Raw genomic sequence first — 57,671 nt, 5'->3', positions numbered from 1 at the left:
AAAGCCCAGGTCTCTGGCCAGCTTGTCGAGTAGGTCCGGTCCGGTCCGCGCCATGATCGAGTGGCGTCGGGCCGCCATGTGCTTGTTCTTGACCTGCGTTTCCGACCATTCACGGTCGGTTCGCGAGTGGGGTAGCAGCTCGTACTGCGTGCGCTGGTATCGCTCGGCGATCCGATCGGCGTACAAGTGGAAGAAAGGGTGTCCGCGGGTGCCTACGAACCCGGCGTTCGCGTAGGTTCGCGCATTGGAGTACGGAGGGATCAAAGCCCCGAAGCCGCGCTCGACGAACAAGCGGTCGACGTTTGCGAGCCAGTTCGGCATGCCGGATTCGTGCTGTGCGAGCGATTGCGCGCTGAGATAGTTGTCGCCATCGGTGTAGACGCCGCCGAAACGCTTCAGGATCTCGATGCGCAGGATGTCGCTGGCCGCTCCGTATCCGCGCCCCTGCTGCTTGGCGTGCTCGGACCGGTACTGGGCATCCAGATCCATCGGATCGCCGGCGTGGAAGACCTCGTCCACGTTGACGAGCAGAATCTGATTGCGGCGAGCCCACCCGACCAGCTGGCGGACGGCCGCGAGTTCCGGGGCGTCCGAGGCCATGGCCCGGGTTATGTCGGCACGGGGAATGTCGGTCCACAGGTGGGTCTTGAAACCGGCGCCGCTTGCACTCGCCGCCATCGCGGCCAGATTCTCCAGGTGGTCGTCGGGCGGCGTGCCGCCAAGCCAGATCGAGTGCACCATCGCCGGCATGTCGACTGTCGCCGGAAGCTCACGCATGGCCGGGGGAACCTCGTTCGGATTCTCAAGCCAGGTCCGGTGCGTCGGTACGTCGGTCCAGACCAGACCGCCGCTCAGTTGCGAGTCATCCACGGCGTTCGCGATCCGGTCGTGGGGTGTGGCCAGATCCAGGCGGTCGAGCAACGGCTGCAGCTGGTCGCTGGCCAGGTCGCGTAGCGCGGCCACCTGGAGGAAGGGTGGCCGGGGTGGGGTCCGGCGTACGCCGAAGATGTCGGGACCGAGCAGACCCTGTGCTGGGGCTGGTCGAGCCGCCGCGCGGAGACCGGCCAGCAGGCGCTCGGCGGTCGGCTGCTGCGGCGGCGTCCGGAGGCCCGATTCGGACTCGTCGTGAGTTGCTTCGATGCGGTCGGAGGGGGTGCGGTCGTTGACGGTGGCGGGCGGAGGAAGGATGTCGACGCCGGCCGCGTTGGCGGTCTGTTGGGTCAGGCCGCCGTCGATGGTGCCCGTAGCGGCTGGTGGCGCGACCGGTGGGTTCGTCGTGAGGGTGAGATGGTCGGGAAGTCGTGGCGGAGCCGAATGCGGCGCAACCGGCACTGGCTGAATTGACCGGGAGCCCGAAGCTGCCGGACCGTAGCGCCTGATCCTCGTCGTGTGGCTGGCTTCTGGGCGTTCCTCGTGCCACGACTGGTAGGTGTGGGGGTAGCTTTCCGTGAGCTGCCTGAACAGACTCGCGATCGACTCGTCAGAGAGCTCGCGATCAGCTAGTTCGGCGCGAATATCCGCCTCTGTCAGCCCTGCTGCCCCGGCCGCGTCAAGGGCGGCCTGAAGCAGCTCCACGGGGTCGCGATGTGCGCCGCCAGGCAGGGTTCCCGTGCGGGGGTGGCCGGTGGCCAGCCTGGTCACGATGGCACGCGCACCGTGTATGTCGTTGGGGTGATGGCGTAGGTGGTCGGCGGCAACGAAGGCTACCTGCCTTCCGTGGCTGTCGGTGTCGCCTTCGGCCTGAGGCGGGACGGCTAGTCCGACCTCACGAACAATCCCGATCGCATCCCGCAACTCGGCGGGCAGTTCGGAATCGACCAGCCGTGCTTTGAAACCTTCGGCGGCTGTGCGATCGTCGGCGGTGAGTTCTGCTGGACCGTCAGTGTTTCGGGTCGTGTCGCGGGTGACGGCCGACGGGTTGAGCATGTCGCCTGCGGTGTGACCACCCGGGGCTGGCACCTCGATGTGCTGCGCCACAGCGGAGTCGGTGGGTTGGCGGAGCGTGGTGTCCAGGCCCGCCAAGCCCTGGGCCTGGGGTGTCGCCGCAGACAGGTCTGTACCGAGGTCGGTGCGCGCGACCACGCTGGCGTTCGGAGGTGGCGGCGTGCTTGGTGTGGCTTGCCCTGAGTGGCCCTCGACGTTGACGTCCAAGATGCCGCTGTTTGTGTTCCCGCCGGTCGATGTGGTGCCGTCGGTGGTTGCGGTGCCGCTGGTCGATGTGGTGGTGCCACCGGTCGTTGCGGTACCGCCGCTGCTGGTCGGTGCCCCGCTGGTCTGTCCGGTACCCCCCATGGGCGGTCGGCTGGTTGCTGGGGATGCGACGTTGATTGACCCACCAGTGGCAGTTGTGGGCGCTGCGCCAACCGGAGTGAGGCTTTCCTGGCCCGTCGAGGTGGCTGTGGTGGGTGTCGTGGCCGTAGTGGTACTGGCCGTGGTGGTACTGGCCGTGGTGGGTGTGGCGGTGCTGGCCGTGGTGGGTGTGGTGGGTGTGGTGGTGCTGCGTTCTAAGGCGGTCTCTGTGCTGGCCGGAGACGGCACAGGGCGCAGGTTCTGCTCGGGTGGTCGCTTGCCGAACGCCGCCGCGACATTATGGTCGGCGTACTCGTTCGCTCTTGCGCTCGCGTAGCCGCCCATCATGGAGGATGTCGCGGTGGCGAACGGATTGAACTGCCCGTGCACCATCAGCGTGAAGAGACCCTCGAAGCCGGTCTCAAGGCCCGCCAGGAAGGCCTCGCGGGTGAAGAGGTGCCGGTTGATGCCCGGGAAGTATCTCTGGACGAGCCCGAATACCGCGGCGATGCCGCCGCCGATGAAGGCGCCACCGGCGGCGGCCATGCCGATTTCCCTACCGTCCGGTGTTCTCCGGTTTCCCTCCGCCATCTGAGCGAGGTGTGCCGCCAAGGTTTGTGCGATCTCTTCGAGTGCCTCTTCGAAGGCTTGCCATCCGGACCGCAGCAGCAGATTCCGCATCCGGACCTTGAAGAGATTGACCAGTTGCTGGACGATCGTTTGACCGATCTTGATGAGGCCCGGCACGGCGGCGGCCCCGAATCCGGTGGCCAGCGCTATGGCAATCTCCACCACGATGGTGAAGGCGGCGATGATGATGCCGTACTGCGTTGCCTCCGAGTCCAGGGCGAACTGCTCGGCCGAGTCGGCCAGCGAGTTGGCGATGTCGGCACCGGCCGGCAGGCTGTTGGTGATACCCGGAGCGAAGCGGGCGTAGGCTTCCGCGGCCGGCCCCTCAAGGTGGTGGTGAAGCGCCGTGCTCAGGGATGCGGCACCGGCTACCTCGCTCAGCACCAAGGTGCCCGTGATCTGTAGTTCCTGCGCCATCTCCCGCAGCGCGGTCGGGTCGGCCTCGGGGTACTCCTCACCGACTCCGTACAGAATGAGGTCGTAGACCCACTGCCATTCCGGGTCGTTGGGGATGTGGAAGTCTGGCATCGGGCAACCTGGGCGGAGTTGTCAGGCGACCGGCTGGTCGCCGCCGGTGGGATAGGCGACGAGAAGCGGCCGGTAGCCCGCTGCGGTCGGGTCCACGTTCGGGTTGTCGCGGACGACGAAGAACTGCCGCCCATCCGGGTCGATTGGCCGTCCCTGCGGGTCGGTCACTGCCGAGGCAGCCACGGGCGTGACGGACTCGTAGCGGTTCGCGTCGACCTGCACGGTGCCGTCGGGCAGTGGAACGAGAGCCACGAGACGGCACCCCTGCGGGAGTCGTTCCGCGTTGACCAGCATCCCGGAGATGTCCCGCGTGTCGTGTGCGGACAGCGCCGGCGTCAGCGGAGTCAGGTACGAGGCGGCGGGCGCACGGGGCGTGGTGACGGTGTCGGAGATGTGGCTGGACTCGGTGGGAAGTCCGTGGCTCACCAGATGCGTCTCGCCTCTGCGGGCCAGCAGAAGCCCGGCCTCGCGGGCGTGCTCGTCAGCTCGGCGGTAGTCGATGCCGCTGGCCCGCAGGCCTTCGGCCGTGTACTGAAGCATTCCCACCGCGGTTTCCACGATCTGCTCCATGGCGTCCAGGCCTCGTATGAAATTCTGCCCGAACTCCCGGCCCAACTCGTCGTCGCCCCAGCTGCCGCTGTACCGGGACCGCACCTCACGAATACGCGCCAGGTGCCCGGTATAGGTGGCGAGGTACTGGTCGTACCCGTCGCCGGTCTTGATCACGCCATCCGGGTCGACGTAGATCTCGCCGCCAGGGTGCGTCATCGCGGCAACCGTCCGAGCATCATTTCCCGTACGCTCGTGGCCATTCGCGGCTCAGTCGGAAAGTACGCCTCGGCGCCAGCGGTGCCACGAACCAGCGCCCCCGCATCCAGCCCGTCCGGGAGGAAGGGCTTGAGCACCTCCGCGGCCTGCACCATCGCCTGTTCCCTGGCGTCGGCGTAGGTAGCCATGATCACTGAGGCGAGCTCCTTCGGCGTCATTCGCCGGTAGCCGCTGGTCGGAAACTGGATGTCGGTGAGCACGCCGTTCTGTCCGACGGTGACGACGACCTCCCGACGCTGCGATGTCGCGGTCGTCGAAATGCCGCGCATCTTCTCCTGCAACTCGCTGAGACTGGTGCGCTGACGCTCGTACTCCTCGAACAGACCCTCGATCCGGGCGTTGAAGTCCATCGCGGCATTCCCTCCTCGCGGGGCCAAGTGAATGTCGGGATCCGCCGGTCCGGAAGGGTCGGGTCGCAGGAAGGAACGATCGTGCAGCGGCACTTCACGTGTTTCCGGTGCCGCCTACGTCCAAGCGTGTGGATAGGCAATCTCATTTCACGATCGTGCAGGTATTGCTTCGTGAGTTGGCAGAGCCCGACCAGCGCTCCGCAGACTTGCCGCGGCGCGTCAGGCCGCAGAGACCATCGAATTCCGTACGACCACGAGGAGCTTGAGCACCATGGCCATGGGCAACGTCTCCACGAGCGAAGAAGGCATGCGGGCTGCGGCCCAGCAGTTCGCCGCCAAGGCGGACGAGTTCACCAGCGCCAATCGCAGCGTCGCCGGCCAGGTTGACGTACTGATGGCCAGCTGGACCGGGCCGGCAGCACAAGGCTACCGATCCGCGATGGAGCAGTGGGGCCAGTCCTTCAACGAAGTGATCCGCGCGTTGCGTGAGATGCAGGGCCAGATGGAGCGCACCAGAGCGGGCTACAACCAGGCCGAGGACGAGGCGTCGTCCGCAACGCGTCAGCTCGGTTCGGGTCTGCCCGGCATCTGATCCTCCCGTCACTCGTAGAAAGGCAGTGACTTGTCCAATTTCACCTTCAACTTCGGGCTGGCCGATGCGGTCCTCGACGACGTGACCCGCATCAATCAGCGGATCGAGCAGGCTCTCAACGAGCTGGAAGTCAATGTCGAGCGTGGCCTTGACGGCTGGGAGAGCGAGGAGGCCAAGACCGCCTACCGGGCCGCCAAGATGCGCTGGGACCAGGCAGCCCAGCAGATGAACACCTTCCTGGAGCGCGCGCGCCGGACGCTGATGACCGTTTCCGACAACTACGGGGCCACGGAGAAGGCCAACGCCTCCTACTGGACTCCCTGATCGCGGCGACCCCGCCTGCGCTCGCGGCCGCTCGGACCAGAAGGGCCGGCGACCGCCGAGCCTTCTGCCCTTGAGCCGTGGATGTCTCCGTCACGGAAAGCCGCGGCTCCCGCACGAGCGAGACCGAGATCATGAGCATCGATCTGGACCGACCAAGCATCGCGGGTGCCGACATGATCGGCCTCTTTCGCAGCTATGACGAGGCGCACGGTTATCCGACGGATGGGGACAGCTGGGCCCGGGCCGTTGTCAGCAAGATTGAACAGGATCTGGTGCAGCGCGGAGCTTACAGCTGGGGTGATGTCGGAAACAACGACTACACGCCGGAGGAGCTGGCCGTTTGGGCCTGGTACCACAAGCAGACCGAGTCGGACCGCTGGAAGGTTCTGGTGGCCGAGTACCGGCAGGATGACGCGAAGGATCGGGTCACTGCGCCGAACGAGTTCGACCCAGAGCATGCGTACATTGAAAAGCCCCATGTCAGCGTCGAGGGACTGGCCGTCAAACCGTTCGCCGACGTCGCGGATGGCCGAGGCGGGATTGCGGTCAACACCGCGGCAATCGCCTACTTCTGCAACGCTCTGGACGCCCCTCTGCGGCAGGACGGGATGCTGGAGCTGGCCAAAGCGGCCCTGTCCGACATCGAGCTGCGTCCCGGCGGATTTGCCGTGGCCGAGAAAATGCGCCAGAAAATAGTGGGCGCTGGCGAGTCGCCCGGTCTGAGCGGTCAGACGATCACCGTAATGGACGACGTCAAAGACGTACTCCTGACACTTCAGAGTGACTTGCGAGAGCTCATCAAGAGATACGACGAGACCGAGGAGTTGAACGCGCTGAGCGTCAACGACCTCGACGGCGCAATGCGCCGAAGTAATGCCCGGATCAACAGGCTGGGTGCATAGCCCGCACGTTAGAGGGGCTCCGGCGGCGACTGACCGCTCGTGCCCGGTAAGCGCTCCTTCGCCGAACGCGAGGTTTGTCATGTCGGTCGACAAGGATCAGTGGACCCACGACGCCCATCCGGGCGCCACCTTTCCGCCGCTGACGGTGAACACCGCTGACGAGGAGGACTATTGGAAATGGGCACGGTTGAGCGGGGGATGGCGGCTGCTTCGGGCCGCCGTCAACGGCGGCTCCGCACTGGGCACCGATGCAGCCAGAGCACACGCGGCGACTCTGGTCAATGCGCAGTCCGTGATGGACGCCGGCGGGGCGGTGGAGCAGGCCTATCGCACGTTCGACGAGCTGGCGAGGTTTGTCCGGGCCCAAGCGCAGGCGATTGCCGGCGAGGACAAGCCCTGGCAGGGCCCGGCCGCCGAGGTGTTCCTCAGCCAGATGGAGTACCTGGCTGACTACCTCGATGCTCAGGCCGAGCGGATCGCGGGCCTTCCCGGCTCCGGCCGGTTGCCCATCCACGAGCAGCTGTACAACGCCGGCAACGCCCTCCAGTACGCCCAGTACGCGGTTGCGCACTGGGACAGGCAGTACGCCGCGATCGCCCGAGCGGCCGGTAACGCCGTCGGCGGCGACGGCCTGGTGTCGATCACCGGGTCGCCGTACGAGTTTCCTATGGCCGAGGCGATGGCCAACGAAATCGACGTTCTGGCAGGCCACTACCGGATCACGGACGGATCGGTTCTGCTCCCCGAGCGCAATGAGAACCTGCGGAATCCTGGCGGCGGTCCGCAGCCACCGCCACGACCCGAGACTCCTCGGATTCCGCCGCCCGACCGGCCGGCTGTACCACCACCGAACCTTGCGGCAGGCGGTGGTGGTGGCCCCCGCCCGCCCGATAGCGGTAGCTTGCGAGGCAACGCGGGCAACATGCCGAACATCCCGCCGCCGGCTCCGATGCCCCCGCCGGCTCCGATGCCGCCGCCGGCCCTGCCGGCTCCGTTGCCTCCGTCAGCTCCGTTGCCTCCGTCAGCTCCGTTGCCCCCGGGGGCCTCGGTGCCTCCGCCGGTCCCGTCGACCCCGCTGCCCCCGTCGACCCCGCTGCCCCCGCCGGCCCTGTTGCCCCCGCCGGCCCTGCAAGCTCCGCTGGCTCCGTTGCCTCCGCCGGCGTCGCTGATCCCGCGAAACCCGACGCCGCCAGCTGGCGGGGTGAACGGGCTGAATCCTGCACGACCGGGGGCCGGCTCAGGAGTGGGCGGTGGTGCCGGCGTTGCTCCACCGTCTGCGCCGCCGGCTCTGCCGGTACGCCCCCCGGCCTTGCCGAGCACGGGCGTCAGCGTTCCCGGATCACCCGGGACGTCGAACGGCACCCCGGGCGGTCTCCCGCCGAGTGCGCCACCCGGCACGCCGGGTAGTCCCGGCGGCGGATCCGGCGTCCCGGACCGCCCGGACGCAAGCGGCCTGCTCGAGGGTGATGCGCAGGCGTGGATGCCCGGAGACAACCCGGCCGGGCTTCCGCCGGATGTCGGTACGGTCACCCCGCCCGGTGGCGCCGGCCTGCATGCCGGCCCGCCGTCAACAGGCGCCGCAGGGCCAGGCGGCACACCGATGATGCCGGGCAGTCCTGGCGCCGCCGGGTCGCCCGGTGGCGGCGGCACCGGCGTACCGGATCGGCCGGATGCCGCCGGTCTGGTCGAGGGTGACGCGGCCGACTGGACACCCGGCGTCGACACCGTGGACGGACCGGCCGCGCCGACCGGCGCCGCGGCGGGAAGCAACCTCGGCCTGGACACCGTCGTGACCGGCCCTGCCGAGATGCCGGCAGCTCCCGCCGTAGCGCCGATGATGCCCGGCCTGCCGGGAATCGCAGGTCCGGATTCCCCCGGTGGTGGTCGCACCGCGAAGGATCCGGCCGCGTCGCGCCCGCTCACAGCGGACGATGCCCAGTGGAGGCCGGCCGCTGCGGCGAGCGAGGCACCCACGGCGGAGCCGGAAACGACCGAAGGTCCCGTCCCGCTCCAGATGGAGCCGGTCGTCCCGATTCGGCCGGGCGTCACTCTCGGCGTCGTGGCCCCGGTCGACGAGCCGGAGCGGGACCAAGCGGTGGGGTTGCCACCACCCGTCCGGGCCGCCGGCCAGCCGGAGAACCCGGTGGCCGTGCGCCCTGACGCCGCCGCTCTGCTGGTCGAGAGGGCTGATACCTGGGGCCAGAGCGGCCTGGAGATACCGCCCGACGACGTGGTGCCGCTGCTCCGCCTCGACGATGTCGAGCCGGAGACGGCGGCCTGGGACGACACCGACGGAAGCTGGCTGTTGGCCGACGACACCGACGACGCTGCGAGCGAGGGGAAACGTAGCGATGTCTGACCGCGATGGCATGGCAGGGACGCCCCTGCGGGTCTGGCGACGGTCCCCGCAACGACCTGCTCCCGCTCCCGCTCCCGCTTCCGATGCGGACGAGATGTCGTACTGCGGCGGACCGGACCGCACCGTGGACGACATCTTCCTGGAGATGCGCGAACGCAAGCGGCAGTGGGACGAGGAGCGCGAGCGGCAGAAGGCCGAGGCCGGGGAAGCACAGAAGGACAAGAAACAACGCGATGACGAGGACGACACCGCCGCGGTGCAGCGGTTCCGTAATGACCGGTACGCGGTGGGCCTGCTGCGCCAGGACACCACGGCCTGGGGTGACGGGCCGACGTACGCGGGAACGCTCGGATGAGCACGGTCACCGTCAAACGGCCGCCGCGTGCCGCCGGACCCGAAGCGCCCGAGGGCGAGGTGTACCTGCAGGAGCCTCCGCTGATGGCGGAGGAGGCGCCGCTGGACTTCCGGGCCTTCGCGATGGTCGTGCCCATGGGCCTGGGCATGGGGGCGATGATGGCGATGTTCGGCCTCTACACCCGCGCCCCGATCATGTACGTCATGGGCGGCGCGATGGCCGCCGGCATGCTCCTGATGGGCGTGGTGCAGGTGGGCCGGGGCGCGGCCGAGCGCAAACGCAAGATGCTCGGCGAGCGGCGCGACTTCCTGCGCTACATCGCCCAGCTACGTAAGGAGGCGCGAGCCGCCGCCGACGAGCAGCGCAAGCATGTGCTCTGGGACAACCCGGAACCGGCCTGGCTCTGGTCGATCGCGATGAGTAGTCGGCTGTGGGAGCGGCGGCCGGCCCACGACGACTTCGCCCGGGTACGGATCGGGCTCGGCCGGCAAAACGTGATGCGCGCCTTCACGCCGCCGACCACCAAACCGGTCGAGGACCTGGAGCCGCTGTCGTCGATCGCGCTGCGCCGGTTCGCCGAGGCGTATCGGACGGTGTCCGGTATCCCGATCTCGGTGAATCTGCGCAGTTTCACCAGCATTGAGTACGAGGGCGAGGTTGGACCGGCGGTCGCCCTGGCTCGTGCCATGGTGGCCCAGATGGTCACGCTGCACGCCCCGGACGAGTTGCGCGTCGCGGTCCTGGCCGCCGAGGTGCACCGCGGCCCATGGGAGTGGGTCAAGTGGCTGCCGCACAACGAGCATTCCGCCGAGACCGACGCGGCCGGTCCGGTCCGGCTCTTCGCCGGCGACCACGACGCCCTGATGGATCTGCTCGGCGCGGAGGTCACCGACCGTGGCGACCACGACCGGACAGCACGTCCCTCGTCGACGGAGCCGTTCGTGGTGATCGTCGCCCACCTCGCCGATTTGCCGGACAGCTCGCGGCTGCTCGGCACCGGACTGCGCAACGTCGTCCTGCTCGACCTCACCGGGACCATGCCGGGCGGGCCGAAGGTGCTGCGACTGACTGTGGACGGCGCGGAGGTGCGCTACCCGGCCGGGGAGGTCAGCGGTACGGCGGTGCGCGACGAACTGTCCGAGGCGCAGGCGGACACGCTCGCCCGGATCATCGCCCCGAAGCGGACCAGCGGCACCCTCGACATCGTCGACGAACCGTTGGAGAACAGCTTCGAGTTGACCACGCTGCTCGGCATCCGGGATGCGAACACCTTCGACGTCGCCGCGCTGTGGCGGGCCCGCCAGCCGCAACGCAACCGGCTGCAGGTGCCGATCGGTGTCACCGAGGACGGCGAGGTGATCGAGCTTGACCTCAAGGAGTCGGCGCAGGGCGGCATGGGGCCGCACGGCCTGCTCATCGGCGCCACCGGGTCGGGCAAGAGCGAGTTGCTGCGTACGCTGGTGGTCGCGCTCGCCGCGACGCACTCCTCGGAGATCCTCAACCTGGTGCTGGTGGACTTCAAGGGCGGCGCCACCTTCATCGGCATGGAGAACCTGCCGCACACCTCCGCCGTCATCACGAACCTCGCGGACGAACTTCCCCTCGTCGACCGGATGCAGGCTGCGCTCAACGGCGAGATGACCCGGCGCCAGGAGATGCTGCGGGCAAGCGGGTACGCCTCACTGTTCGACTACGAGAAGGCACGGGCATCCGGTGCCCACCTCGTGCCCTTCCCGACCCTGCTCATCGTCGTCGACGAGTTCTCCGAACTGCTGTCGAGCAAGGCAGAGTTCATGGACCTGTTCGTCTCCATCGGCCGACTGGGCCGCAGCCTCGGCGTCCATCTGCTACTCGCCTCGCAACGCCTCGACGAGGGACGGATCAACCGCGTCGAGGGACACCTGTCGTACCGGCTGGCACTGCGCACCTTCTCCTCGATGGAGTCGCGCGCGGTGATCGGTGTCGGGGCGGCGTACGAGCTGCCGCCCGAGCCGGGCAACGGCTACCTCAAGGTGGACACCACCAATCTCGTGCGCTTCAAGTCGGCCTACGTCTCCGGTCCGTACACCGGCACCGGGGCGGCCCGGGAAGCGGAACAGGATGTCCAGGTCGTGGCCGCCGAAGTGGTGCCGTTCACCACCCGGTACCTCCCGCTGCCCGCACCGGCGCAACGCGCGGAACCGGACGAGGTTGCGCAGGCCACGGCGGACGTACCGATTGACGCGGGCGCTCCCAGCCTGGTCGAGGTACTGCTGAAACGGCTCGCCGGAGCAGGCCCGCCGGCCCGGCAGATCTGGCTTCCGCCGCTGTCGACGGCGTCGACGCTCGACTCGCTGCTGCCCAGCGTCGTACCCCATCCGGTCTTCGGCATGTCCGTCGACGACCTCTCTATGCGTGCACGCCTCCGGGTGCCGGTCGGGGTGGTGGACAAGCCGCAGGACCAGCTTCGGGAGCTGCTCGTCGTGGACCTGTCCGCAGCGGATGGCCACGTCGGCATCGCCGGTGCCCCACAGAGCGGCAAATCAACTCTGCTGCGGACGCTGATGCTGGCGCTGGCGTTGACGAACACCCCGGTTGAGGTGCAGTTCTACGGTCTCGACTTCGGTGGCGGTGGCCTCACCTCGGTCGCCGGGCTGCCACACGTCGGATCGATCGCCACCCGGCTGGAGCGGGACCGGGTGGTGCGTACGCTGGAGGAGATCAGCCAGGTCATGGAGCGGCGCGAGGTCGAGTTCACCGAGCGTGGGCTGGACTCCATGACGTCGTACCTGGCGGCTCGGGGGCGGGGCGAGCTCCAGGACCCGTACGGCCACGTTTTTCTGGTCGTCGATGGCTGGTACACGATGAAGCAGGACTTTCCCGACCTGGAGAGCAAGTTCCAGGAGATCGCCTCCCGAGGTCTGTCGTTCGGGGTGCATGTCATCGTGACCACCACCCGATGGTCGGAGCTACGCACCTGGCTGCGCGACCTGCTGGGCACGAAGCTCGAACTGCGGCTGGCCGACTCGATGGAGTCGGAGTTCGGGTCCCGCAAGGCGGCGACGGTGCCGAACCAGCCCGGTCGCGGTCTCACCCCGGCCGGACTGCACTTCCTCGGCGCGCTGCCCCGGATCGACGGCCACGCCGCAACCGACGACCTGGCCGAGGCCACGAAGTCGGTCACCGAGGAAGCCGGCACCTTCTGGAACGGCCCGGCTGCCCCGCCGGTGCGCCTGCTGCCCACCCACCTGCTCGCGACCGAGCTGCCCGACCCGAGGCCCGAACTGCAGGTGTGCCTGGGTCTCGACGAACAACGCCTGGCTCCGGTGTGGCACGACTTCATGGTCACTCCGCACCTGCTGATCTTCGGCGACAACGAGACCGGCAAGACGAACCTGCTGCGCCTGATCCTGCGTGCGATTGGGCGGCGCTACACCCCCGAGCAGGCCAAGGTGGTGCTCGGTGACTCGCGCCGCGACCTGGACACCGCGATCGGCCAGAGCTACCAGGTCGGATCCAGCTTCACCGGCGACGGGCTGTTCGAGCTGGCGAGCAAGGCGTCGGTCTCGATCAACCGCCGGTTGCCCGGCGCAGACATCTCGTCCGATCGGATGCGCCGCCGGGACTGGTGGGAGGGTCCCGAGTTGTTCGTGGTCGTCGACGACTACGACCTGTTGACCCGTGGCACCGGCGTCGGCTCCACCTTGGATCCGTTGTTGCCGCTGCTGGCGCAGGGGGTCTACGTCGGCCTGCACGTGATCGTGGCCCGGAGCACGTCCGGCGCGATGCGGGCGATGGCGGATCCGGTCATCCGCCGCATGTGGGAGCTCGGCACCCCTGCGACGTTGTTCTCCTACCCCAAGGAGGAGGGCAGGTTTCTCGGCGAGGCGGCACCGCGACGCCTGCCGGCCGGACGCGCACAGCTGGTCACCCGCCGAGGTGTGCGGTTGATCCAGACCGGAAACGCGCTCGGGAAGGCGGACAGATGAGAGGACGACGCGGATGAACGCCGCTGTGCAGGCCGACAAGTGTCGTGTCACCGTGGTCGGACCCCAACGCCGGGTCGACCTGGCGGTTCCGGTGACCACCGCGGTCGCCGGTCTGCTGCCCGTTCTGGTCAGTCATGCCGTGCCGGCGCACCAGCAAAACGCTGCCAGCAGCAGCGGTTGGGTGCTCCAGCGGTTGGGTGAAGCGCCGTTCGAACTCAGCGGCACCCCGGAGACCCTGGAGTGGCTCAACGGCGAGGAAATCCACCTGCGCCGGGCCGAGGACCCCCTGCCCGAACTGGACTTCGACGACCTGGCCGAGGGTGTGGCGACGGTGGTCAACCGCCGGTCGGACCGCTGGCAGCCGGAGTACCGGCGGGTGCTGTTCCTGGTGCTCTCGGCGGTGGCGATGGTCGCCGTCGCGCTGGTGATCGTCGACCGTGGCCCGGTGCTGTCGCAGACCGTGTCCGCCGGCACGTTCGCCGCGGCGCTGCTGGCGGCGGCGCTGGTGGCCGGTCGTCGGCTGACCGACGGCGCCTTCGGACTGCTGTTCGGGTGCGGGTCAGCGTTCTTCGCCGCGGTGGCCGCGTCCAGTGCCCTTGACGGCGACCCGCAGGGCGTCGCCTTCACCGCACCGGCCGGGCTCGCCGCCGCCGCCGCGATCGTCGCGGTGACCGGCATCCTGCTGGTCAGCCAGCGAACGGTCACGCCGCGACTGCCATTCACGCCGCTGCTGTTGGCCGGCGTCTGCGCCGCGGTGGTCGCGGTGATCCTGCTGTCGCGCTCGCTCGCCGGGATGACCGCCCCGCGAGTCGCGGCGGTCGCCGCCGTAGTGCTCTTCGGCATGGTCGTGCTGGCACCCCGCGGCGCGGTGAAGTTCGCCCGGCTGCGCGGGCCGCAGCTACCCAAGACCGGCGCGGACATGCAGTTCGACATCGAGCCGGAAGACCCCGAACTGGTGCGGTCGCGTACCGCCGATGCGAACACCTACCTGGTCGCCGGACTCGGCGCGGCGGCGCTGCTGCTGCCGTTCCTGTTCGCCTTCACCATGCGTACGCCCGGCTGGTCGGGGTGGACGCTGGTTGCCGTGCTCTCCGCCGCGGTGCTGCTGCGGGCCCGGTCGTTTCTTGGGCTCTGGCAGCGGATCTCGTTGGTGACCGCCGGTACCGTGGGATGTCTGCTGGTGATCGCCCACCTCTCCGGCACGCTGTCGATGGGCGGTCGCTACCTGCTGGTGGCGGGTCTGGTCGGGCTGCTCGTGCCACTTGTCCTGGCGGCGATGCGTCCCTGGCCGCGGCGGATGCTTCCGTTCTGGGAGTACGCGGCCACGTTCTTCGACGTGGTCACCGCAGTGGCCGTGTTGCCGGTGCTTGCTCAGGTGCTCGGCCTGTACGGCTGGGCCCGCGGGCTGTTCGGGTAGGGCGACGTGCAGACCCAGCGAGATCATGTCCACGCCCACCAGTTCATGATGGGCCGGCTCAGCTCGGCCCTGGTCCTGGGCGACCCGGCCGGCGCCGAGGTGCCCGGCCGCCGGGCCCTCACCGGCCTGATCATCGGTGTCCTCATTGCCACGCTGGTGGTGGCCGGCTTCGGGGTTTACGGCTGGATCGTTCCCGGGGGCAGCAAGGCGTACCGGCAGCCGGGGCTGATCCTGGTGGAGAAGGAGAGCGGTAACCGCTACGTCTACTCCGACGGACTGCTGCACGCCGTGCCCGACCTGCCGGCGGCGCTGCTCCGGCAGGGCGCCAGCGCGAAGGTGAAGCTGGTCTCGCGGGCGTCGCTCGCCGGTGTGCCGCGTGGCCTGGCGCTCGGCATACCGGACGGGCCGCGCAGCGTCCCGGCACCCGAGTTGTTCGTCCACGGCCCGTGGCTGGCCTGCCTGCCCGACAACCCGGATGGCCGGAGGCTGGGCCTCGAACTCGATCCCCGCGCGCTGTTCACGCCGATCCCGCCGGAGCGGCTCAGCGTGGTACGCGACCAGTCCGGCACGATCCATCTGCTCACCAAGGGGTACCGGCATCGGGTGACGGACGACGCTGTGCTGGTCGCCCTCGGCGTGACCGAGGCCCGTGCGGCACTGGCGCCCGAGTCGTGGCTCAGTCAGATTCCGGCCGGTGTGGAGCTGGGTTCCGCGGTGGTTCCCGGAAGGGGACGTCCCGGCCCGTCTGTCGCCGGCCGGTCGTACGACATCGGGACCCTGTTCCGGCAGAGCGCGGGCACCGGCGGCGAGCAGTTCTTCGTGCTCCGAGCGGACGGCCTGGCGACGATGAGCCACACCGAGTTCCTGGTCGCCGAGGTCCGCAGCGGCGCCAAGCCGGTCACCCTGAACGGTGCGGACCTGCTGACCGCGCCCCGATCGGCGGACCGGTCGCTGCTCGACCGGCTGCCCGATCTGGCCGGCGCGGCGGAGCACCGGCTCGACGATCAGGTTCTCTGCCTGCGTCAGGCTCCCGTCTCGACGGACTCCGTGAGCAGCCTGCTGGTCGAGATGCCGCGTTCTGTGGCACCCATGGACAACGCCGGTCGTGGCACGGTGCGGGGCCCGGTCGGCGGTGGGATGGCGGTGGTCGGCGTGCCGACGGCGCGGGACGGCGACCCGCCGGTCTTTTTCGTCTCCTCGGCAGGGGTCGCCTTCCGGCTGAAGGATGCGGCGGCAGCGGCGGCGCTGAAGATCGATCAGGTGAGACCGGTCCCGTTCCCCCAGGAACTGCTGGCCGCACTGCGGCCGGGACCGACGCTGAGCCGCGAGGCCGTCACCGTCCTCGTAGAAGGGTAGGCCGACATGGCATCCGCGATCTGGCGCACCCGCCGCCGCAGTGACGACTCCGAGCGGATCGTACGGCACATGGTGGGCAACGCGATGGTCCTGCACGCCCCCGACGCCATCAGCCCGGAGGCGCAGTCGCTCGCCCTGTCGATCATCGAGGACGTCGAGAACGACGTGGTCGTCCTCGATCTCGGCGACGGTCTTGCCATCGACTCCTGGGAGTCCATGGCGAACGTCCTGCCCCGGCGCCGTCGCGGCATCCGCCTGATGGCCTGCGGACGGCAGCGCAGTTCCGCGGCGATGGCCGGGCAGTGGCTGTCGGAGCGGCTGAACCGTACCGTCATCGCACCCAACGGCGACCTGGTACGAGGCGCCGGCGGCGCGCTTCTGGTGCATTCGAGCTGGGACAGTGGCTGGGTGCGCTTCCGGCCAGGGCGCCCACCGAGCTGGGACGCCAAGCGCTATCCGACACCGGCCTGGGACCGAGCGGTCACCGACAACCGGGCGACGAGCGCCAACGGCGAGATCGAGCCCCTCCCGGGCGGCGTGTGGATCCACGACACCCGCCACCCGGAGACGGTCGACCGGCACCGGCAGCAGCTCATCGACGATCTGCCGTGCCACCCGGACACGATGACGGTGCTGCTGGGCTGCCCCGGCACTCCGCCGCTGTCGCTCGACGACGTGGTGCGGTTCTGGCGCGACCTCGATCCGGATGTGCGGGCCCGGGCCCGCTTCGTGCAGTACGGCGAGGTCCGGCTTCCCGAGGGCGAGCCGCTCGGGCAGGCCCTGGCCGACCTGTTCGGTGCCGCGGTGGTCTGCTACACCGGCGTGCCGGTCGGCACGCCGCGAGACTGGCAGATCCGCACGGTACTTCCGGACGGCACCCTGGGATGGCCGCCGTTCGCCATCGAGCTGGGATACACCCCGCGGGCACACGAGAACACCCGGGCCCACCGTCCGACGGTGCTCAGCCATCGGCCACCGCTGCGCTGGACGGAGGAGATCGACTCCCGCGTCTACTGGTACGCCGCGGACGCGGTGGTCGAGGTGGTCGAGGCGGGGCTCTGGGTGCGCGCAGTGGATGAGCCGGGCAATTCCGAACGGGTGCGCGCCACGCCGCTGAACACGCAGGGTGTGTCACTCATCTTCGACGACTCGGAGGCCAAGCGCGCCGACCGGATGCGGGAACTGGCCGAGGACCTCGCGGCACGGCTGCCGGAACGGCAGGGCGGGACGCTGGTCGCCGCGTCGGTGCTCAGCCCGGGTAACAAGCCGGCGGGCCGGGCGGGCGCGTTCCTCGACGCCACTGCGGTCGGCACCGAGAGCAGTGTCCGGGTGGAGGTTGCGGCAGCACCGGCCTTGCAGGTGCCGGCGCCGTCGGCCGTCGCGGCAGTGGCGGCGGTGGTCGAGTCGCCTGCGGTGGAGTCTCCTGCCGAGCGGACGGTTGCGCTGCGCCTGCCCACGGCATCCTTGCCGGTCGCCGAGCCCCAGCATGCCCGAGGCGTGGCCCCGATCGGTCGTGTTGATCAGCCAGCGTCGCCCCTACCGGCTGTGGTCGTGCCTCCCGTGCCTCCTGTGCCTCCCGTGCCGCCCCCGCCTCCCGTGCCGCGCGTGGTGCCGCCTGCGCCGCCCGTGCCGCCTCCGCCCGCTCTGGTCGTGCCTCCCGTGCCTCCCGTGCCACCAGCGCCTCCCGTGCCCGCGCCGGCTGCACCGGCTGTGCCGCCCGCACCGGCTGTGCCGCCCGCACCGGCTGTGCCGGCTGTGGTCGTCCCTCCCGCGCCGGCCGCCGAGCCGCTCGCGGCGGACCCGGCGCCGGCGGTGGCCCCACCGTCACTGCCGGCCGGCGTCGTCCTGCCGGTCGACGTCGAGACGACGGCGGAGATCCCCGCCCCAGCACCGGTACGGGCGGCCGAGCCGACGGAACCGCCAGCCGAAGCGGCATCCGAATCCGCCCCACCCGGCGCGACCGTCGACGCCGTTCGGGTGCAGCCCGTCCCGGCCGCATCGGCGGGCGCGCTGCTGCCGTCCCGGCCCCTGGACGAGGAACGCGCCTGGCTCCGCCGGACGCTGAGCCGGGAGTTCGATCACATGGCGTCCTCGGTGTCGCGGATCATCTCCGAGCACCCCGGTCTACAGTCCGGTGGAACCTCGCCGGGCGACCTGCTCGCCGACTCGGTCGCCGTGCGGTTGTACCTCACCCGTCGCGGTGAGCGCGTCGACGCGGCCCTGCGGACCGGCGCGGCCGGTCCGCACGTGCCGTTCGCCCGGTGCGTCGTTGCCGGCCTGTCGCGGCTTCCGTCGTTTCGCGGGACCACGGTGTTCCGCATCTCGCCCCACGAGCGGGAGTGGGAGCTCTACCGCGGTCGCAAGCTGGTCACGGACTGGTCATTCGTCAATGCGCTGACCCAGCCGCTCGAAGGCCAGGAGGGCGACACCGACCTGCTGATCTGGTCGATGACGGCCCGGCGTACGACGCTGTTCGAACCGGAGGGCGCGGAACGCAACGAGAACCGCGTGCTGTTCCTGCCGGGAACCAGCTTCAAGATTCTCGAGATGCGGACGCCCACCGACGGCGAACGCGGAGCGATCATGCTGCGCGAGATCGGCGCCAACGAGATCGACGCGAACGGCCGGGTCGACCAGAACAGTGCGTCGCTGGACACACTGGCGGGCACCGCTCTGCACCGCAGCCTGGAGCGCTGGTCGCAATCGCCGTCGCCGGCGCGGATCACCGCCGCGACCGGTGGCCGTTTCCGGGTACTGCCCGGCCTGGACAGAGAGGGTGCGGGTCGATGAGCCGACAGGTGCTGACGGTGGGTGGGGCACAGCCGGGCGGTTTCGCGACGATCGGTGCCGCCGTCGCCCGGGCCGAACCGGACGCGACGATCATCGTGCACCCCGGGCGGTACGCGGAACCGCTGGTGCTCGACAAGCGGGTGACGATCAGCGCGGGTCCGGGCGGCCCGGTCGAGGTGCACGTCGAAGAGGGCAGCGTGCTGGTCGTACGCGGCGGAGGCGCCCAGTTGCGGGGCGTGACGCTGGTCAGTGACGATCCGCAGTTGGCCGCCCTGGACGTCTACGCCGGCGAGGTGGCGCTCGACGACTGCCGGGTCGCCGGCGCGGCGTGGACTGCCCTGCTCGCCCGGATTGACGGCACCCTGGCCCTGCGCGGCTGCGACGTCCGAGCCCCGTCGGGCGCCGGGATCGTGGTGATCTCGCCAGGCGCCAGCACCGTCGAGGACACCCTGGTGCACGACGTCGGTACCTCCGGTGTGGTGGTCAGCGAGCACGGGTCCCTGACCCTGCGGCGCTGCGTGGTCCGGGGCGCCAAGGCGAACGGGGTGTGTGCCAACGGCGAAGCCCGGCTCGTCATGGAGCAGTGCGAGGTGGTCGCCGCGGCCAAACCGGCGATCGTCGTCGAGCAACGTGCCGTCGCCCAGGTCCGGCACCTGACCGTCACCGACAGCGCCAACGTGGACCTGTTCCTCCGTGGCGAGATCGACGTGACGATAAGCGATTCCACCTTCAGTGGCGCCGCGGTGCAGTCGGCGCACATCACCGACGGTGCCGCCCCTCGCTTCGCCCGCTGCACGTTCAGCAGTGTCGGTCACACCGCGATCCACGTCGGCGGCCGGGCGCGGCCGGAGTTCACCGAGTGCACCGTCACCGACACCCTGGTCGGCGTACACGCCGAGAACGCCAGCCCGCACCTGCACGGCCTGGCGGTACGCGGCACGAGCGAGCACGTCGCCATCGTGGCCGGGGAGAGCGCGGTGACGCTGCGGGGCCTACGGGCAGATTCGACGGGCGGCATCGCGGTGCGCGACGGAGCCAGCGTCGACGGTGCCGACCTGGTCCTGGATGGTGTGGCCGCGCCAGTGCTGACGCTGGTGGACGGGTCCCGGGCCGTGCTGCGCGACGTGCGGGTGACCGCCACCGGTCCGGACGCGCTGACCGCTACCGGCAGCTCCCACCTGGACCTGCGGTCGGCGGTACTGACGGGCGCGGGCCTACGGGTGGACGACGCCACGTTGGACGTGACCGACACCGAGATCCGCGAGGCGGTGCGGGATGCGCTGCTGGTGCAGCAGGGGGCCACGGTCACCGCGACCCGGCTGCGGGTGCGGCGGGCCGGCGGCGACGGTGTCCGGTTGACCAGCGGTGGTCGCGGTGACTTCACCGACTGCGAGGTCCTCGACAGCGCCGTCACCGGATTCAACGTGGAGACCACCGAGCCGGTGTCACTGGTGCGATCGGTCGTCCGTAACAGCGGCAAGGACGACCTGCGCCGGGCGGAGGGATCCCAGCTGACGGTGAAGTCGCTGAGCAGCGGCGCCCAGCCGGACGGCCCGGTGCCGGATCAGGCCGTCCGGCACGACACCGAGGCGCAGCCGCCGGACGACCAGGGATCCGAGGAGCTGAGCGGTCCACTGGGGGAACTCAATGCGCTGATCGGGCTGCGGGACGTCAAGAAAGAGGTCACCGCGCTGATCAACCTGATGAAGATGGCGCAGGTGCGGCAGCAGCGGGGTCTGCCGATGCCGCCGATGAGCCGGCACCTGGTCTTCGCCGGGCCACCGGGCACCGGTAAGACTACGGTCGCCCGCCTGTACGGCTCGGTCCTCGCCGAGCTCGGCATCCTGTCGAAGGGGCACATGGTCGAGGCGGCGCGCGCCGATCTGGTGGGGCAGTACATCGGATCGACCGCGATCAAGACGACCGAACTGGTCACCAAGGCCCTCGGGGGTGTGCTGTTCATCGATGAGGCGTACACCCTCTCGGCCGGCTCCGGCGGCTCCGGTCCGGACTTCGGCCAGGAGGCCATCGACGCGCTGATGAAGATGATGGAGGACCATCGGGACGAACTGGTGGTCATCGTCGCCGGTTACTCGGAGCTGATGGAGCAGTTCCTTGCCTCCAACCCCGGTCTGGCGTCCCGCTTCACGCGCACCGTCGAGTTTCCGAACTATTCCGTCGACGAACTGGTCACCATCACCTCGAACCTCTGCGGGAAGCACTACTACGAGCTGACCGACGACGCGGTGCGGGCACTCACGACGTACTTCGCGCGCATCCCGAAGAACGCGACGTTCGGCAACGGCCGGGTGGCCCGCAAACTCTTCGAAGCGATGATCAACAACCAGGCCTCTCGCCTCGCCGCCGAGCCGCCGTCCACGGAGACCCACCTTAACCGGCTCACTGCCGCCGACATCGCGCCGGAGCTGGCATCCCTCGCGGAGCTGCCGGTGGAGCAGACGACACAGCCGGACGTGGCCACCAACCCGCGCGAAGCCGTGGCGGCCTCTCGCACCTGGGCGCGCGTCGCCACCCTGGTCGGTGCGTCGTCCGTCCGCGAGGCACTCGGACAGACCGTGATGGAACTGGGTGGACTGCACGCCCGCCGACGGGCGTACGGCCGGTCCGCAAACATCGTCATCGCCGGACAGCCCGGCACCGGGCGACGCGAGTTCGCCCGGCTGTACGCGATGCTCCTGTCGGAACTGAACCTGGTTCCGATCGGTCAGCAGGTACGCATGTCCACCCGGGAGCAGCTCGCGCCGCAGTGGGCCGGGCAGGCCGACGACCTGATTCACACGGCGCTGCAGGAGGCGGCCGGTGGAGTCCTGATCGTCGAGGTCACGGGCGAGGATCAGGCCATTGAGGTGCTCGGCGCGCTCGTCGAGCAGGTCCGGGCCGATCCGAGCGGGCCCGTCGTCGTCCTGGTCGGCGAGCCCACCGAGCTGGCCGTGTTGCGTGCCTCGATGCCGGGCATCGCGGAGACATTCGGTCGGGAATGGACCGTACCGGCCTACTCCGCACCGGAGCTCGGCGAGATCGCGGTGCGGCACCTGCTGCGTCGCGGGCACATCGTCCCCGACGACGTGCGGGCCGCCATCGTCGAGCTGGCCGCGAACCTGCCCGAGCAGACGGTCCACGCGGCCCACCGGTTCTCACACGCCCTGACCCGTACGGCCGCATCGCGGACGCTGGCCCTCGCCGACCTCACCGGAACCGCCCCGGTGTCGACGTTCGGTGGCCTGTCGGCAGTCGGCTGAGCAGAAGTAAGGAGCACGAAATGCAACCTGCACTCGATCCGAACACGGCAGAGATCGAGAAGCGGCTGGCTGCCGCTACCGCCACCGGCCGCTCCGCCGACGGCATGGTCACCATCGTGGTGGGCGGACTCGGCAACGTCCGCGCCGTCCGCGTCGACCCGCGTGTGCTGCACCTCGACGAGGTGGCGCCCCTGGAGACGGCCGTCGCGGAGGCGCTACGCGCCGCGTTCGAATCCGGCCGCCGGCTGGTCACCGACGTCCTCGTGGCGATGGCGGCCGAGAATTCGTCCCCGCCCGGGGACTCAGGACAGCAGGCGGGCCAGGGCGCGGTGTTCGGCGACCGGGTCTGACTCGGGGAGCAGATAACCGCGCACGCGGATGTGCGCTAGCAACTCGTCGTCTGGGCTCAATGCATAGGTACGCAGGAAGTACCCGACCGCGTCGGTCCAGATCCACCACCCGTCGGTGCGGAAGCTCAACGGCACCACCAAACCTGCGCCCTCGTCGAAGGGGTCGCTCTCACGCGCTTCGGTGTGGAGCAATATGGTGCCGCCGTCCAGGTAGTCCAGCACGCGCTGCATCTCCTCGCCGTCGGAGAGCGCCGGACGGTCGGCCGAGAACTGCCCGCCGGTCGCGGGATGGTAGGCGTCGTAGACGCGGGCGACTGAGACCGGATGGGCATCGGCCGCGGCCCAGAGCAGCGCCGAGCAGCTACGGGCCAGTTGGTGATAGCGGGGTAGGACCGACCGGTGGTGAAAAGCCTCCACCTGAGGATGCTCCACTCCACTGTCGGCGAGGGCGCGCTGCACCTGCGCACAGGCGGCCGGTAGGTCGTGGGGGTCGGCCGCGACCAGCAGCAGATAGACCCGGACCGGTCGATCCTGAGCTGTAGGCTCCCGACGCCAGGCCCGCCAGAGGGCATCCCCGCCAGGGACTCCGCGCGCAGCGGCGACGGCAGCCTGATCCGCTGAGTCCAATGGGTCCGCATCTGCGGTCAGATCGAGCAGCAGCGGGGTGTTGCCTGCCGAATCGGCAATCGTCGGTGCGAACTCGAGATCCGGTGGCAGCGTGATGGACTCGGGCGAGACGACAACGGGCCACTCGGCGGTCCGTCCACCGGGCACGAGCGCGGCCAACAACTGGAGGTCGGTCTCGGTTATCGGTATTTGATGATCGACACCGGTGGTCACGACCGCACCGGCCGCCTCGGCAAGCCGTTGCTCGGCGAGGTGATCGCGCGCGGTGGTGAGGGCCGCGTCCGGTACCTGACCCGCCATGCGAAGCAACAGTTCGTGTAACGCCAGCATCAGGTCGCCGGCACCCTCGGTCACGATGATCTGCTCCGCTCGTCACTGGTGGCAATGGGACTATGCCCCCTACCCCCGGTGACGAATTGCGGGGCTGCCGGGTTCGACGTCGCGCGCTGCGAAATGTATGACCTGCGTCACATCGCGGCCGTCGCATCGATACTGCTTGACGTACTCGCGGTCAAGTTCGTGACCGGGGTGTCGGCTGAATACCGGAGGAGATGTCACCGTCACCGACGGTACCGTTTCCTGGGCTGGTTTGTCGGTGCGGCCGGTTCGTGCTTGAACGGATAGCGGCGGTAGTAGGTTCACCGCCTGAGCGGTGTAACTTCTCACGACGATCAACATTCGTGAAATCTGGTCGCCGACCCGCCCCGCCACTACGCTGCTTGGAGCAAGTTCACCGCAGTCGCATGCGGTGAACGGTTCTTTGCTAGGGGGGCTCGTGAGCATTTCCATTCCCGCGATCGATGTACAGACCGGTGGTCTGCACGTGGCGGCTGGCGGGGGCATTCCCAGGTGATTTTCCGGCGACCTCTACACACTGCGTCTTCAAGAACCCGGACCGGCGGCTCCATCGGTATCGTGGAGGCGAGTGTGCCGCCGTGTGGAGGGGACTACCGGCGATATCGTTCACATTCCGCGTATGGTTCGCCACGTATGCAGGTCGACACTTGGCGCCCGGGACGTTTTGACGAGCGCATGTTGGGCCTGTTCCACAAGTATGGCGTGGAGGCGGTGTAGTTCGGAATGCGTTCGGCATGGGCGGCCGGTCCGAATAAACGGCTGCCATGCCGCGTGTCGCTGGTTGGAGTGCGAAGGATCGTCCATCGGCGACGACCGAGATCAGGACGCGCCAATGTCACCCCGCCGAGGTCAACTCTTCATCGAGGGGCGGAAGGTCGACGACGGACGGCTGGCGGAGAAAGCTGCGCCAGACGGCAGCAGCATTGTCGACGAGCTTGCGTTCGCTGAGATCCATCAAACCGGTCAGGCTGGTCACCTCGGCAGCCACGGCGCCGTCGGAGCGTCGGGCGATTGATTGAATTACCTTGATGGTCTTCGACGACGGGAATTCGAACCGCGATTCGACATCGATTTCGTCGCCGAGCACGAGCTCGCGGAGGTAAGTGATGGAGACGTTCAGTTCCACCGGGCTGAAGCCCGCTCCGGAAAGTTTCCTGACCGAAAGCCCTGCCTGCGCGACTGCGATCCAGCGGGCGTGTTGGGCGTAGTTGAGGTATCGGGCGCTCTGCACGTGACCGTTCGCATCGATGTCGTCGCTACGGATGATGATGTGTGTCGAGTGCGGCATTGTGTCTCCGTCGTCAGGGGTATTGAGGTGTCCTCTGACCTGTACCAACGCGTGGGAGGCGTCTGGGTTCAGTGGCCGCCCTGGCCGACCTTGTGGCGTCGACACGCTCCGTCGACCAGGGCCTCGAGCCGCGCGACAGAGGTGCATCAGTTGAATGACCTATCTTCTCGGTCCGCGCCAGGACCGGTGAGGTGATGATGTGCGGCAATCGACGGCACCGGCATGGTGGGCAGAGTCGGACCGGTCCCGTACCTCTGTGGAGCCGGTGCCGGGACGCCTTCCGCCACAGAGATGAATGACTGATTCAGGGGTCGAACGCCAGTGAGAAGGTGGGCTACCAGGACGCATCGGTGGGAGCGCGTCGGGCGGGACTCGTCGTCCGCACACCCCGGCGAAGCGGCACCGCCATGACAGCCCTGTCCGCCGAAACCATCGGCCGGCATCGAGTGAAGGATCTGCTGTGAGCGCTGAACTGAAAGTTCTGTCTGTCGGTTACGCGGGTGAAAGGGTCGCGGGGACCGTCGTGCTGGTGCGTGACGGGGATTTCATCGCTGTGATCGATCCGGGCATGGTGGCCGACCGGGCCCTGATACTCGATCCGCTCGTCGACGAAGGGCTGGACGCCGACGACGTGACGGATGTCCTGTTCAGTCACCACCATCCGGACCACACCATCAACGCGGCGCTGTTCCCGAACGCCCGTGTCCACGACTTCCAGGCCACCTATCACCGGGATCTGTGGGTGCCCCGCCAGTTCGACGAGAAGTCCGGCCACAGCCGGCTCGCTCCTTCGGTACGAATGGTGCGGACACCCGGACATACCACGCAGGACGTCACGACTTTCGTGGAAACCGGGGACGGTCTGGTGGCGTGCACGCATCTGTGGTGGTCGGATGCCGGACCCGCGGACGATCCGTTTGCCGCCGACCGCGACGTGCTGCGCCGGTCACGGGAAAGGGTGCTCGCACTGGAACCACGACTCATCGTGCCGGGGCACGGAGCGCCCTTCACCCCCGGCACGGCGACACCGGTCTAGGGCCGGTGTCGAAGTCCCTGGTCGGCCAGCGGCACGCGACGACCGTCACAGCCGAAGTCGGTGGGTCAGGGTTACCTCGACCAGCGCGTTGCCGACTTCGACAAGCACAGCGACGACTTGTGCCTGGAGCGTCAGGTGCACCCGACGAGACGCACGCGCATCGGTCAGGAACGACGAGATGGACCGGCCCCGGAACGGGAACGAAGACGATGCCGCGGGCAGGTCGCAGCCGATCAGACGATCCTGACATATGTGCAGGATCCACGGCAGAAAGGTGTATCCGTGATTAACGACGCTGACAGGTCCCCGCCCTTGCTGTTCGAGGTCCTCGGCCCCATCCGGGTGCGGCGCAACGGCCAGGAACTTGACCTGGGCCCCCGTCAGCAGCGGTTGATCCTGGCTCTGCTGCTTGCTCGTGGAGGTGAGCCCGTCGGCACCGCGGACGTGATCTCGATGCTGTGGGGCAGCCAGCCGCCGGCGAGCGCTGTCAACATCGTCCATCGCTATGTGGGTAACCTGCGTCGCCTCTTCGAGCCGCACATCGGGCCTCGGGTGCGGGGGCGGTGGCTCTGTTCCGACGCATCCGGATACCGCATCCACGTGGACGAGAAGAACCTCGATCTGCTCTCTTTCCGCAGGCTGGGACTGGAGGCACGCGCGGCGATCGGCGCCGGACGACCGGACGCGGCGTTGACCGCGTACTCCCAGGCCCTGGACATGTGGCGGGGCCCGTGCGCAGGAGCCCCGGACCTGTTGGCGGAGCGGTTCGACGCCTTCAGCGCCGTCGACCAGGAGTGCGTCGGGCATGCCATCGACGCGGTGGACCTGTCGCTGCGCCTGGGGTCCGGTCACGCCATGCTTTACCCGCTGCGGCGCATGGCGACGCATCACCTCTATGACGAGCGGCTCCAAGCCAGGCTCATGATGGTGCTGTCTGCCGTCGGTCAGCAGGCGGAGGCGATCGCCCGCTTTCACATGCTCCGTCGAAAGCTCCGGGACGAACTCGGCGTCGACCCTGGCCCCGAACTTCACTTGGCGTATCGCCAACTTCTTCAGCACTCCAGCGCGCCGCAGGAGACCGAGCAGCGCCAACAGATAACCGGTACGGCACAGCAGAGACCAGACACCTGCCACGCCGTGTCTCAAGCGAGCGAATCGCCCGACCGCAATCTGCAATCACATTATGACGGCGTGACTCATACCGCGTCGATCACCGTTAGTGCCGACGACATCGGCACCAACGGAAATGTTCGCAGCTCGAAATACCTCGATTATTCGATCCATGCCCGGTGGGCGGCGCTCGCCGATGCCGGGCTGTCCATCAAAGAACTGGCAGCGGCCGGCCTCGGGCCGGTGGAACTGGACGTATCGATCAAATACCTGCGCGAGCTGGTTCTCGGCGACGAGGTGGATGTCGTGACCCGGTTCGAGTACCCGTCTCCGAAGATCGTTCGGCTCGTCCAGTCACTGTTCAGACGGTCCGACGGAGCGTTGGCTGCCGTGGTGACCAGCGTGACGGGGCTGATGGACATCGCGCAACGGCGACTGGTCGACGACGCGGCCGCGGCCTGGGCGGTCTTCCTGCGTGATGTCGCGGTTGTCGACCTCGCGGAGAGCTCCGACAGCGACCAGTCGCAGCGTGGCGCTCAGAGGTAGTGCGGGCTCACCTCTGCCGGCTGTCGTCCGACGGATCAGACCGCGGCGGCAGCCCGCAGAATGATGCCGGCGACCGCCTGCGGCCGTGACGCCGGGAGAGGGTGTGCGGCGCCCGGGAGCTCCACGGATTCCTGGGCACTGGCCCGATCAGCCATGAAACGGGACGCCTCGACCGGAATGACCGGGTCGCGCCGGCTGTAGATGAACCAGGACGGGATGAACCGCCAGGCCGGCTCGCCGCAGGGCTCGCCGTGTGCGGCGCCGCTGGCCGGGTTCACCTGGATCGCCTGGTCGAGCAGGGTGCCAGGGAACCTCCCGGTCAGGTCCGGCCCGCTCTCGCCCTTGTCCGGCGCGATCGACGCGACATAGACGAGCGCCTTGACGTTGTCGTGGTCGGTGGCGGCGTCTGTGGCAACCACACCGCCGTACGCGTGGCCGGCGAGCACGATCGGCCCGCTGATGCTCGCCAGCACCGACGACAGGTACGCGGCGTCCCCGGGGAGGTTGCGCAGTGGATTGGCGACCTCGATCACCCGATGTCCCGCTCGGCGCAGCCGCCTGGTCACATGCTGCCAACGGGTGGCATCGGTGCACGCGCCCTGTACCAGGACAACCGTTGGGTTCATCCGTCGATCACCGGCGGAATGTCTCGGTGCCGTCGAGCGCCTCTCGAAGGAATTTCATGGCGTAGTGCGCGCGTGATTTGACGGTGCCGACGGGAACGCCGAGCCGTGCTGCGGCCTGCTCGAGGGAGTTCCCCTTCACGTGCAACTCGACGAGAACGGACCGGTGCGCGGGACTCAGCCCGGCGATGGCCTGCTGCAACGTCAACTTGGCGATCACGGTCTCCGCAGCTTCGCTTCCGACACCGACGGGTTCGGTGTCGACCAGGCTGATCTCCGCCGGTCGCGACTGCCGCTTGCGGTACGCGTCGATGGCCAGTCGTCGGGCCACGGTGAACAGCCAGCGGCGCTGAGACTCGGGTTCGATCGGCACCGCGTCGAGGCTGCGCCAGGCGCGCAGCATCGTTTCCTGCACCAGATCCTCGGCGGTGTGGGCGGAGTCCGACGACACCAGACTCCGCAGGAAACGCAGCAGTGCGCGGCCATTGTTGCGGTGGATTTCCTGAAGGCAGACCTCGGATTCGGGCAGTTCTGCGCTCCTGGGCGCAGTGGCGATGGTCATGGCTTATCCCCCCAGTAATTTCAGCAGATCGGGTGGCAAGCCTATGAGGGGTGAGTGAAAGACGACTTTATTGCTTGTTACTTCGTTGTGAGTGATGGGGCTCACGAAGCTTCTGTCGCTTATTCAACACTCGGTGAATAGCCAATATCCAAACGGAGTCGAGGGTTTTGGACGCCCTGCCCAAAGGGCATCACGTTCTGTTCGACGAGGGCTCACCGGGAACGTTCATCCGGCCGGCGAGCGACGGCGGCGACGGCAGCTTCGGCTGCGGTGGGCTGACGGGTGAACTCACCGCGGCTCACTACGTCGGCATCGGTATGGAGCCTCAGACCCCGCAAGCACCGATGCAGGAGGAGCCCTTCCTGGGCTTCTTCCGCGGTGACGTGCACCGCGAACTGGCCAGTCACCGGGAGCAACGGCCGGTGACGCCGCTGCGTCTGCCCGACGGGGGGACCGGCTGGCTCCTGACCCGCCACGACGACGTGCGCAAGGCGTTGGCCGATCCTCGGCTCGTCAAGGACGGTCAGCTCTCCCCGCTCGGACTACGGCCGCAGTTGCCGCCCGACATCTACGCCGCCACCGCGCAGAACATGCTCACCGTCGACCCCCCGGACCACACGCGCCTGCGTCGGCTGATCCAGGGTGCCTTCACCGCGCGGCGGATCGGACGTCTCGTGCCCGCCATCACCGCCACCGCCGATCATCTGATCGACGAGCTGAGCACCCCGGGCTCGCACGATCTCATCTCGAAGTTCGCGTTTCCGCTCCCGATCACGGTCATCTGCGAGCTACTCGGTGTCCCTGCCGACGACCGTGGCAGCTTCATGGAGGCGGCGAGCATCATCGCCTCGGGCCCGAACCGGATCCGCGAGCTGCCCGGCGCCATGATCGGAATGATCGGTTACATCCGCGACCTTGTCGGCAACAAACGCCGGCATCCCGGGGACGATCTGATCTCCGCCATGATCGCCATGCGTGACAGCGGTGAGCAGCTCACCGAGGACGAACTCGTCTCGACGGTGTACCTGCTGCTGCTCGCCGGCTACGACACGACGGGGAACCTCATCGGCAACGGCGCCTGGCTGCTGCTGGACGACCCCACGCGGTGGAGCCAGATCCGCGCCGACCCGGACCAGTTGCCCCAGGTCATCGAAGAGGTGCTGCGCTACGAGAGCCCGGTGCAGCTGGGGACCCATCGGAAGGCCACCGAGGACGTCACGTACGGCGATCAGGTCATCCCGGCCGGATCGACGGTGTTGCTCTCCATCCTGGCCGCGCACCGCGATGCCGGTCAGTACACCGATCCCGACGCCTTCGACATGGGCCGCGCGTGGAGCCCGCACCTCGCCTTCGGGCACGGCATCCACCACTGTCTCGGGGCTCCGCTGGCCCGCCTGGAGGCACGAATCGCCTTCACCAGGCTGGCGGCGCGGCTCCCCGGGCTGCGACTGGCCGAGGGATTCACCCCCCGCTGGCGGGCCAGCGCGCTGATGCACGGGCTCGAGGAACTCCCCGTGACAACGAGCTGAGGATTCGAATGCGCACCCTCGTCGTCATCGCTGCCGCCTGGATTCTGCGCGGCGTCGGCCTCCTCTACTGGCACGTCGTCGTCAAGCACCGCCGTCGACGGGTGTCCGGCTCGGAATCGGGGGCGTCACCGGCCGAGCAGAGCGTCCGCCGCTGACGCGTCGGATCGTCGACCGTCCCGGTCCTGGCCGGGCGGGCAGACACCGACCCGCGACGTGGCGGTCGACGGTGGTCTCGGTGTCCTCGACCAGCGGTCGACTGCGGGAGGCGGAACGCGGGAGATCCGGATACATCCCCTGAAGTGCCCGCAGGGCGTAGTAGGCCCGCGTCTTGACGGTGTCCGTCGACAGGCCGAGGGCGTCGGCGGCGTCCGCCAGCGAATAGCCGCGCAGGTAGAGGAGTTCGATCACGACACGATGCTTGGGTATCAGCCGGCGCACGCCCTCGGCCACCACCATGGCGTCGACCACCTGCTCGGCGTGGTCGTGCAAGGCCGTGACGTCGGACGGTTCCGTGCCGGCCCGTCGGGTGCCGGCCGACCCGGCACGCGGGCGGGCAGCGACGATGTCCTGCACCACGGTGAGTAGCCAGGTTCGGGTGGAGTCCCGACGCGCGGACAGGTGGTGCGCGTGACGCCAGGCGTGGATCAGAGTCTCCTGCACGACGTCCTCGGCGTCCGCGCGGTTCCCGGTGACCTGCACGGCGTACGCCAGCATCGCCCGGCCGTGCTCCTGCCAGATCTGCCTGACCAGCGCCTCGTGCGGCGCCGCCCGCTGGTCATCCGACCGTCTCATCGATGCCCTCTCTCTGCTGCCGCACGCGGCTATCGCCGCCGACCAGGGCCGGACGCCGGACCTGCCCGAGTGGCCGTACCCCCGACGGCAGCACCCCGTACCGGGCCTGGAATGCCCGGGTGAAATGAGCCTGCCTGCCGAAGCACCATCGGGCCGCCACCCGCGCGATACTGAGGTGACTCAGCAACGGGTCGGCCAGGTCGCGGCGGGCCGATTCGAGACGGCGCGGACGGATGTACTCCGTGACGGTGTACGGCTTGTGTTCGAAGAGCCGGTGCAGGGTACGCGGAGCCATCCGGTGTGCGGCGGCGACCCGATCGTGGCTCAGGGTGGAGTCGGTGAGGTGCCGTCCCACATACTCCAGGACCCGGATCCGTTGAGATTCCGCCACCGCCTCGCCGTCGAGCGGCGGCGATTCCAGCGGCTGCGACATCCCCAACGCCCCGGCGACGAGGTGAAGCCCCGCCTCACCGAGCCGGGTGGCCGAGGCGCCGATCGAGGCGCGCTGGCCCGTCACCGAGGCGACGAAGCTCGCCAACACCGCACCCGGCCCTGCAAGAAGTGATTGGGCCTGCTGCCTGGCCTGCCGTACGACAGTGTCCGGCAGATACAGGGCGTCCCGCGCGAACGTGAGCACCACACCGGTCCATTGCCCGGCCAGCAGCAGGTCGTAGGGCCGACCGGCGTCGTACAGGGCCATCTGCCCCGGCTCGACGGGCACCAGCCGGCCGTCCTGGCCGACCGTGGCCGCGCCCGCCAGCTGAATGAGCAGCGCCAGCCGATCGAACGGTTCGCGTCGCACCGCTTGCGGGGTACGGCGCAGGACCTGCGGACCTGCGCTGATGTCGTACGCGGTGAGCGGGCCGAGTGCCGTGCCACAGATCGTGCCGGTCGGCTCGCCTGCGTCGTCGGCCGCGAGACCACCGAACTCCGCACTCAACGACTGGCGCCACAACTCAGCGTCAAAGGCAGTCACACCCTTACCGACGTGCCGGAACGCGGAAGTTCAGGCGGAACAGGTCTGCGCTCGCGGGCAGCGCCGTTGACTACTCCTACGAAACGGTCCCGCAGCCCGGCACGGGTGCAACCGCCCACCACCGGCCGCGCGGACACACCCTCGGCGGCTCCAGCAGCATCAACGCGATGGTGTTCCTCCGCGGCCACGCCGCCGACTTCAACGCCTGGACCGAGATGGGGTGCACCGGCTGGGACTACGCCTCGGTGCTGCCGTACTTCCGCTGGATGGAGACGATCGAGGGAGCCGACCCGTTCTTCCGCGGTGACGGAGGACCGATGCGCCCCGCCGTCCCGACCGATCCCAATCCGCTGTCGGAGGCGCTCGTGGACGCGGCCGTCGCGGCCGGCTTCGCCCGGACCGGCGACTTCAACGGCGCGTTCGCCGAGGGGGTGGGCTGGCACGAGTTGGCCGTCGTCGACGGACGGCGGCAGAGCGCCGCCGACGCCTATCTGCACCCGATCATCGCTCGGCGGCCGAACCTGACCGTGCTCACCGGGGCGCGCGCACACCGGCTGATCCTCAAGCAAGGACGGTGTGTGGGTGTCGCCTTCACCCGCGACGGGCACACCACCTCTGCGTACGCCGACTACGAGGTGGTCGTGAGCGCCGGAGCGGTCGACTCGCCGCGGCTGCTGATGCTCTCCGGCATCGGGGACGCCTCGGAACTCGAACACCTGGGCCTCCCGGTGGTCCAGGACGTGCCGGGCGTCGGCCGGAACCTCCACGATCATCCAGTGGTGAGCGTGGTCTACGAGGCGACGAAGCCGATTCCGTCCGGGTGGTACAACCAGGCCGAGGCGTCGATGCTGTGGCGCAGCGACCCGCGGATGCCCGGCCCCGACATGCGGTTGGTCTTCCTGCACGTGCCGTCGCACCGGCCCACCTTGCACGCCCTGGCGAACAGCTTCACCTTCGCCGTCTCGACGGTGCCGCAGGCACGGGGCACCGTACGCCTGGTCTCCGATGATCCGTCGGCCCCTCCGATGATCGACCCGAACTACCTCGCAGTCGAGGCCGACGTCCGGCGGCTCGTCGACGGGATCGAGGTGGCCCGCACGGTCGCCGCCGCCGAACCGTTCGCCGTCTGGCGCGGCGGTGAGGTGCTGCCCGGCGCCGACGTTCGTCACCCTGCGGCGCGACGCGAGTACCTGCGGTGGGGCGTGGGGCCCGCTCATCACCCGGTGGGCACCTGCGCGATGGGCACCGGCCCCGATGCGGTGGTCGCACCTGACCTGCGGGTGCACGGCCTGGACGGGCTGCGTGTCGCCGATGCCTCGGTCATGCCACGGATCGTCAGCGTCGGCCCGAACCCGGCGACGATGATGATCGGGGAGAAGGCCGCCGACCTGATCCGCACCACGTACTTCTAGGGATTTTCCGAGCCGGGTCCGTCGGCAGTGAACCGGCGGCCTGGCGATGCGTCGTCGACAGTGACGTGGTCCCGCAGCACAGATATGTCCATAAGGGACTAATGCCGCTAAGGTGTCACCGAACTTGATTCGGGTCTCAGCGGACAGGAGACAGGATACCATGCCGACCTGGTACGAACTGCGCGAACACGCACGCACCAAGTACACGTTGGAAGATCTGGAGGACGACTGGTTCTCGCTGATCTGGACGTACGAGTCGGACCGGACCCAGAAGATCACCGTGCGCCGTTACGAGGCGTACGAGCGGGAGTGGATCGAGTTCCGCAGCTACGTCTGCGGGGGAAAGGACATGAAGCCGCGAGTCGCGCTGCGCAAGAACGACGACCTCGATCTCGGTGCGCTCGCGCTCGACGACGAGGGGGACTACGCCCTCATCCACAACGCGCTGCTCGCCACGCTCGACCCGGACGAGTTCGCCATCCCGTTGCAGGTGATCGCTGCCACGGCCGACGAACTGGAGCACCAGCTGACCGCCGGGGACGAGTTCTGATGGCCGAGCGTGCCGACGAGGTGTTCCTGCCGCCCGGCTGGGAGAACGTCCGCAGTGGCCCGAAGCGCTGGACCGACGATGGCCGCACCGACGACCCGGCGGCCCGGGTGGTGCACACCCCGACGGGCACCGGTCCGGGCGAGGGGAAGTCTTTCCTGTTCCTGTTCGGCTTCAAGACCGGCAGCGGGCAGGACCGGGCGATGCTGGCCGAGGAACTCGCCCAGATCGACGACGACATCGAGACCCTGCGCGCCGCCGGATACACGGTGGTCGTCGACACCCAGGCCACCGGGGACGACCTGCGGGAGGCGGTCGCGGGCAAGGGCGCCGGCGTCGAGGACCTCGTCCCGGCCGGCATCTACTGGAGTTCCCACGGCGGTGACGACGGCAGCCTGGAGTGCTGCGACGGGGCGAGGATCTCGCCCGACGGCATCGACCCGGGCACCGTCTCACCCGGGCTGCGACTGGTGGTCCTCGGCGCCTGCTACGTCGGCGCCTATGCGCCGGCCTGGCGTACCGCGCTGGGTGGACACCCGCTGATCGCCGGATGGGGTCGTCCGGTGACCATCGAACGCGCGGTGCAGTTCCTGGACGCGGAGCGGAAGAACGACATCGGCCTGGACGACCTGATCGAGCGCTGGCTGATGACCGACGACCCGATCCCGGCGCCGGTCGTGACGACCGGGCTGTCGCCGGCCGCCGTGACCGGCGGGCGCAGCGGCCCGCTGAGACGACGGATCCCCACGATCGCCGCGCAGCTGGGCGCTCAGTGGGAGGAGTACGACACCCACTTCGAGCTGACCGTCCCGCTGCCGGAGGACCGCAGCCACCTGGTGCGGATCTTCGCCGTCGAGGGCGCCGAGCCGTTCATCGAGGGTGTGCAACTCTGCGGGATGGAGGCCGAAGTCGGGCCGCTGTCGATGCTGACCACCCCGGAGCAGTTGCTCGCCGGGTCGGCCCGGCCCGGCTACGGCCGCATCGCGCTGATCAGCGCGGACACGGGAGTTCCGCAGGTTGTCGCGCAGTCGTTCACTCCGCTGGCCGGGGCGTCGAACCAACAACTGGCGGCGCACTGCTATCACCTCGCGGTGAGCGCGGACACCCTGGAACACCGCATCTTCGGCAGCGACTGCTGAGCCGTACCGGTCGGGGTGCGACCGACGGCAGGTCGGGTCACCCGAGTCAGGGCAGCGGGACGACGTAGGAGTCGACGCGGGCGATGAGCCCGTCGCGGAACGTGAACAGGTCGTTGAAGGCGAACCGGAACGGCCCGTGGTCGACGCTGGTCCCGCGGCCCTCACCGGTGGTGATGACGACCGGGCCGTCCTCGTGGATGCGTTCGATGTCGAGCTCGGGACTGCCGGTGAAGGCCGGATTCTCGATCTCGGCGTCGAACTCCGCCTTGCCGTGGGTAATCCGGTGGCCGTGGATGACCCACTGGACGTCGTCGGTGAGGGTCGCGAGGATGCGCTGGTGATCGCTCGTCCGGAAGCCTTCGAAGTACTCCGCGACGAGGTGGCGTTGGATCTGCTGGCTCATTGTCTTCTCTCTGACGGTGTGGCGTCGCGTCACGCCAGGTGTGCGGCGAGGGCGTCGAGGATCGCGGCGAGCCCGTCGGCCGCCTGGGTGGTCTGCAACTCGGGTGGCAGTCGACGTTGGTGGACGGTGAGATCCGTGCCGCCGTCGGCAGGGCGGAGGCTCATGGTGGTGCGCAGGCCGGTGACTGGCTCGTCGAAGACGAGTTCGTGTGGTGCGGCGACGCACACGTAGACGAACCGGAGCCGGCGGGTCGTGCCGTCCGGAGCACGGGTGTCGAGTGCGAACTCCCCGCCGGGGCGCAGGTCGAGGGTCACCGAATCGGGCGGCACGGTGGCGTGCGAGCCGCCCCAGAAGGCCGCCACGCTCGCCGGTGAGGTGAGGGCGGCCCAGACCCGCTCCGGCTCGGCGGAGAGACGACGTCTGGCGATGAGTTCGTCGCCACGACGTTTGGCGCCGGCGGTCAACGGGTCGCTCCGTCCTGGCTGAGGTGCTGTTCAAGGGCGTCGAGGCGGTCGTCCCAGGCGCGGCGCTGCTCGTCGATCCAGGTGCCGAGCCGGGCCAGCTGGTCGACCCTGAGCCGGCAGGGACGTCGGGTGCCCTCGCGCCGCTGCTCGACCAGACCACACCGCCGCAGGACACCGACGTGGTGCGAGATCGCCTGTGGGGTCAGGTCGAAGGGCTGGGCGAGTTCACCCACGGTGGCGTCGCCGCGCGCGAGGCGAGTCACCAGGGCGCGGCGGACGGGGTCACCGAGGGCGGCGAAGGCCGAGTCGAGCTCCGGCCCCGATGCGACGAGTGGAGATGCCATGAACCCACCTTAATGCAAACATGCGTTTGTGCAAACGTACGTTTGCACAGCTCGCCAACGGTGATCCTCAGGGTTGCTCGTGACCGGCACCCCCTCGCCAGAGGTCTTGCTATGCAAGGTATCTTGTTGCCATGGACAACACGCGCGAGCGGATCACCACAAACATCCGTAAGGGCGTCCTTGAGTACTGCGTGCTCGCGCTGCTCTCGCAACGCGACATGTACGGCCTGGAGTTGGCGGACTGGCTCGCCGCCCGCGGTCTGATCGCCAGCGAGGGCAGCCTGTACCCGCTGCTGGCCCGGATGCGACAGGCGGGCAGCGTCGAGACCCACTGGCTGACCCCCGAACAGGGGCATGCCCGGCGGTACTACGCGATCACCACCCAGGGCCGGGCGCAGTTGCGGGTGTTCGCGGCGGTGTGGCGTGACATCCAGCCGCACGTGGATGAACTGATAGCGGAGGAAACATGAGCAACGGCGCGCTGCCCGAAGCGGCGGAGAGCTACCTGCGGGCGCTCGGCGCGGAACTGGCCGACGCGCCACCCGACACGGTGCGCGAGATCATCGAGGACGTCCGCGCGCACATCGTCGACGCCCTGGACAGCGGACGGAGCATCGACCAGGCCCTGGCCGGTCTCGGCAGCCCACAGGACGTGGCGAGGCAGGCGCGCGACGAACTCACCCTCGCCGACGGCACCACGGACCGCGCGGCCCGTGCCGGGCGGACCCTGCGGTCGATCGCCGTGGCGCTCGGCGTACTGACCGCCGTCTGCGTGAGCTTCCTGCTGCCGTCCGCCGCACTGCCGTCGGACCTGACCCAGGCCGGCCCCGACGGGCAGAGCATCATGCAGCGGTTCGGCCCCGGATTCGCCTTGCTCACCCTGCTGCCCGCGCTGATCGCGGCTGCGCCCATGGTGCTGCCCGCCCGACTGCGCGGTGGGGCAGGGCTCGCCGGTGCCGGGATGCTCACCGCGCTCGCCTGCGCCGGCGGCGAGATCGGCCTCTACTACGTTCCCCTCGTGCTCATGCTCTGGGCGGCGACGGTCGTGCCGTGGGCGATGCGGCGAAACCCCGGCCGGGTCGCCGTACGCTCCTGGCGCCTGGCCGCCACGGCGGTGGTGCTCCTGCCCGGGCTGCTGCTCGCCTTCTCGGCGGCCACCGGCTCGGTGGGTGTCGAGTGGGTGGGTGTGCTGCTGTGGATCGTCGGGCCGCTCGTCATCGGCGCGTTGTGTGCGTACGGCCTGCGGGCCGGCTACGCGCTGACCGCGCTGGCCGGCGCGCTGGTCATGGTCTTCGCGATGGTCGACCGGGGCTTGCTGTTCGCGGCCTTCTGGCTGTTCGGCGGGCTGTACCTGATGATCGGAGCCAGCGGTTTCGTCACCGCCCGGGCCCGGCGGCGCCACCGCGAGCCGCGACCTCCGGCGGGGCGAGGGCGACTCACCTCCACCTCGCCCGGCTGACCGATCACCCGATCGGCTGCGGCGGTAGGGGATCCGGCCGGTCGCGGTTGACAGTGCCGAGGCAGGCCGAACACCCTGGCGGGATCGCGCGGTACGGTAGGTTCCTGCTTCCGACAAGGCGCTCGAAACGAGACCATGCGCAACGCCACCGTGATGCCCTACCGCGTCGTCGACGATCTTCCCTTGGTTCGGGCCTTCGTACGGGAGCAGGCACACCGTCTCGGCTTGACGGCCGACTCGACCGACGCTCTGGCGATCGCGGTCAACGAACTGGTCACCAACACCTTGCAGCACACCGGCGGCGGCGGGCAGGTCCGCATCTGGTGCGACGACGCGTCGGTCTACTGCGAGGTCGTCGACAGCGGCCCGATGCGCACGGTGCCCCGCGCCATGCCGACGCCGGATGCGGAGCGGGGACGGGGGCTCGCCATCGTGGCGCGCCTCTGCGACGAGGTGACCGCGTACGCCGAGCCCGACTGCACCATCGTCCGCCTCCGTTTCGCGGTGCGGCGGGCTGACCCGCCCGCCGGGGAAGCCGCAGCGCGAGACGACGACCCGAGGTAACCGAACAGCCGTGGGACCCTGGCCCAGGGTGCTCTGCCACGCCGAGCCCGCGCCCAGGCTCCTGAAGGGCATCGACGGTCCCTCGGCGGCTAGGCTGCCTGCGTGGCCGAAGGCGAGCTGATGACGAACGAGGAGCGGTTGCGCCGATTCGAGGCGATCACCGACCGAGCTCTGTCGGGTCTGAACATCGTCGATCTGTTCGATGAGCTGCTCGATCGGGTCCGGGACCTGCTCAAGGTAGATACCGCCACCATCCTGCTGCTGGACGGGCACTCCGGCGAACTCGTCGCGACCGCGGCCAAGGGCCTGGAAGAAGAGGTACGTCGCGGATTCCGGATCCGGGTCGGTGAGGGTTTCGCCGGCCGCGTCGCGGCCACCACCGCCCCCGTGATGATCTACGACGTCACCCCTAACGACGTGGTCAACCCGATCCTGCTCGACGCGGGGGTACGCGCCCTGCTGGGCGTGCCCATGCTCGCCAACGGCAGCCTCGTCGGCGTGCTGCACGTCGGTTCCCTGACCCTGCGGCGCTTCGGCCCCGAGGACGTGCAGCTGTTGCAGCTCGTCGCCGACCGCGCCAGCTCCGCCGGGCAGGTCCGGGCGCAGATCCTCGACCGGCAGGCGGCGCTCGCCCTGCAACGCAGCCTGCTGCCCAGCCGGCTGCCCGACATCTCCGGCCTGGACCTGGCCGCCCGGTACGTCCCCGGCCACGACCTCGGCATCGGCGGCGACTGGTACGACGTGTTCAACCTGCCGTCGGGGTGGCTCGGCGCGGTCATCGGCGATGTCTCCGGTCACGGACTGCCCTCCGCCGTCGTGATGGGGCGCATCCGCAGTGCGCTACGCGCCTACGCCCTCGACCGCGACGATCCCGCCGAGGTGCTGACCGCCCTCGACCGCAAGATCCACCATTTCGAGGCGGGCACCCTCACCACCGCCCTCTACGCCCTCATCGCACCTGACCGCGCCACGGTGCACCTCTCCTGCGCAGGTCACCTCCGGCCGCTGCTGGCCGTGCCCGGCGAGCCCACCCGTCTGGTGGACGTCGTCGTGGACCGACCGTTCGGTGTCGGCACGCCCCCGGCCGGCCGCCACACCACAGTGGTCGACCTGCCGCCCGGCGCGACGCTCGTCTTCTACACCGACGGACTTGTGGAGCGCCGCGGCGAACTGATCGACACCGGCATCGCGCGTCTCGCCGACGCCATCGAGTCGGGGCCCGCCGAGGCGCTGTGCGACCACATCATGGCGGCAGCGGTCGACGAGCCCCCGACCGACGACGTCGCCCTGCTGGCCATCCGCCGCCCCGACTGAGCGGGCGGACAGGCCCGCCACCCACCCCGCCCGACAAGAAGATCGATCTTGCACTTTCGGTCGGGACATGAGTGGGCGAATGCCGCATAAGGGCGACCAAGAGTGCAAGATCGCGCCCGCCAGCCCGGCCGCCAGCCCGGCCGCCAGCCCGCCAGCCCGCCAGCCCGATGCGACGGCTGGCAGCGGCTTCGGGGCGGGAGAGGGCGCGGGGATCACGGCAGGCGCAACACCATCCCGATCGCCTCGGCGGATCGCGGATGCGCCTGTGCGAGAGCGGCTGCGGCGGAATTCGGCGCGCCGTCGTCGGGGCTTTGCCAACCACCCTCGACACCGAGCAGTGCGGCGACCGCGTCCACCGGCTCCCGGTTGTCGGACAGTAGGCCGTGCACCTGCCCCACGGGCCGCTGCCGGACGACCGGTGTGGCCGCGGGAGCGGTGCCCGACCAGGGCGGCACCCAGGAATCTAGCGTGGACAGCGTGCCCGGGAAGGTCCGCCCGGCCTCCCGGACCAGCAACGGCACCAACTCCGGCCCGTGCTCACGCAGCGCGGTGATCAGGTTGGGTAGCCAGGGCAGCAGCACCGGGTCGGGCAGCCGGGCGAACGCGGTCGACATCGTCTCCACCACGAACGGCGTCAGCCCAGGCACCGGCTCCAGCGCGTGCACGAAACCGGACAGGTACTGCGGGAAGGCCGGCACCACCAGCGGGTTGGACAGCAGTTCCCGGCACCGCTGCCGCAACTGCGTCAACGGCAGCATGCCGAGCTGGTGGTGGGCGGCCCAGAGCAGGGCGACCTTGGGTGGCGCCTCGGGATGGGACTGGCCCACCGCGAGTTCGAGCTGGGACCGGTCGCAGCCCAGCGACAACGCCAGGCTCTCCAGGCTGAACAGGAAACCGAGCATCGCCCCGACCTGCCGTACGCCGGTCTCCTGATCGACGAACGCGGTCGGCAGCAGCGTGCAGTAGTGGGCGTACCCGGTGGTCACGAACGCCTCGCACCAGGCCGGCAGCTTCGGCGCGGTGGCCTGGTGGTGGGCGAGCAGGCGGCGGATGCGGCGCAGCACGTCCGGGGCGTCGTCGACGGTACGTTCGCCGGCGAGCAACTCGACCGCCCGGGCACCCAACTCCTCGACCAGCCGAGGGCTGTTCAACAGCGTGATGGCGTCCTCGACCGCCGTCAGGGCGCTGACGGCCGTCGCCTCGGGGCCGTGCGCCGCCCGCCGCAGGCGCTGCTCCAGCACCTGCTCGACGGTCACCCCCTCGTAGCCGAGTTCGATGAGCGCCCGTTGGTGGCGACCCAGCGCCAGATCCCAGCTCTCCTGGATCGACCGGTGGCCCAGCCGACGCTCACCCATGATCGGCCGGACCGCGCCCGGCGGCAGCAGGTGCCGCAGCATCCACAGCAGATCCGAGCAACCGGCCAGCTCCGGGCTGCCCTGAAGGTCCAGCAGCGCCCGCTGCACGGTGCGTTTCTCCAGGTCCAGCCCGAGCGGCTCAAGTCGGTGCAGCACGTCACGGGCCAACGGCGGCAGGGCGTCGTAGCCGACCTGGCCGATCCGGTCCCCGCCGAGCAGGATCTCGCAGAGCCGCCGCACGTCCCGCCGACCCGGTACGACATCCTTCTCGATGCAGGTCACCGCCGCGTCGGCGAAGTCGTACGGAGTGGGTCGGGCCCGGTTGCGCAGCCCGGCCAGCAGGATCGAGGTCTCGAACACCGCGATCGCGTCGGCGGTGCTGGCCAGATACCCGTTGCGGCGGGCCAACCGGACGATGTCCACGCACCACCTGCGCAGCTCCGCCTCGTCCAGCCCGTCCGGGGTCGGCGGCGCGGCGAGGAAACCGGAGAGCCGGTCGGTGACCGGCCCGACCGGCACGGCCTCCGGCTTGCCACGTCGCTTACGGCCCGTCGCACCCCGCTGACCCCCCAACCGGTACGGCGTCACGCCCGAGACGCTCACCGCCTTGCTCCAGGTGGCGGCGGCGATCGACACCGACCCGGGCGCGAGACCGAACTGGGCCTCGATCGCCGAGTGGCTGGACGGGATCAGCCCGTACTGCCACCGGGTCGCGGTGCGGGCGGTGATGTCGAAGTCGGGGGCGGGGGAGTCGAGGCCGAACTGTTCGACCCGGCTGGCGGCGTGGAACGCCCCGCAGACGTACAGACAGTCGGCCGGGTCCGCGCCGGTGGCGGCCAGGTGCTGCCGGATCCTGGTCCACATGTAGCGCTCGCGATCCTCGTCGCGGTCGGTACGCTCCGACGACGACGGACGCAGCCGCCGGAACAGGCTGCCGATCAGCACCATCACCTGGCGGTAGGTGTCGTGGTCGGCGGTCGCCAGGGGCCGCTCGACGTAGCTGTCCCACCATTCCGACCAGTGCCGCACCTTGCCGTGGTGCAGCAGGTACGCCTCCAACTCGGCGAACCGGGGCCGCAGGTCGCCGATCTCCACCCCGACCGCATCACCGTGCAGCGCGGCCTGGTCATCGGCCCCGTCGACAGTGGACTCCTCCGACGTCGGGGACTCGTCGCGCGGCGACCACTGGAAGACGTGGTCGGTGGACCGGTCCACCAGCACCAGTTCCACGCCCGGCGTCTCCAGCGCGTACGCGATGGCCTGGTATTCCGCCGACGCCTCGGTGACCGGCGCGATCACACTCAACGGCGCCCACGCGGCGGGAAAACCGTCGAGTTCCGAGGCGAACGCCTGCACCGCCACCGGCAGCCGGCAGTTGCGCAGCTCCGTCAACACCGGCTGGAGATCCTCACAGAGCTCCAGGTAGATCACCCGGGGCTGCTTCTGCCGCAGCCGACGCACCATCGCCAGCGCGGAGGCCGGCGAGTGATGGCACACCGGGAAGATCTCCAGCCGTTCGCCCAACGCCCGGTCGACGTCGTCGACGATCCCGGTGAGGATGTCGGCGAGGGCGTCCGGGCCGCCGGCGAACGCGGCGGCGGCGTCGGTGAGCTGCTCCCGCAACGCGGCGAACGCACCGACATCGGTGGAAGCGGCAGGGGCCGCGGCGGAGACGGCGGGGTCGGCGGTGGTGGGGGCGGTCACGACAGGGCGGCGATCGTCTGGCGGCCACCGTCGAGGAAGTCGTTCCACTCGCCGCCGTCCTGCTTGGCCCGCGGCTCCACCACCGCGTGCAGGTACTTGTTGAGGATCGCCAGGTCCTCCGGGCTGCGCCGGGCCAGCGACCCCACAAGCGACCCGGCCAACGTGCCGGCCCGCAGGGTACGGTCGCCGAAGAACTGACTGTGCAGGATGGCGTCCTCCAGCACCCCGATCTGCTCGGCGGTGGACAGCGCCGACTCCAACTTCTCGTCGTCGCTGGTGGCCGAGGTGGCGGCGGCCCGCAGGTCGGCGAAGCTCTGCAACAGGATGTCCAGCAGGGTCGGCGGCACCTCCAGCTCGACATGGTGGCGGCGCAGCAGCTCCTCGGTACGGAACCGGACGATCTCCGCCTCGCTGCGCTTGTTGGTGACCACCGGAATGCGGACGAAGTTGAACCGCCGCTTCAACGCCGAGGACAGGTCGTTGACCCCCCGGTCCCGGCTGTTCGCGGTGGCGATGATGGAGAACCCGGGCTTGGCGAAGACGATGTTGTCGTCGTTGAGTTCCGGAATGGAGACGTACTTCTCCGACAGGATGGAGATCAGCGCGTCCTGCACGTCGCTCGTGGAGCGGGTCAACTCCTCGAAGCGGCCGATCACCCCCTGCTCCATCGCCGTCATGATCGGCGAGGGGATCATCGACTCGCGGGACTGCCCCTTGGCGATGACCATGGAGACGTTCCACGAGTACTTGATGTGGTCCTCGGTGGTGCCGGCGGTGCCCTGCACGACAAGTGTCGAGTTGCGGCAGATCGCCGCGGACAACAGCTCGGCCAGCCAGCTCTTGCCGGTGCCCGGGTCGCCGATGAGCAGCAGACCCCGATCCGAGGCCAGCGTGACGATGCTGCGCTCGACGAAGCTGCGGTCACCGAACCACTTCTGCGGGATCTCCCGGTCCAGGCCGTCGGCACGCTCCGAACCCAGGACGAACAACCGGACCATGCGCGGGCTCAGCCGCCACGAGTACGGCTTGGCGCCGGTGTCGACCGACTCCAGGTAGTCGAGTTCGTCGGCGTACTTGACCTCGGCGGGGGCACGCAACATCTCGGACATGAGGGGTGTCTCTCCTAGGTGAGGAAGCTCTTGAGCTCGAAGACGAGTTTGCGGATGTGGCCGGAGATGACCGGGGTACCCAGGTCCTTGAGGCGTTGCCGGAACCACGGGTTGACGCTCTGCTGGCCGGAGCTGCTGACCGAGCCGACCGGGATGAACCTGACCCCCGACCGGTGCACCGCCTCGATGCCGTCGAACAGCGGCTGGGAGCGGTCGAACTCGTAGAAGTCCGAGATCCACACCATCACGGTGTTCTTCGGCTCGACGATCTTCGGGCGGGCCATCGCCATCGCTACCGGCCCGTCGTTGCCCCCACCGAGGTTGGTCCGCAGCAGCACCTCGAAGGGGTCGTGCACCCAGGGGGTCAGGTCCAACGCCCGGGTGTCGTAGGCGATCAGGTGCACGTCGACCTTGGGCAGCCCGGCGAAGATCGACGCCAGGATGGTGCAGTTGACCATCGAGTCGACCATCGACCCGGACTGGTCCACCACCACGATCAGCCGCGACGGCGTGGTCTTGCGGGCCGTCTGCCGGTAGTAGAGCCGGTCGACGTAGAGCCGCTCGTCCTCCGGGCTCCAGTTGGGCAGGTTCTTCCAGATGGTGCGGTCCAGGTCCAGGTTGCGGAACACCCGCTTCGGCGGCACGGACCGGTCGATCGCCCCGACAGTGGTCTGCTCCACCTGGGTACGCAGCACCTGCGCGACCTCGTCGACGAAGCGCCGGATCAGCGACTTGGCGTTGGCCAGCGCCACCCCGGACAGGTTGGCCTTGTCCCGCAGCAACTGCTCGATCAGCGACATGCTCGGGGTGAGCTGCCGGGCCAACGTCGGATCCGCCAGCACCTCCCGCAGATGCATCCGGTTGACCAGGTCACCCTCGATGCCTGCCAGGGTCGGACCCAGCCCGGTGCCCTGCCGACGCAGTTCGCCGGGTTCGCCACCGAGGGCCTGCTCGAACCAGCCCGCGTCGGACTGCCACCGGGCCAACTGGCCGGCGCTGACCGGCCCCGCACCGGTGGCGAAGACGTTGAGCAGCAGCTTCGACACCAGCGCCGCCCGGCGTACCTCGGCCTCGCCCGGCCGGTGCGGCCCGGCGGCCTCGTCGGCGGGGTCGGCTTCGGTGTCCGCGAGCAGGCCGCGTAGTTCGTCGGCGAGCTGCGGGAACCGCTGAACCACGGTGTCCACCGATACCGTCGGGTCCAGCAGCATGGCGGGCAGACCCAGGTCGTCGACCACGGCCATGCTCGCCGATTCCAGGGTGGGCTGCTCGTCCGGGTCGAAGATGCGGCCCAGCAGCCGCCAGTAGAGCACCTGGCGGCGGTTGGCGGCGGCCAGGTCGCCGGGGCTGATGTCGTCGGGGGAGAGGTCGGAGTCGGTCATCTGCGCAGCAACCGTCCCGCCCGCTCGCGCAGCACCGCCACCGCGTCGCCCGCCTTCGCCTCGACCTTCGCCACCTTCGGGTCGGTGATCCCTTCGGCCCAGTCACCGTTGTGCGCCTCGACGGGCTTGCGCTTGACGGTGGCCTGCACCGCCAACGGCTGCACCAGCCAGCGGCCCCCGTCGAAGCGCAGCAACCCGATACAGCACGAGGAGGCGGCCACCAGCGCGGGCGTGAGCGGCCCGGCTGCCGGCAGCCGGTCGACGGCGACCGGCAGTTGCTGGCCGTCCCACTCGACGGTGAGCCTGTCGTCGTCCTGCCGCACCGTGTAGCCCTCCAGCAGCACCGGTTCGGCGATCGCCGTCGGGTGGCAGTCCAGCGGCGCGGTGGCCGCCGCGACCGCCGTGGTGAGCAGCAACCGGGCGGCGGCGAACGGGTCGGCCGGCTCACCGACGCGGGCCTGACCGTCTATCCACCGCAGGTCCCCGCCGTGCAAGGGCAGGTCGGTGACGGTCACCGCCCGCCGTTGCGCCAGCGCGGCCAGCAGGACCGGATGTGCCTGCAACAGCCGCCACACCGCCGGCCCGGTGATCGTCTCGACCTTCGCCGCCACCACAGTCGTACGCACCAGACGGGCCGCTCCGCCGTCGGCCGGTTCGAGAACACCGTGCACCTGCACCCCGATGGCGGTGCCGTGCTCGTGGATGTCCACGCCGAGCGGCAACAGACGACCGGAGATCGTCTCGACGTCGTCGGCCGGACTCGACCAGTCCTGGGCCAGCAGCACAGCCCGGGACCACAGATCAGCCCAGCGCCGCGCCGGCACCTGCGCCATCATCGCCACCGGAAGGCAGGCCCGCAGCTCGGCGGCGAGACCGTCCAGCAGCACCGCCAACCGGCGCAGCCCCGGCTCAGCCAGGGCCGCCTCGACCGGCGTCCCGACCGCCGACAGCAGGTCGTGGTCGACCCCACGCCACCCGGCCACTGCCGTCTCGTGCAACCAGGCCCGCGCCGCGCCACGAGGCGCAGAAACCTCCGCCGGTACGCCCACCGACGCCGACCACGGCGTCCGCTCGCGCCCGACGGCGGCGTCGAACTGGCCGAGCAGCGCGTCGTGGGCCGCACCCAGCAGGGCCGACCGGGCACCGGCCAGGGCGGCGAGGTCCTCCTGGCTGAACGACCCGGCGGTCACCTTGGCCACCGCCTCGGCCACCCGGTCGTGCAGCGGGGTGCCGGCGACCGCTCCGGCCAGGGCCGCCAGCGCGGCAGCAGCCTCGTCACCGACCCGCGCGAACCCACCGACCAGGGCGTCGTCGAACCCGGCGACCACCGCCTCGGCGTCGGCCAGCCCCACCGGCACGTTCTCCTGCAGCTGCGCCAGTTGTGTGCTCAGCATCAGCGCACCGCCCCGGTGGCCGGGAACCAGTGCAGCTCGGGCAGCGCGGTGGTGCTGTCCGGCAGTTCGAGGTACGCCAGGTGACGCAGGAACCGGCTGAACACCACCGCGGCCGGGGTCGGCTCGTGCCGGGTGTCCATCCGGGCCAGCAGGTCGGCTCCGCCGCGTACCACCTCACCGGCGTCGACCCGCAGGTAGCGGGCGACCCGGTCCACGCCGTACTGCAGGACGGCCTCCTCGGCGAGGGCTTCCAGGTGCTTGCAGGGCGCGCCGCGCAGCCCGCCGCAGGGCCGGTTGTTGTTGGTGCTGCAGTGGTAGGCGTGGCTGCCGGCGGCAACGGACGAGACGTAGACCCGTTCGATGTCCGATCCGCTGGAGACCACACCCTGTAGCCGCCCGTCGGCCAACTCGACGAAGGGCACCTTCGCCAACTTGCGCGGCCGGGCGGGCGGCACCACCGCCAGCACGCTACTGCGCCGCCAGGCCGTCCCGTCAGCGTCCGTCACCTGTGTCCTCCCGGCCCCCGTCGCGGACACCGTCCGCGCGTGGTGAAGCCGCACCGACCAATGTCGGCGCCGCCATGACGGGAGGATCATGACGGATGGCTACGACACTTCCGCCCTCCCGTCCGAGCCTCGGGACACCACCGCCCGCCCCCGCCCCTGCCGGTCGATCATGAGGTTGGCGGCGGTAGTTGGTGAGATATGTACGATCCGTTCATGCGGTATGAGCAGACGATCACGGTGCGGGCCGATCAGGCGCGAGCCTGGGCGGTGCTGGCCGCGGTGACCACTTGGCCGCAGTGGACCAGTTCAATGCGGGAGGTGCAGCCGCTCGACGGCGACGAACTGGCGCTCGGGCACCGATTTCGGGTCAAGCAGCCCGGCATGCCGGCCCTGGTCTGGCGGGTCAGTGCGCTACAGGTTGGCGACTCGTTCACTTGGGAGACTCATTCGCCTGGTGTGCGTACCTCCGGGTTCCACCGGCTGGCCGCCAACCCGGACGGCACCACTTCGATTACCGTCGGCGTGGACCAGACCGGGCCAGTGGCGCGACTGCTCGACCTGCTGATCGGCGCCAGGACCCGGCGGTTCCTGGCGCTGGAGGCCGCCGGACTCAAGGCAGCCAGCGAAAGCTGACTGGGCGACACCCTTGCCACTCGGTCACCAAATGCCCCCCCGCCGGCGGTCCTGAAGGGTCGGTGAGGCCGCGCCTCCACCCACTGCGCGACCAGTGCCCTATGCCTTTTCCAGCACGATCAGGCGATACTCCAACCACCGCCGCGACAATCCGGTCTGCAACGCCGATCCGCCGATCATGTTGGCCCAGAACGGCATCTCCACAAGACGGTCACGAAGTCGCGGCACCACCGCCGTGGCGCCCACCGTCACCTTGATGAGGCGGTCGCGGGGCCGACCGAGATGCAGATATGCGGTCAGGTCCAGATCCTCGACCAGGTGCAGACCGGCGCGCTCGGCCATGGCACCCAGTTCGGCGACAGTATGCAGACTTCCGACCCGCCACCCGGCGCGGAACTGGTCCAGACACCGCTCACGAGCGGCCATCCCGCGATCCTTGTCGGTCATCCAGTCGTCGCACAGAATGAGGCGGCCGCCAGGACGCAGACGATCCACCAGGGACGGAAGCAGCTTCTCCAACGACGGCGAATGAACGACCGCCTCGACGGCGACCATGGCGTCGTAATGCGGCTCCGCCGGCAGCTCCGCGAAATCGGCGCAGATCACCTGACAGCGGTCGGTCAATCCTTCGCGGGCGAACCGTTTCGCGGCGATCTCGGCCTGAACCCGGCTGATCGTCACCCCGGAAATGAACCCGTCCACCTCCTGGGCCAGGCGCACCATCGTCCCGCCGACGCCACAGCCAAGGTCAAGCACCTGTGCGGTGCCCGACGGAACGTGCCCGCTCAGACGCTCGATCATCAGGCGATTGACCGTGTCCATAGCCTGCGCCGCGTTCCCGACATCCGGCGTCCACACACCCCGGTGGATAGCGTCACTGCCAGGGCTCTCGGCCACCAGAAGAAACCGACGCGTGTTGTCGTCGTAGTAGTCAGCGACGCGATCGACGTGGCCGGAGACAACGACGCGTTCAGGTGACGAACTCATCGACGCAAGCTAGCACGGCAGATGAGCACCAGTTACGCGGAGAGTAATGGTTCCGTCGCGCATTCCGATCCAGGCGGATAGCTGAATTCAATGGGTGAGGCCGACGACCGTGGCCAGTCGCGCGACGTCGGCCGCCGCCGGTCCGCCCCGGATGATCTCGGCGAGCAGCGTACGGGCGACCGGACGGTTGCGGACCTCGGCAGGCGCGATGCGGTCAGCCGCCAGTAGCGTCTGCCCGGCTCGGCTGTGGCGACTGGCGTCGAGGTAGGCGCGGGCAGCGTCGATGAGGTGGGCGGCGCGATGCTCGGGCGGCAGGCGCAACCAGGCGTCGCTGCGGAGGACATGTTCGTGGCGCAGGATCGCCTCGGCGGTGTCGCCGAGGCGGTGTGCGGCCAGGGACCGGGCCGTCTGAACGGCAGCCGGTCCGAAGCCGGTGTGATGGGGGTCGGTGTCGCTGACCTGTCGGTCGGCGAGAGCGGCGGCATGATCGAGCAGGTCGTGGGCGTTGCGGCGATCCCCGTCGCCGGCGGCGGCGAGTCCGGCCTGGACGTAAAGGCTGCCGCGTACGGCGTCGTCGTCCGCGGGGTCCACCGCCGCCAGGGCAGCGGTGAGGGCGATCCGATGGTGGCCCAGGGCGCGCAGGGCCTGGGCGACAGCAATGGTCGCGCTGGCGGTGCAGATGAGGTCACCGGCGGCGGCGGCGACGGCCCGGTCGGCGGCGAGCCAGGCAAGGTCGGCATGGTCGAGCTTGACCAGCACGCTGGCGGTCAGCCGGTACGCGGAAACCAGCAGGCCCCGGGTCCCGTGGGTCGCGTCGAGCAGGTCGGGCAGCACGCCGAGCAGTTGCGGGTAGCGGGCGTGCTGATAGGCCATCCAGGCGTACGCGACCTGGCCGCCGGCCTGCTGCGCGGCGACCGTGGACTGGGGTCGGTGGTGGTAGCGGGCCAGGGCGGCCCGGACCGCGTCGATCCCGTTCTCGGCGGGTGCGGGGGTCGGTGGTTGGCGGGGGCCGAGCAGCATCTGCGGGTCGAGACGCAGCACCTCGGCGATGTCCCGGATCACCGAGTACCGGTCGAGTCGACGTACGCCGCGTTCGACCTTGTCGACCCAGCTTTTCGACTTGCCGAGCCGATCGGCGAAGGCCTGCTGGCTCATGCCCCGGTGAGCCCGCAACTCGGCCACCCGCCGCCCGAGCGGTACGGAGTTGTGGTCGCGCCGGTGGGTCATCGACTGCCCCCGGCGGGCGGCATCGTGTGAGTGGACTCCCCACAACGTGGACACCACCGCGACTTCACTTTGAACGCGAGCAGCCCGAGCAGGAAACCTGGTAACAGCCCGCCGAGTACAACCGACACGACCTTGTGAAGCACGATCTCCCTCATCTCGTAATCGGGGGTCGAGGGGCCGGACTCGCTGCATCCATGACCCCTCATGGCAGTTCGCGACATATGCGAAAGGTTGCCGGAGCGTCACGGACGGTTGCACCGCTGGCGTGTGACCATAAGGGGACGTCTACGAAAGGTCCCCTGCCATGGCACGCAACGATGGCCTCAGGCAAGCGATGGTGACAGCCGGACTCACCGCTTCTGACCTGGCCGAACGCTGCGAAGTGGACGCGAAGACCGTGGAAAGGTGGGTCAGTCGAGGGCGCGTGCCGCACCCCCGCTCAAGGGTGCGTGCGGCAGCGGTGCTGGGCAAAGATGTAGGTGTGCTGTGGCCTGAGATCATCCGACGCGCTGCGAAGATAGGGACCGATCGGGAACTGGTCGGCATGTACCCGCGCCGGGCAGACCTGCCCCGAGCGGTCTTCCGCGAAGCGATCGAGCGCGCCCAATCGCGAATCTGGTTTGGCGGGTACACCAGCTACTTCGTATGGCTGGAAATGCCCGACGCGGCCACCACTCTCGCCGCCAAGGCCAACGCCGGGGTCGATCTGCGCTTCATGCTCGGCGACCCGGACAGTCCCGTCACCGCCGAGCGCGACCGGCTGGAAGCGACTCCGCTCACCCTGGCGACGCGCATCGCGATGACGCGCGCGGAGATCGGCAAGGTCGACGCGCCGCTTCCGGTCCGGCTGTCAGATCGTCATATCGCCATGTCCGTGTGGGTCTTCGACGACGAGGCCATCGTTGCCACCCATATCGGTTCCGGGCTCGGGCAGGACTCGGTGACGCTGCACCTGCGGCGTGCGCAGGACGGCGGAGTATTCGATCGGTACGTAGAGCACTTCGAGTCGCTCTGGGCCGATGGCAGACCCGCCGATCCACAGAAGCACTGATGACGTTTGTGTGGCAGTGCTTCTGTTCGACACGCCGGGCCGGGACCAGCTGCACTGCCGCAATCGGGCCAATGGCGTCGAGTCTCGGGCGAGGGAGTCCCGTCGGCGCCGGGGTCGGTGGGTGACCAGCCAGTCGACGGCGAAGTCGACAAGCTCGCGTTGGCGCATCAGGCGGGAGTCGGCCGCGCCCACCTGCCCGATGCTCGCCCGGCCGGTGGCCTCGAAGGCGGCACCCAACTGGTCGAAGTCGCCCTCGTCGGTGGCGACGTCCTCCCAGCGTGCCCAGCTCTGGCCGGTGTCGGTGCGTACGGCGGAGCTTTCCTGCTGGCGCGGTGGGTCCGGCACCCGGTATTCGGCCAGGTGCAGCGAGGTGTTGTTGCGGTGTCCGACGCCGAGTAGCAGGACGTCACCGTCGAGCCGGTACACCGCACCCAGGGGAGAGTGGTCGCCCAGCATGTCGTCGAGTTGGTGCCCGGTCACCACGGCTTCGGCGGCGGGGCCGAGGGCCGCGAACGACACCTGCGGATGGTCGCTGCGCCAGGCCCCCGGCCAGGTGCGGACCGTTTCCGCGATCACGCCCATGAACTGGCTGGGGGTCACCGCCGGATCGAATGCGGGCATGTGTTCCCGGATCACCGGCCACCAGGACTCCGGCACGGGCGGGTTCTGCCAACCGCCGGGGTCGGTGTTGCCCGCCGAGCGATGCCAGGTCGCCGACGAGCGAGGCGCGGGTGGCGGGCAGGTCGGTGCTGATCATCGGCAGACCCTACCTGAGCAGGCAATGGACCGGCAGGATCCGTCAGGACTGGTACAGCACGCTCCGATAGCCCAGCAAAGCCGCGATGATCAGCACCGTGGTGCCGGCGACGAACGGCCACCGGCTGCCGCGCGGACGGGCGAAGGCCAGAACGACGGTCGCCGACCACAGCGCCGCGACGATCACCGTCCAGAGCGTTGCCGTGGGCACCCGGTCGGCGATCCGGCAACCGGCCGAAGCGGGTAGGACCGCCGCGCAGATGTCATGGCGTGGCACCGCAAGCCACCAGTAGCCTGCCCACGCCGCCACCGCGATGACGGCGGCCGTCGCCGCCGCGAGCCACGATCGGGCGCGTGAGGGCACTCCAACCTGGACGTCACTCACCTCGGCAAGGGTATCGTTCGCCGCTCTCAGGACTCGGTCGTCGCGGGCTGGTGTCCGGACTCCCGCTGGCGCAGGCGTTCTGTGTATTCGGCGAGGGTGTCCAGTCCGACGCTGTGGCGGCGATCGTCCACCCGCGCCGGGTCCTCGATCGGCTGGGGTTGCAGCGGACCGGCGTTGTCGGGGCCGTACCAGAACTGGGTGCCGTACCGCTGGGGTCTGCCCTCGGCGCGCAGGACTCGGTCGGTGAGGTAGGCCAGGTGGCGGGGTTTGGCCTCGCCGTCACGGACCGCCTCATCGAGCAGGGCCAGGCAGCGGCGTTGGAAGTCCGGGTCGTGGTCGGCGTGCTGGGCGAGCAGCCAGGCGGCGTCGGCCGCCTCCGTCCCGACGTCGCTACGCCGGGGCCAGCCGTACCGGTCGATGACCTGTTTGAGCCACGCCGTGTTGTCGACGTCGACCTGGCACGCCCAAGCCCAGAAGGCGTCATCGAGGGCCCGGCCCGGCACCCCGGAGCGTGCCTGCTGGTCCCGGTCCATCCGCTCGACCAGTTCGGCGGCGACATCGGCCGGTACCGGACGGTGAGGGGTGTCGGTGGCCGGGGCGTGGGTTTCGCGCCGGTCAGAGCAGGGAGGCATCGTAGGTGGCGGTCAGCGGGCCACCGGCGTCGCCGGTGTTCACCACCCCGGCCGGCTCGATGAGGACCGCGTGGACCTCACCCTCGGCGACCGGGCAATGCTCGACACCACGGGGTACGACGAACAGCTGCCCCGGGCCCAGGACCACCTCGCCGTCGCGCAGTTGGATGGTCAACTCCCCACTCACCACGAGAAACAGTTCATCGGTGTCCTCGTGGCTGTGCCAGACGAACTCGCCCTGCACCTTGACGACCTTGATCTCGTAGTCGTTGAGCCGCGCCACCACTTTCGGTGACCAGTACTGCGAGAAGCGGGACAGTTTTTCCGCGATGTCGACAGCTACATGCGTCACATCCACCATCCTGACATGGCCGGCCTGGTCTGCGGTGCCGCCGGCACCACCGACGGGAGGCGGGGGGATGGTGGGCAGGTCGGGGCACGACCCGGAAGAGGACGCGGGGTCGCCGACCTTCAGCCCGTCCGCCGAGCTGCCGCCGCTGTCCCCGGCCGACCTCGGTATGTTGCGGCAGGTCGGCGCGCGATGGCAGATCACCGACACGGTACGGGCGTTGCCAGTGGATCCGCAGGCGGGGGAGATCCGCTCGTCGGCGGTCGGCGGAGCACACCGGGCCGCCATGCTCTTCCTGCCGGACGCCCCGGGTCAGCTCACCGCCACCCCGGTCGTGGAGCGGCCCGACACCGCCCAGGGGCGGGTCGCCGGTGGTCTGCGTCGGTTGCTGCTCGGTCGGCCGCTGACCAGCGCGTCGATCCTGCGCGAGCGGATGTCGAAGGTCATCGCGTTGCCGGTGCTCGCCTCCGACCTGCTCTCCTCGGTGGCGTACGGGCCGGAGGCGATGCTGGCCGTGCTGGTGCTGGCCGGCAGCGGTGCCCTCGGGCTGTCGTTGCCGATCGCGGCGGCCCTGGTGGTGCTGATGGTCGCCGTCGGCACCTCGTACCGGCAGACCGTCCGGGCCTATCCGCACGGCGCCGGGTCGTACCTGGTGGCCAGCGACAGCCTGGGGCCGCGCGCCGGCCTGGCTGCCGCGGCGGGACTGGTCCTCGACTACGTGCTGACCGTGTCGGTGTCGGTGTCCGCCGGGGTCGCCGCGATCACCTCGGCGCTGCCTTCCCTCGCCGCGTACCGGGTGCCGCTGGCCCTGGTAGTCATCGGTGTGCTGCTGATCGGCAACCTGCGTGGCATCCGGGTCGCCGGCAACGCCTTCGCCGTGCCCACGTACGTCTTCCTCGTCGCCGTGCTCGGGCTGATCGCCGCCGGGTTCGTCCGGGCCGCGACCGGCGGATTCACCGTCGTGGCCCCGCCGCCGACGCCTGCGGTGGAAGGGCTCGGTCTGCTGGTCGTGTTGCGCGCCTTCGCCTCCGGCGCGACCTCGATGACCGGCGTCGAGGCGGTCTCCAACGCGGTGCCGGTGTTCCGCCCCACCGCGTGGCGCAACGCCCGCACCGTGCTGACCTGGATGATCAGCATCCTGATCGTGCTGTTCGTCGGGCTGACCCTGCTGTTCCACCTCAACGGTCTGGTGCCGCGTGCCGACCAGACCCTGCTGTCGCAGTTGGCGCGGCTGGCCTTCCCCACCGGCCCCTGGTACGCGATCATCCAGGCCGCGACGGCGCTGGTGCTGCTGCTCGCGGCGAACACCGCCTTCAACGACCTGCCGCGCCTGCTGTACTTCATGGCCCGCGACGGGTACGTGCCGCATCGATTCCTGCACCTGGGTGACCGGCTGGCGCTGAGCAACGGGCTGATCGCCCTGGCGGTCGCCGCCGCGGCGATCCTGGTGGCATTCGGCGGCGACACGCACTCCCTGATCCCGCTCTACGCGGTCGGTGTCTTCCTCGCCTTCACCCTCTCCCAGAGCGGCATGGTCAACCACTGGCGGCACCACCGTGACCCCGGCTGGCGACGACGCGCGGCCATCAACGGCGTCGGTGCGGTGCTGTCGGCAGTCGTGCTGGTGACCGCCGCGGTCACGAAGTTCGTCGAGGGCGCGTGGGCGGTGGTGCTCGCCGTACCGTTGCTGATCTGCCTGTTCCGTCGGGTACGCCGCCACTACGACCACGTCCAGCAGGCCCTCGGTCTGCACCCCGACCATCCGAGCGGGGTGGAACCGGCCGAGGACGCGCCACCCGCCATTGTTCCGCAGCAGGTACGGCACCTCTTCCTCGTGCCGGTGGCCCGCCTCAACCAGGCGGCGCTACGCACCCTCGCCTACGTCGGCTCGCTCGGCCAACCGGCGCTGGCGCTGCACGTCAGCCCCGAACGGACCGAAGCCGACCGGTTCCGCGAGCAGTGGAACACCTGGGGCGACCACATTCCGCTGGAGACCATCCTGTCGCCGCACCGCGTGATCATCCAACCGCTCGCCGGGTACGCCAGCGCACTGCGCCTGACCCACCCCGACCTGACCATCACCGTCGTCGTACCGGACGTGGTGGTCGACCATCCGTGGCAGCGGGTGCTGCACTACCGCACCGAACAGCGACTACGACGGGCCCTGCGCCGGCACCCCGGCATCGTCGTGACCAGCCTGCCCACCCACCTGACCCGCTGAGCAGGCTCTCGGTGAGCGGTGGCAGTTGGGCTGGCCGGTGTGTGGGATATCGGACAGCTGGGCTGCCACCGCTTCCGATCAGTTGATCAGTGGGTGAGGACGACTGTGGAGATGCTGCGGGCGCCGACGTTGACGCTCACCTGGCCGCCGTTCACGCTGACCGACTGACTTGCCGCGTTGGCGTTCTGCGAGGTCAGGTAGTGCTCGGCCTGGGTGACGTTCTGCGGTACCTGGATGATGGCGTTGTTGACCGCGCTGGTCGAGCGGTTCAGGATCACCAGGGTGGTCTTCCCGCCGCCGGTGTAGGCGGTCACTTCCAGCGGATTGGCCTTGGTGCTCTTGGTCAGGGCCACCCGCTGGTAGCCGGGGCGGACGTACTTCGAGTACTGCGAGAAGGCGTACCCGCGCTTGAGGGGTGCTCCTGCCGTGGTGCCGAAGGCGGCCTCGCCGTCACCGATGAACGAGTAGTACCGCTTGCCGTACCACCAGATGTAGGCGGTCCAGTTCGCCTCCATCGACCGGTGCACCGTACGCATGATGTCGTCGAGCGTCTCGTTCCAGACCGCCAGGTTGGCGGGGTTGCCCCAGATGTTGGAGCCGTTGCCGTCGGCCGCGTGCAGGTTCCACTCGGTCATCCACACCGGCTTGTTGTGCTGATCGGCCAGGGGGTACGAGCGCAGCCGGCCGGAAGCCTCGGTGCCGTACAGGTGGCCGCCGATGTAGCCGATGTTGTTGCGGGCGGTGGTGTCGTTGAGGGTCGGGTCGGTGTAGGTGTAGTTCAGGTTCACCGCCTCGGCGACCATCAGTCTGGTGTTCTGCACCCGGGTGCCGTGGTCGCGGACGAAGTTGCGCAGCTCGGTGCCGCTCCAGTCCATCGAGTCGTAGTCGGGGTGCCAGTCCGGCTCGTTCTGCACGGAGGTGACGTCGATGGTCACGCCCTGGTTACGCATGTACTGCACGTAGCTGTTGAGGTGGTTGGCGTAGTCGGCGTAGCGGTCGGTGCGCAGCTTGCCGCCATTGACCCGGCTGTTGTTCGTCTTCCACTCCGCCGGCGCGGTCCACGGCGAGGCGAGGATCTTCACGTTCGACCCGGCGGACTTCGCCGTACGCAGGGCGTTGACCTGGGTCGACCATTCGCCGGAGACCGGCGAGATGCCGGTACGCACGATCGACAGGCCGAGCTGGTTGGCACCCAGGCCGACCAGGGTCTGGGTGTCGGAGGTCGACCAGGTGCCGCCCCAGATCGGGGTGGCCGCGCCGAATCCGTCGACCGTCTGGTAGCGGGTGTTGCTGTTGACCGTGATGTCCGCCGGGCCGGTCGGCGGCGGCGTGGTCGGCGGCGGGGTGGTGGGCGGTGGGGTGGTGGGCGGCGGCGGTGTGGTGGGGGTCGTGCTGCCGGTGCAGGTCACGCCGTTGAGCGTGAAGCTGGTCGGGTCGGGATTGCTGCCCGACCAGGTCCCGTTGAAGCCGAACGACGTCGAGCCGTTGGTCGGGATGGTGCCGTTGTAGCTGACGTTGCGGGCGGTGACGACCGCGCCGCTCTGACTCACCGTGGTGTTCCAGGCCTCCGCGACACGCTGGCCGGCGCTGTAGTTCCAGTTGAGCGTCCAACTGGTGACCGGGTCACCGAGGTTGGTGATCGTCACGTTGGCGCCGAAGCCACCCTGCCACTGTGACGACACCGCGTAGGTGACCGAGCAGCCGGCCGCTGCCGCGCCGGCCGGCAACGCCACGGCGACGGCGGCCGATGCCAGGAGCACGGCACCGGTCGTCACCCGAGCGGCGTTGACCCTGAATCTGTCCTTGACGTGTCTCATCGCTGCCGTGCCCTTCGTGAGTGAACGTTCACCTGCCGGCTCGGTCCCGACGCCGCGCTGCGTTGGTCCCGGTGCGCTCCTGGGTGGACGATCCCGGCCACAACTCGTGTTTCGGACTTGGGTCGGAGAGGCGATCGACATCGACCATGGTTGATGAGATGGGAGCGCTCCCGTAATGTACCGGACACAGCTGTTAACGTTAACCTGCATCGACCTTCGACAATGCGATGCGGTCATGTCAGTCGGGAGGTTGCGCTATGCCAAGATCCAGACGAACCAATATGTACCTGGCATCGGTCGGGGTCGCGCTGCTGGCGTCCTCGGCGGCCATCGTGGCCCTGCCGGCCAGTGCCGCGGCTGCCGGCTGTTCGGTGAAGTACGAGGTGCCGTCGCAGTGGCAGGACGGCTTCGGCGCCAACATCACCATCACGAACCTCGGTGACCCGGTGACCAGTTGGACCCTGACCTGGTCCTTCGGTGCCGGGCAGCGGGTCACCCAGTTCTGGAACACCGAGCTGACCCAGAGCGGGGCGGCGGTAACCGCCCGCAATGTCAGCTACAACGGCACCATCTCCACCAACGGCACCACCTCGTTCGGCTTCAACGGGTCCTGGAGCGGCAGCAACCCGGTGCCGACCAGCTTCGCCCTCAACGGGGTGACCTGCACCGGCGGCACCACCCCCACCACCCCGCCACCCGGCACCACCCCGCCACCCGGCACTACTCCGCCGCCGACCACCCCGCCCCCGACGACTCCGCCGCCGACGGGCACCTGC

49 protein-coding genes and 4 pseudogenes (1 of these 53 running past the window's edge) are annotated in these 57,671 nt (G+C 69.5%); 27 read left to right on the top strand and 26 right to left on the bottom strand.

The window, feature by feature from the left end:
- Positions 1-1,332, bottom strand: partial view of a scabin-related ADP-ribosyltransferase gene (locus tag Vgi01_RS23915; protein ID WP_204292496.1) — the beginning only. It extends 12,291 nt beyond the left edge of the window; the window shows 1,332 of its 13,623 coding nt (coding positions 1-1,332); it begins with the start codon at positions 1,330-1,332; its stop codon lies off the left edge, out of view.
- 820 nt (positions 1,333-2,152) lie between these two features.
- Here Vgi01_RS23915 and Vgi01_RS23910 point away from each other — a divergent pair.
- Positions 2,153-2,626, top strand: coding sequence for a hypothetical protein (locus Vgi01_RS23910; RefSeq protein WP_204292494.1), 474 nt, complete (start codon positions 2,153-2,155; stop codon positions 2,624-2,626).
- A 422-nt stretch (positions 2,627-3,048) separates the two neighbouring features.
- Here Vgi01_RS23910 and Vgi01_RS31630 read toward each other — a convergent pair.
- The 3 genes and pseudogenes from Vgi01_RS31630 to Vgi01_RS23895 form a co-directional block, all read right to left on the bottom strand.
- Positions 3,049-3,447 (bottom strand): annotated as a pseudogene (locus Vgi01_RS31630) (WXG100-like domain-containing protein); the annotation flags it as partial.
- Positions 3,448-3,468: 21 nt separating this feature from the next.
- Positions 3,469-4,215, bottom strand: a complete 747-nt coding sequence (locus Vgi01_RS23900; protein ID WP_204292490.1) for a hypothetical protein — start codon at positions 4,213-4,215, stop codon at positions 3,469-3,471.
- Complete coding sequence (locus Vgi01_RS23895) at positions 4,212-4,625, bottom strand: YbaB/EbfC family nucleoid-associated protein (protein WP_204292488.1); 414 nt, start codon at positions 4,623-4,625, stop codon at positions 4,212-4,214. Before Vgi01_RS23895 ends, Vgi01_RS23900 begins: the two co-directional genes overlap by 4 nt.
- A gap of 271 nt (positions 4,626-4,896) precedes the next feature.
- On the opposite strand from Vgi01_RS23895, the gene Vgi01_RS23890 reads away from it, so the two are divergent.
- From Vgi01_RS23890 to Vgi01_RS23840, 12 genes and pseudogenes are all read left to right on the top strand, one after another.
- Complete coding sequence (locus Vgi01_RS23890) at positions 4,897-5,217, top strand: WXG100 family type VII secretion target (protein ID WP_204292486.1); 321 nt, start codon at positions 4,897-4,899, stop codon at positions 5,215-5,217.
- Positions 5,218-5,247: 30 nt separating this feature from the next.
- A complete protein-coding gene (locus Vgi01_RS23885) occupies positions 5,248-5,541 on the top strand; it encodes a WXG100 family type VII secretion target (protein ID WP_204292484.1) in 294 nt (97 codons plus the stop codon).
- Between the two features lie 77 nt (positions 5,542-5,618).
- Positions 5,619-6,443, top strand: coding sequence for a hypothetical protein (locus Vgi01_RS23880; protein ID WP_204292482.1), 825 nt, complete (start codon positions 5,619-5,621; stop codon positions 6,441-6,443).
- A gap of 79 nt (positions 6,444-6,522) precedes the next feature.
- Positions 6,523-8,802 carry a hypothetical protein gene (locus Vgi01_RS23875; protein WP_204292479.1) on the top strand — a complete coding sequence of 760 codons (2,280 nt, stop codon included), beginning with the start codon at positions 6,523-6,525 and terminating at the stop codon, positions 8,800-8,802.
- A 10-nt stretch (positions 8,803-8,812) separates the two neighbouring features.
- Complete coding sequence (locus Vgi01_RS23870) at positions 8,813-9,157, top strand: hypothetical protein (RefSeq protein WP_204292478.1); 345 nt, start codon at positions 8,813-8,815, stop codon at positions 9,155-9,157.
- Positions 9,154-11,299: pseudogene (eccCa, locus tag Vgi01_RS31495) on the top strand (type VII secretion protein EccCa); the annotation flags it as partial. The gene Vgi01_RS23870 and the pseudogene eccCa, both read left to right, overlap by 4 nt.
- Before the next feature lie 86 nt (positions 11,300-11,385).
- Positions 11,386-13,125 (top strand): annotated as a pseudogene (eccCb, locus tag Vgi01_RS31490) (type VII secretion protein EccCb); the annotation flags it as partial.
- Positions 13,126-13,138: 13 nt separating this feature from the next.
- A complete protein-coding gene (gene eccD, locus Vgi01_RS23860; protein WP_204292476.1) occupies positions 13,139-14,542 on the top strand; it encodes a type VII secretion integral membrane protein EccD in 1,404 nt (467 codons plus the stop codon).
- A gap of 6 nt (positions 14,543-14,548) precedes the next feature.
- Entirely contained in the window at positions 14,549-15,898 is a 1,350-nt protein-coding gene (gene eccB / locus Vgi01_RS23855; RefSeq protein WP_204292475.1) for a type VII secretion protein EccB, read from the top strand.
- 6 nt (positions 15,899-15,904) lie between these two features.
- Positions 15,905-18,688, top strand: coding sequence for a hypothetical protein (locus tag Vgi01_RS23850; protein WP_204292474.1), 2,784 nt, complete (start codon positions 15,905-15,907; stop codon positions 18,686-18,688).
- Positions 18,685-21,948 carry a right-handed parallel beta-helix repeat-containing protein gene (locus Vgi01_RS23845; RefSeq protein ID WP_204292473.1) on the top strand — a complete coding sequence of 1,088 codons (3,264 nt, stop codon included), beginning with the start codon at positions 18,685-18,687 and terminating at the stop codon, positions 21,946-21,948. The genes Vgi01_RS23850 and Vgi01_RS23845 overlap by 4 nt, the downstream gene beginning before the upstream one ends.
- Positions 21,949-21,968: 20 nt before the next feature.
- A complete protein-coding gene (locus tag Vgi01_RS23840) occupies positions 21,969-22,298 on the top strand; it encodes a YbaB/EbfC family nucleoid-associated protein (RefSeq protein ID WP_204292471.1) in 330 nt (109 codons plus the stop codon).
- Here the strand turns inward: Vgi01_RS23840 and Vgi01_RS23835 are convergent.
- Positions 22,251-23,279: a hypothetical protein gene (locus Vgi01_RS23835; protein WP_204292469.1), complete on the bottom strand. Its 1,029-nt coding sequence runs from the start codon at positions 23,277-23,279 to the stop codon at positions 22,251-22,253. The genes Vgi01_RS23840 and Vgi01_RS23835 overlap by 48 nt on opposite strands.
- 838 nt (positions 23,280-24,117) lie before the next feature.
- Positions 24,118-24,570: an acyl-CoA thioesterase gene (locus tag Vgi01_RS23830; RefSeq protein WP_204292467.1), complete on the bottom strand. Its 453-nt coding sequence runs from the start codon at positions 24,568-24,570 to the stop codon at positions 24,118-24,120.
- A gap of 460 nt (positions 24,571-25,030) precedes the next feature.
- Here Vgi01_RS23830 and Vgi01_RS23825 point away from each other — a divergent pair, with 460 nt between their 5' ends.
- Positions 25,031-25,606: an MBL fold metallo-hydrolase gene (locus Vgi01_RS23825; protein ID WP_204292465.1), complete on the top strand. Its 576-nt coding sequence runs from the start codon at positions 25,031-25,033 to the stop codon at positions 25,604-25,606.
- A gap of 45 nt (positions 25,607-25,651) precedes the next feature.
- Here the strand turns inward: Vgi01_RS23825 and Vgi01_RS23820 are convergent, their stop codons facing one another.
- Positions 25,652-26,107 (bottom strand): hypothetical protein, encoded by a 456-nt coding sequence (locus tag Vgi01_RS23820; protein WP_204292463.1) that lies wholly within the window; start codon positions 26,105-26,107, stop codon positions 25,652-25,654.
- 99 nt (positions 26,108-26,206) lie between these two features.
- Here Vgi01_RS23820 and Vgi01_RS23815 point away from each other — a divergent pair, with 99 nt between their 5' ends.
- Positions 26,207-27,262 (top strand): BTAD domain-containing putative transcriptional regulator, encoded by a 1,056-nt coding sequence (locus Vgi01_RS23815; RefSeq protein WP_204292461.1) that lies wholly within the window; start codon positions 26,207-26,209, stop codon positions 27,260-27,262.
- 35 nt (positions 27,263-27,297) lie between these two features.
- Here the strand turns inward: Vgi01_RS23815 and Vgi01_RS23810 are convergent, their stop codons facing one another.
- Both Vgi01_RS23810 and Vgi01_RS23805 read right to left on the bottom strand, forming a co-directional pair.
- Positions 27,298-27,888: an alpha/beta fold hydrolase gene (locus tag Vgi01_RS23810; RefSeq protein WP_204292459.1), complete on the bottom strand. Its 591-nt coding sequence runs from the start codon at positions 27,886-27,888 to the stop codon at positions 27,298-27,300.
- Positions 27,889-27,895: 7 nt separating this feature from the next.
- Positions 27,896-28,447 carry a sigma-70 family RNA polymerase sigma factor gene (locus Vgi01_RS23805; RefSeq protein WP_102658944.1) on the bottom strand — a complete coding sequence of 184 codons (552 nt, stop codon included), beginning with the start codon at positions 28,445-28,447 and terminating at the stop codon, positions 27,896-27,898.
- A 167-nt stretch (positions 28,448-28,614) separates the two neighbouring features.
- On the opposite strand from Vgi01_RS23805, the gene Vgi01_RS23800 reads away from it, so the two are divergent.
- Entirely contained in the window at positions 28,615-29,976 is a 1,362-nt protein-coding gene (locus tag Vgi01_RS23800; protein ID WP_204292457.1) for a cytochrome P450 family protein, read from the top strand.
- A gap of 81 nt (positions 29,977-30,057) precedes the next feature.
- Here the strand turns inward: Vgi01_RS23800 and Vgi01_RS23795 are convergent, their stop codons facing one another.
- Both Vgi01_RS23795 and Vgi01_RS23790 read right to left on the bottom strand, forming a co-directional pair.
- Positions 30,058-30,768, bottom strand: coding sequence for a sigma-70 family RNA polymerase sigma factor (locus Vgi01_RS23795; protein WP_204292455.1), 711 nt, complete (start codon positions 30,766-30,768; stop codon positions 30,058-30,060).
- A complete protein-coding gene (locus tag Vgi01_RS23790) occupies positions 30,752-31,744 on the bottom strand; it encodes a helix-turn-helix domain-containing protein (RefSeq protein ID WP_239089128.1) in 993 nt (330 codons plus the stop codon). Before Vgi01_RS23790 ends, Vgi01_RS23795 begins: the two co-directional genes overlap by 17 nt.
- Between Vgi01_RS23790 and Vgi01_RS23785 the strand changes: the two genes are divergently transcribed.
- From Vgi01_RS23785 to Vgi01_RS23775, 3 genes are all read left to right on the top strand, one after another.
- Complete coding sequence (locus tag Vgi01_RS23785; protein ID WP_204292450.1) at positions 31,636-33,156, top strand: GMC family oxidoreductase; 1,521 nt, start codon at positions 31,636-31,638, stop codon at positions 33,154-33,156. The genes Vgi01_RS23790 and Vgi01_RS23785 overlap by 109 nt on opposite strands.
- A 160-nt stretch (positions 33,157-33,316) precedes the next feature.
- A complete protein-coding gene (locus tag Vgi01_RS23780; protein ID WP_204292448.1) occupies positions 33,317-33,706 on the top strand; it encodes a hypothetical protein in 390 nt (129 codons plus the stop codon).
- The gene (locus tag Vgi01_RS23775) at positions 33,706-34,842 is read left to right on the top strand and encodes a caspase family protein (RefSeq protein WP_204292447.1); all 1,137 of its coding nucleotides are present in this window, start codon (positions 33,706-33,708) and stop codon (positions 34,840-34,842) included. The genes Vgi01_RS23780 and Vgi01_RS23775 overlap by 1 nt, the downstream gene beginning before the upstream one ends.
- Positions 34,843-34,888: 46 nt before the next feature.
- Here the strand turns inward: Vgi01_RS23775 and Vgi01_RS23770 are convergent, their stop codons facing one another.
- The 3 genes from Vgi01_RS23770 to Vgi01_RS23760 are packed head-to-tail and all read right to left on the bottom strand — an operon-like array spanning position 34,889 to position 36,053.
- Positions 34,889-35,245, bottom strand: a complete 357-nt coding sequence (locus Vgi01_RS23770) for a nuclear transport factor 2 family protein (protein ID WP_204292446.1) — start codon at positions 35,243-35,245, stop codon at positions 34,889-34,891.
- A gap of 29 nt (positions 35,246-35,274) precedes the next feature.
- Entirely contained in the window at positions 35,275-35,709 is a 435-nt protein-coding gene (locus Vgi01_RS23765; protein ID WP_204292445.1) for an SRPBCC family protein, read from the bottom strand.
- Positions 35,706-36,053 (bottom strand): ArsR/SmtB family transcription factor, encoded by a 348-nt coding sequence (locus tag Vgi01_RS23760; protein ID WP_204292444.1) that lies wholly within the window; start codon positions 36,051-36,053, stop codon positions 35,706-35,708. Before Vgi01_RS23760 ends, Vgi01_RS23765 begins: the two co-directional genes overlap by 4 nt.
- Before the next feature lie 131 nt (positions 36,054-36,184).
- Between Vgi01_RS23760 and Vgi01_RS23755 the strand changes: the two genes are divergently transcribed.
- From Vgi01_RS23755 to Vgi01_RS23740, 4 genes are all read left to right on the top strand, one after another.
- Complete coding sequence (locus Vgi01_RS23755; protein WP_102658937.1) at positions 36,185-36,523, top strand: PadR family transcriptional regulator; 339 nt, start codon at positions 36,185-36,187, stop codon at positions 36,521-36,523.
- Complete coding sequence (locus Vgi01_RS23750) at positions 36,520-37,512, top strand: DUF1700 domain-containing protein (protein WP_199180240.1); 993 nt, start codon at positions 36,520-36,522, stop codon at positions 37,510-37,512. Before Vgi01_RS23755 ends, Vgi01_RS23750 begins: the two co-directional genes overlap by 4 nt.
- A 135-nt stretch (positions 37,513-37,647) precedes the next feature.
- On the top strand, positions 37,648-38,076 hold the full coding sequence (locus tag Vgi01_RS23745; protein ID WP_204292443.1) for an ATP-binding protein: 429 nt from the start codon (positions 37,648-37,650) through the stop codon (positions 38,074-38,076).
- A 102-nt stretch (positions 38,077-38,178) separates the two neighbouring features.
- A complete protein-coding gene (locus Vgi01_RS23740; RefSeq protein WP_102658935.1) occupies positions 38,179-39,390 on the top strand; it encodes a PP2C family protein-serine/threonine phosphatase in 1,212 nt (403 codons plus the stop codon).
- 212 nt (positions 39,391-39,602) lie between these two features.
- On the opposite strand, the gene Vgi01_RS23735 is transcribed toward Vgi01_RS23740, so the two are convergent.
- The 5 genes from Vgi01_RS23735 to Vgi01_RS23715 form a co-directional block, all read right to left on the bottom strand.
- Positions 39,603-42,368, bottom strand: coding sequence for a DUF5682 family protein (locus tag Vgi01_RS23735; protein WP_204292531.1), 2,766 nt, complete (start codon positions 42,366-42,368; stop codon positions 39,603-39,605).
- A 77-nt stretch (positions 42,369-42,445) separates the two neighbouring features.
- Positions 42,446-43,558: an ATP-binding protein gene (locus Vgi01_RS23730; RefSeq protein ID WP_204292440.1), complete on the bottom strand. Its 1,113-nt coding sequence runs from the start codon at positions 43,556-43,558 to the stop codon at positions 42,446-42,448.
- Positions 43,559-43,572: 14 nt separating this feature from the next.
- Positions 43,573-44,937: a VWA domain-containing protein gene (locus Vgi01_RS23725; RefSeq protein WP_204292438.1), complete on the bottom strand. Its 1,365-nt coding sequence runs from the start codon at positions 44,935-44,937 to the stop codon at positions 43,573-43,575.
- Entirely contained in the window at positions 44,934-46,331 is a 1,398-nt protein-coding gene (locus Vgi01_RS23720; protein ID WP_204292436.1) for a hypothetical protein, read from the bottom strand. Before Vgi01_RS23720 ends, Vgi01_RS23725 begins: the two co-directional genes overlap by 4 nt.
- Positions 46,331-46,798, bottom strand: a complete 468-nt coding sequence (locus Vgi01_RS23715; RefSeq protein WP_204292529.1) for a hypothetical protein — start codon at positions 46,796-46,798, stop codon at positions 46,331-46,333. The genes Vgi01_RS23720 and Vgi01_RS23715 overlap by 1 nt, the downstream gene beginning before the upstream one ends.
- A 252-nt stretch (positions 46,799-47,050) precedes the next feature.
- Between Vgi01_RS23715 and Vgi01_RS23710 the strand changes: the two genes are divergently transcribed.
- Positions 47,051-47,470 (top strand): SRPBCC family protein, encoded by a 420-nt coding sequence (locus Vgi01_RS23710; protein WP_204292435.1) that lies wholly within the window; start codon positions 47,051-47,053, stop codon positions 47,468-47,470.
- Between the two features lie 99 nt (positions 47,471-47,569).
- On the opposite strand, the gene Vgi01_RS23705 is transcribed toward Vgi01_RS23710, so the two are convergent.
- Together Vgi01_RS23705 and Vgi01_RS23700 are read right to left on the bottom strand one after the other, a co-directional pair.
- On the bottom strand, positions 47,570-48,457 hold the full coding sequence (locus Vgi01_RS23705) for a class I SAM-dependent methyltransferase (protein WP_204292434.1): 888 nt from the start codon (positions 48,455-48,457) through the stop codon (positions 47,570-47,572).
- 87 nt (positions 48,458-48,544) lie between these two features.
- Complete coding sequence (locus Vgi01_RS23700) at positions 48,545-49,684, bottom strand: helix-turn-helix domain-containing protein (RefSeq protein WP_204292433.1); 1,140 nt, start codon at positions 49,682-49,684, stop codon at positions 48,545-48,547.
- Positions 49,685-49,988: 304 nt separating this feature from the next.
- Here Vgi01_RS23700 and Vgi01_RS23695 point away from each other — a divergent pair, with 304 nt between their 5' ends.
- A complete protein-coding gene (locus tag Vgi01_RS23695; RefSeq protein WP_233196885.1) occupies positions 49,989-50,735 on the top strand; it encodes an XRE family transcriptional regulator in 747 nt (248 codons plus the stop codon).
- Between the two features lie 186 nt (positions 50,736-50,921).
- Here Vgi01_RS23695 and Vgi01_RS23690 read toward each other — a convergent pair.
- The 4 genes and pseudogenes from Vgi01_RS23690 to Vgi01_RS23675 all read right to left on the bottom strand — a co-directional run.
- Positions 50,922-51,392: pseudogene (locus Vgi01_RS23690) on the bottom strand (AAC(3) family N-acetyltransferase); the annotation flags it as partial.
- A 142-nt stretch (positions 51,393-51,534) separates the two neighbouring features.
- Positions 51,535-51,876 (bottom strand): hypothetical protein, encoded by a 342-nt coding sequence (locus Vgi01_RS23685; RefSeq protein WP_204292432.1) that lies wholly within the window; start codon positions 51,874-51,876, stop codon positions 51,535-51,537.
- Positions 51,877-51,902: 26 nt separating this feature from the next.
- Positions 51,903-52,508 (bottom strand): DUF6624 domain-containing protein, encoded by a 606-nt coding sequence (locus tag Vgi01_RS23680; protein ID WP_204292431.1) that lies wholly within the window; start codon positions 52,506-52,508, stop codon positions 51,903-51,905.
- A complete protein-coding gene (locus tag Vgi01_RS23675) occupies positions 52,492-52,860 on the bottom strand; it encodes a cupin domain-containing protein (protein WP_233196884.1) in 369 nt (122 codons plus the stop codon). The genes Vgi01_RS23680 and Vgi01_RS23675 overlap by 17 nt, the downstream gene beginning before the upstream one ends.
- 67 nt (positions 52,861-52,927) lie before the next feature.
- Between Vgi01_RS23675 and Vgi01_RS23670 the strand changes: the two genes are divergently transcribed.
- A complete protein-coding gene (locus Vgi01_RS23670; RefSeq protein ID WP_204292430.1) occupies positions 52,928-55,078 on the top strand; it encodes an APC family permease in 2,151 nt (716 codons plus the stop codon).
- Positions 55,079-55,164: 86 nt separating this feature from the next.
- Here the strand turns inward: Vgi01_RS23670 and Vgi01_RS23665 are convergent, their stop codons facing one another.
- Positions 55,165-56,895 carry a cellulose binding domain-containing protein gene (locus Vgi01_RS23665; protein WP_204292428.1) on the bottom strand — a complete coding sequence of 577 codons (1,731 nt, stop codon included), beginning with the start codon at positions 56,893-56,895 and terminating at the stop codon, positions 55,165-55,167.
- A 257-nt stretch (positions 56,896-57,152) separates the two neighbouring features.
- On the opposite strand from Vgi01_RS23665, the gene Vgi01_RS23660 reads away from it, so the two are divergent.
- Positions 57,153-57,671 (top strand): cellulose-binding domain-containing protein (locus Vgi01_RS23660; RefSeq protein ID WP_204292426.1); only part of this gene is annotated, 519 nt, incomplete at its 3' end.

The organism is Micromonospora gifhornensis, assembly GCF_016863515.1.
Lineage (GTDB): Bacteria > Actinomycetota > Actinomycetes > Mycobacteriales > Micromonosporaceae > Micromonospora > Micromonospora gifhornensis.
Note: the sequence above shows the minus strand (reverse complement) of the source record. Positions and strands in the feature narration are given on the sequence as shown.

Bases quoted from the DNA above. Each gene is read 5' to 3' on its own strand.
- Vgi01_RS23910 (WP_204292494.1), top strand. From the start codon at position 2,153: ATGCCGCTGTTTGTGTTCCCGCCGGTCGATGTGGTGCCGTCGGTGGTT.
- Vgi01_RS23900 (WP_204292490.1), bottom strand. From the start codon at position 4,215: ATGACGCACCCTGGCGGCGAGATCTACGTCGACCCGGATGGCGTGATC.
- Vgi01_RS23895 (WP_204292488.1), bottom strand. From the start codon at position 4,625: ATGGACTTCAACGCCCGGATCGAGGGTCTGTTCGAGGAGTACGAGCGT.
- Vgi01_RS23890 (WP_204292486.1), top strand. From the start codon at position 4,897: ATGGCCATGGGCAACGTCTCCACGAGCGAAGAAGGCATGCGGGCTGCG.
- Vgi01_RS23875 (WP_204292479.1), top strand. From the start codon at position 6,523: ATGTCGGTCGACAAGGATCAGTGGACCCACGACGCCCATCCGGGCGCC.
- Vgi01_RS23870 (WP_204292478.1), top strand. From the start codon at position 8,813: ATGGCAGGGACGCCCCTGCGGGTCTGGCGACGGTCCCCGCAACGACCT.
- eccD (WP_204292476.1), top strand. From the start codon at position 13,139: ATGAACGCCGCTGTGCAGGCCGACAAGTGTCGTGTCACCGTGGTCGGA.
- Vgi01_RS23850 (WP_204292474.1), top strand. From the start codon at position 15,905: ATGGCATCCGCGATCTGGCGCACCCGCCGCCGCAGTGACGACTCCGAG.
- Vgi01_RS23845 (WP_204292473.1), top strand. From the start codon at position 18,685: ATGAGCCGACAGGTGCTGACGGTGGGTGGGGCACAGCCGGGCGGTTTC.
- Vgi01_RS23840 (WP_204292471.1), top strand. From the start codon at position 21,969: ATGCAACCTGCACTCGATCCGAACACGGCAGAGATCGAGAAGCGGCTG.
- Vgi01_RS23830 (WP_204292467.1), bottom strand. From the start codon at position 24,570: ATGCCGCACTCGACACACATCATCATCCGTAGCGACGACATCGATGCG.
- Vgi01_RS23820 (WP_204292463.1), bottom strand. From the start codon at position 26,107: ATGGACGATGTTGACAGCGCTCGCCGGCGGCTGGCTGCCCCACAGCAT.
- Vgi01_RS23810 (WP_204292459.1), bottom strand. From the start codon at position 27,888: ATGAACCCAACGGTTGTCCTGGTACAGGGCGCGTGCACCGATGCCACC.
- Vgi01_RS23805 (WP_102658944.1), bottom strand. From the start codon at position 28,447: ATGACCATCGCCACTGCGCCCAGGAGCGCAGAACTGCCCGAATCCGAG.
- Vgi01_RS23795 (WP_204292455.1), bottom strand. From the start codon at position 30,768: ATGAGACGGTCGGATGACCAGCGGGCGGCGCCGCACGAGGCGCTGGTC.
- Vgi01_RS23780 (WP_204292448.1), top strand. From the start codon at position 33,317: ATGCCGACCTGGTACGAACTGCGCGAACACGCACGCACCAAGTACACG.
- Vgi01_RS23775 (WP_204292447.1), top strand. From the start codon at position 33,706: ATGGCCGAGCGTGCCGACGAGGTGTTCCTGCCGCCCGGCTGGGAGAAC.
- Vgi01_RS23770 (WP_204292446.1), bottom strand. From the start codon at position 35,245: ATGAGCCAGCAGATCCAACGCCACCTCGTCGCGGAGTACTTCGAAGGC.
- Vgi01_RS23760 (WP_204292444.1), bottom strand. From the start codon at position 36,053: ATGGCATCTCCACTCGTCGCATCGGGGCCGGAGCTCGACTCGGCCTTC.
- Vgi01_RS23755 (WP_102658937.1), top strand. From the start codon at position 36,185: ATGGACAACACGCGCGAGCGGATCACCACAAACATCCGTAAGGGCGTC.
- Vgi01_RS23750 (WP_199180240.1), top strand. From the start codon at position 36,520: ATGAGCAACGGCGCGCTGCCCGAAGCGGCGGAGAGCTACCTGCGGGCG.
- Vgi01_RS23745 (WP_204292443.1), top strand. From the start codon at position 37,648: ATGCGCAACGCCACCGTGATGCCCTACCGCGTCGTCGACGATCTTCCC.
- Vgi01_RS23730 (WP_204292440.1), bottom strand. From the start codon at position 43,558: ATGTCCGAGATGTTGCGTGCCCCCGCCGAGGTCAAGTACGCCGACGAA.
- Vgi01_RS23725 (WP_204292438.1), bottom strand. From the start codon at position 44,937: ATGACCGACTCCGACCTCTCCCCCGACGACATCAGCCCCGGCGACCTG.
- Vgi01_RS23720 (WP_204292436.1), bottom strand. From the start codon at position 46,331: ATGCTGAGCACACAACTGGCGCAGCTGCAGGAGAACGTGCCGGTGGGG.
- Vgi01_RS23710 (WP_204292435.1), top strand. From the start codon at position 47,051: ATGCGGTATGAGCAGACGATCACGGTGCGGGCCGATCAGGCGCGAGCC.
- Vgi01_RS23705 (WP_204292434.1), bottom strand. From the start codon at position 48,457: ATGAGTTCGTCACCTGAACGCGTCGTTGTCTCCGGCCACGTCGATCGC.
- Vgi01_RS23700 (WP_204292433.1), bottom strand. From the start codon at position 49,684: ATGACCCACCGGCGCGACCACAACTCCGTACCGCTCGGGCGGCGGGTG.
- Vgi01_RS23695 (WP_233196885.1), top strand. From the start codon at position 49,989: ATGGCACGCAACGATGGCCTCAGGCAAGCGATGGTGACAGCCGGACTC.
- Vgi01_RS23680 (WP_204292431.1), bottom strand. From the start codon at position 52,508: ATGCCTCCCTGCTCTGACCGGCGCGAAACCCACGCCCCGGCCACCGAC.
- Vgi01_RS23670 (WP_204292430.1), top strand. From the start codon at position 52,928: ATGGTGGGCAGGTCGGGGCACGACCCGGAAGAGGACGCGGGGTCGCCG.
- Vgi01_RS23665 (WP_204292428.1), bottom strand. From the start codon at position 56,895: ATGAGACACGTCAAGGACAGATTCAGGGTCAACGCCGCTCGGGTGACG.